Origin of the sequence: Pseudomonas sp. ADAK21, assembly GCF_012935735.1 — a bacterium.
Classification (GTDB): domain Bacteria; phylum Pseudomonadota; class Gammaproteobacteria; order Pseudomonadales; family Pseudomonadaceae; genus Aquipseudomonas; species Aquipseudomonas proteolytica.
In genome coordinates this window covers 2507967-2565637 of record NZ_CP052857.1, presented here as the reverse complement: position 1 = coordinate 2565637, position 57671 = coordinate 2507967, and the positions used below count along the sequence as shown (strand labels likewise).

Sequence of the window (57671 nt, the reverse complement as noted above, 5' to 3'; positions counted from 1 at the left end):
GGGCCTGACCGGCCATAGCGAAGTGGTGCTGGTGGTGTATGACCAGGCCAAACTCAAGTACGAAGACCTGTTGAAGATGTTCTGGGAGCTGCACAACCCGACCCAGGGCATGCGCCAGGGCAATGATATTGGCAGCCAGTATCGCTCGGTGATCTACGCCACCACCCCTGAGCAACTGGACGCGGCCAAGGCCAGTGCACAGGCTTATCAGGAAGAACTGACCAAGGCCGGCCTGGGGGAAATCACCACTGAAATCGACCAGGCGCCGACGGTGTACTTCGCCGAGGCCTATCACCAGCAGTACCTGGCGAAGAATCCGCAGGGTTACTGCGGGATCGGCGGGACTGGCGTGACCTGCCCGATCTAAAAATGTGGGAGCGGGCTTGCTCGCGAATGCGGTGTGTCAGTCAGAGAATATGGCGACTGATACACCGCTTTCGCGAGCAAGCCCGCTCCCACATTTGTTCTGTGACCGACTTGATGCCGTTATTCGGCAATCAGCCAATCCATCTGCCACCCACCCTGGGTCTGTCCCAGTTTCTTCGACAGCCACGGCAGCAGCTCACGCAACTCCTCCTCAAGGCCCCACGGCGGGTTGGCAATCGCCAGGCCCGAGCCGGTCAGGGTGTTGGGGGTGTCCAGCGGATGCACCAGCAATTCCACGCGCAGCAGCTTTGGCGCGCCGGTGCCGGCCAGGTCCTGATAGAAGCGGCGCAACATGCGCTGGTCCTTCACTGGGTACCAGATCGCGGCGACCGTCTGGCGCATGCGGCCCACGGCTTCCTTGAGGGAGGCGGCGCAGCGCTGCATCTCATCGAGTTTTTCGAAAGGCGGGTCGATCAACATCAAGGCACGCTTTTCCGGCACCGGCAGCAAGGCCCGTGGCACATGCCAACCTTCGCCCAGATGGACCTTCACGCGGCGGTCGCCCTTCATGTTGTCCTTGAGCAGCACGCCGTCTTCCGGGTGTTTTTCGTTGAGCAGCACGCGGTCTTGCGGCCGGGTCAGGCGCCGCGCCAGTTCTGGCGAACCTGGGTAATAGCGCAATTGGCCATCCGGGTTCATCTCGTGCAGCACCTGCATGTAGTCAGCGGTCAGCGCCGGCAGGTCCGCCTCGCCCCACAGGCGGGCGATGCCTTCCAGGTATTCACCGGTGCGGTTGGCCTGGTCGCCTTGCAGGTCGTACAGACCGATCCCGGCATGGGTGTCGAGATAGGCAAACGGCTGCTCCTTGCGCGACATCAGGGCGATGAGGCGGGTCAAGGTCAGGTGTTTGAAGACATCGGCGTGGTTGCCGGCGTGAAAGGCGTGACGATAATTCATGGTTGCTCCTGCGCAGGGGGCGAAGTTTACCTTTTACGCGGGCAAAGGTGCAGGGCTGCATGCCAGGCGGTGCTTATGCCGCAAACGCAGGGGCAACACCGAAAACGTTCTAGCCGGTTATGTTGGAGCGGGCTTGCCCGCGATGCAGGCTACGGGGTATTACCCATACGCTGCGGTGATGCTATCGCCGGCAAGCCAGCTCCCCCGTTATCCGGGCTGCCCATGCAATCCAAGGAGGTCAAACAGCACCATGAAAGACGCCACCCTCGCCCTGCACCACGGTTTCAAATCGGACCCGACCACCAAGGCCGTCGCCGTACCGATCTACCAGAACGTCGCTTTCGAGTTCGATAACGCCCAGCACGGCGCCGACCTGTTCAACCTCGACGTGCCGGGCAATATCTACACGCGGATCATGAACCCCACCAATGACGTGCTGGAACAGCGCATGGCGGCGCTGGAAGGCGGGATCGCGGCCCTGGCTGTGTCGGCAGGCAGCGCGGCAATCCACTATGCCATCCAGGCCCTGACCCGCGCCGGCGACAATATCGTCTCCACCCCCCAGTTGTACGGCGGCACTTACACCCTGTTCGCCCACCTGCTGCCCAGCTTTGGCGTCGACGTGCGCTTTGCCCGCGATGACTCGGCCCAAGCCATCGCCGAACTGATCGACGAAAACACCAAGCTGGTGTACTGCGAGAGTATCGGCAACCCGGCCGGCAATATCGTCGACCTGCAGGCCCTGGCCGACGCTGCCCACGCCCGCGGCGTACCGCTGATGGTGGATAACACCGTCGCCACGCCGATCCTGTGCAAGCCGATCCAGTTTGGCGCAGACATCGTCGTGCATTCCCTGACCAAATATGTCGGCGGTCATGGCAACTCCCTGGGCGGGGTGATTGTCGACAGCGGCACCTTCCCCTGGACCGACTACCCGCAGAAATTCCCCGGCCTCAACCAGCCGGAGCCGGCCTACCATGGCGTGGTCTACACCGAAAAGTTCGGCCCGGCGGCCTTTATTGCCCGGGCCCGCACCGTGCCGCTGCGCAACACCGGCGCCGCCCTGGCGCCGATGAACGCCTTCCTGCTGCTGCAGGGCCTGGAAACCCTGGCCCTGCGCATGGAGCGCCACACCGAGAACGCGCTGAAAGTCGCGCAGTTCCTGCAGGCCCACGAACAGGTGGAATGGGTCAGCTACGCCGGCCTGGCGGATCACCCGCACCATCATCTGGCGCAAAAGTACATGCAGGGCAAACCCTCGGCGATCCTGTCCTTTGGCCTCAAAGGCGGCTATGAAGCCGGGGTGCGCTTCTACGATGCGCTGCAAATCTTCAAGCGCCTGGTGAATATCGGCGATGCCAAATCCCTGGCCTGCCATCCGGCCTCCACCACTCACCGGCAGATGAATACACAAGAGCAAACCAAGGCCGGTGTGCGTCCGGAGATGATCCGCCTGTCGGTAGGCATCGAGGCGATTGAAGACCTGCTCGATGACTTGCAGCAATCCCTGAACGCCTGACTCACCCCCGCTCGCCGGCCAGGTAGGCAACCAATGCCTGGTCCCCGGCGTAGGGCTGGCGCACAAAGTACGCGACCTTGTGCTTCAAGGTCGCGGGTGCGAAGGCGTCGTGCAGGTCGGGGTGTTCTTGGGCCAGCCATTGCAGCAGGTTGTCCACCAGGGTCACGCTGGACTGCTCGCCAAGCTGCTTGAGTAGGGTGGCCGGCACATTCCACCAGGGACTTTTCTTCGCCGCCCCCACCACCATGCCCGGCACGTGCTGAAGCTGCCCATTGATCCAGTAGCGTCGAAATACGGGAATCACCTCCCCCGCCCCAGGCCCCAGCGCTTGCAGGATCGGCAGCAGATAGCCGCCATCCCAGAAACGAAAGAACACCTCCTGCCCCTCGGACAAACGCACCTTGGTCAGGCTGGCGAGATGGTCAACCACTGTGGGCAACGGGCTGGAGGAAACACCCAGCCAGCCCCAATCGCTAGCAGTACACCGCGCCACCCAATCGAGAAACCCACTGCTTTCACTGACCAACGCCACATAGGGCATCACCTCACCCCAGGCGCCGTACTCGCTGCCGGCCCACACCGGGCTCAGCGGCCCGCCATCCGCCTGGCGCCAGGCCGCCACCGGCTGGCACTCGCTGGTGCTGGCCAGGATGACAAACACCTGCTCGCCGTCCTGCAGCGGCTCCTGGGCCAGCCATTCACGCGGGGTCATCATCGCAAGCCTCCAACCCGATGCTGCGGGGTATCACAGACACCATTCTTGCAGCGCTCACATTCCTCGCAGAACGGCGCACTGCGCTTGAGGCTGAACACCTGCGCGGCACTCAACGCCGCCTGCAGGGTTTCCTGCACGCCCGGGCGCAACGCTGATGGCGCCACGGCCGCCGCCGGCGCACCACCCAGCTGGATCGGCGTGCTACTGAAAATCCCTGCCGCCGACAGGGTGATCCATTGCCCCCCGGCCTGCAGTGTCAGGCTGGCACCGCCATCGACCACCATTTGCTGGCCCGCGCCAAGGCTGATCTGCTCACCCGCCTGCAGCGCATAACGTGCGACGTGCACCTGCTGCTGCCCCGCGATCACCAGATGATCGTCCTGCTTCAATTCCGTCAGCCGGTTGCCGTGGGTAATCCGCTGCTCCTGGCCGTGCAATTCGTGGTGCGACTCGCCGCGCACCTGCACATGGCGCTGGTGATCCACCTGCACGCGCAAATCATGGAGCACGTGCTGGGTCCAGTCGCGCTGGGCACGCAGGTAGATCTGCTCGGCGCCCTTGCGGTCTTCGATGCGCAGCTCGTTATAGCCGCCACCTCCCGGGCTGCTCTGGCTGCGGAGGATGCTGCGGGTCTTGTCCGCGGGCAAGTCGAGGGGCACCGGCGTCGCGCCGTTGGCCAGGCAACCCACCACCAGCGGCATGTCGATATCACCGTTGACGAAGCCCACCAGCACTTCCATGCCCACCCGCGGGATCGTCACGCTGCCGTAATGCTCATGGGCCCAGGCGCTGGCGACCCGCAGCCAGCAACTGGAATGTTCGCCGGATTGGCCGTGGCGATCCCAGGCCAGTTGCACCTTGACCCGGCCGAACTCGTCGCAATGGATTTCGCTGTCCGCGGGCCCCGTGACCACGGCGTTCTGATATCCGGCAAGCGGGGCCCTGGCCTCAGGCAGCGGCGGGCGAAACGGCACGTCCCAGGGCGTGGCGAAAAACTCGTTGCGGTAACCCTGCTCGTCCACCACGCCCACGGATTCCTCCAGCACTTGCGGCTGCCTGCCCTGATGGATCACCCGCGTCACCAGCCACAGGCCATTCCATTGCTGGCGCGGATGATCGGCCAGCTTGAGGAACTGCCCGCTGACCAACGCCGCCTGGTCGCCCTCACCCCGGGCCTGGCGCTGATCGCTGCGGTAACGCTCCAACGCCCGCTGCGCCAGATGCTTGCCCTGCCCACGGTCGGTGAAATGCCCGGGATAGCCCTGGGCCTCCAGCGTTGGCAGTTGCTCGCCCAGGGCGGCGCTTTCCAGCACCAGGCGTGGCTTGCGAAAGTCATAGTCGCGCAGGTTGACCCCGGTGGTCCGCGCCTCCAGGCGCACGTTGAAACGTTTGATCACCGGCACCGCCGCAACCATCCCTGAGCCCGGTGCATAGCCTGTCGGCTGATCCGCCTGGGCAAACACCGTCTGGTCATCACCGAACACCAGCAGGTGGCCCTCCGGCGAATGCTGAAAGTGATAGTGAATCCCCAGTTCGGCACACAGGCGCTGGATAAACGCCAGATCGGTCTCATCGAACTGCACGCAGTATTCACGTTCGGGGTAATCCGTACCCAGGCGCCATTCAAAGGCATCGCGCTGGATGCCCTGCCCTTCAAGCACCAGGCTGACGATCTGCGGCACCGTCTTGTGCTGGAAAATACGTTGGTGGGCACTGTGTTGCAGGTACGCCAGTTGCGGCACCAGGCTCACTTGATAGCGGGTCAGGCGCTGCCCCGAGTCACCTTGCGCAACGCCCTGGATTTGCCCGTGAATGCCATGGCCCAGCGTATCGAAGGCGAGAAAGGCCTGGCGGTGCAGCAGGTCTTCCAGATCCAGGTCCGGCTGTTCGCTGACCAGTTCAATATCAAAACAATAGGGCTGGCTGATCGCCTCCTCGCCCTTGAATGCCAGGACCTTGAGATCACTGGACCGGCCGTCGACGGTCAGGCTAAACGCACTTTGATTGGCAGGAGCGAACATCCGGTGTTTCTCTGCAAGTGGAAGGCCTGGGATTCTGCACCAGCCATTTGCCGAGCGGCGTACGCTGCAAGCAATTCAGTTAATCCCTACAGCCTAAAGGACTGATTCTGCATATCTGAGGCATCCCCGGCTGAAACGGTCCCATCCGCCGTTTTTTGTAAGACACCGGAAGAGATTGAGTAGCCCATTTCCCAAAGCAGCAAAAGCCCCGCAAATTCAGGCGCTACACGCACGACAGGCGCACCGCCAATCCTTAAATTGCTGCGCCATCTGCCTTCAAAAAGGACTGCTTGCATGGCGCGCCATCACCCTGCTTTCAACCGCCCCGATACCAACAAAAATTGCTGAGACATTGCCCATGACTCAGCCCTATGGATTTATCAATGACCGACCACAAAGCACAGCGCAACTCAAGGCCAGTTTAGGCTTGAGCAAGCAAGCCGGCATCAAGTTCGATGCGCTCAACACCCACATTCGTAATGTCATGGTGCTACCGGGACAACTGGTGATTATCGGCAACGACACCAGCATGGCATGCACCCTGGAAGAAGCCCGGCTGGCGCAAGCGGCCTGGAACATTCGTCATAGCCTGATGACCGAAGGCGGCGATGCTTTTGCCTTGCACAACTATGACCTGCTGCAAAAACTGCTGGGCTACGCTTCGCTGGGGATAGGCACGACGGGGGATGCCTGGGGCCGCCATCTGCAAGGCATTGGCAAAACCCTTGAAGACATTGATGCCCTGCACAAACAGTCCCTGCGCCAGGGCGGGGGCACGGTACGCGATGATTTCCTGGCTCGACGCCAAGCCTTGTTCGCCAAACTGGAGTCGCAGATGCGCGGGCTCGCCCGATATGGCACGGGTTTACGTAATGAGGGCTCGATCAAGAAAATGCTGGGAATATCCACAAGGAGTTATTTGCACACCGGGGAAATCAGCCGGTATGCCGAGACCGTTGCTCGGATTTCAAAGACCGCGAAACTGCTGAAGAATGGCACGCCGCTGGGGATTGCGTTGAGTACGACTTCGACGGCGTTGGAAATTAAGGAGGCGTGTTCTACTGGTAGAGAAGAGCGGTGCAGGAAATCTAAATATGTGGAAGTTAGCAGACTAGCCCTGGGCGTTACCGGGGGAGTTCTTGGCGGTTTTGCCGGAACAACACTTTGCTTCGCCATACTAGGCCCCACGACCGGTCCGCTTTCACTAAGCTGTCTATTGGTCCTTGGTGGAGCAGCAGGTGCGGCTGGAGGGAGTGCAGGAGGATATTTCGGAGAGGCCGCTGGAGAGATTCTGTATGAGTATTGACTACTTTCTGAGCCTCCCATTGAGATCGATTGTTGTGGTGGGTTCGTCACTCTCACTACTTGCAGCCCTATGTGTCGGATTTTTCCTGGCCTACCGAAAACTGGAGATTATGGAAAGCCATCTAAGCAAGTGTCGATTTATTGCGTTCCACAGTAACTATTGGGGGACCTCTCCACGAGAACGAATGGCCAGGTTAGCTTCAGTTTATGTAGCTATCGCCCTACCCAAGCTAAACGCCAGGCGAGGCATTATCGATTTACCGCAGGTACAAGCATTTCCTCGCCGCTTCAAACTCGCACTTCACGGGATGAATTTGATCGGCGTAGCCGGAGCGATAGGTGTAATGACCGTTTACTTCAGTGATCAACTGAACATGTGAAACCCAGGTCAGAGCAAACACGCGAAACAAAAAAGGCCCGACATCCAGGGATGCGGGCCTTTTTCAGTTCAGCGGGCCATCAAGGCCTGGATGAACGCCTCATTTGTTGAGGTTGTAGTCTTTCTCGGCAGCGGTGAAGCGCTCGACCATACCGGCAGTCGGGGCACCCATCTTGCTCACGAAGTAGATCGCCAGGCTGGCGAAGATAAAGCCTGGGATGATTTCGTACAGACCCAGCAACTCAAAGTGTTTCCACACGATCACGGTGATCGCGCCGACCAGGATACCGGCCAGTGCGCCGTTACGGGTCATGCCTTTCCACAGTACCGAGATCAGGACCACAGGGCCGAACGCGGCGCCGAAGCCGGCCCAGGCGTAGCTCACCAGGCCCAGTACACGGTTTTCCGGGTTAGCGGCCATCGCGATAGCGATCAGCGCAACCACCAGCACCATGATGCGACCTACCCATACCAATTCAAGCTGGGAAGCGCCCTTGCGCAGGAAAGCCTTGTAGAAGTCTTCGGTCAGGGCACTGGAGCACACCAGCAACTGGCAGCTCAGGGTGCTCATCACGGCAGCCAGGATGGCCGACAGCAGCACGCCAGCGATCCATGGGTTGAAGAGCAGCTTGGCCAGTTCGATGAACACACGCTCAGGGTTTTCGGTCACAGGACCTGCAACTTCAGGGTGTGCCGAGAAGTAGGCAATACCGAAGAAGCCTACAGCCACGGTGCCGGCCAGGCACAGGATCATCCAGGTCATGGAGATACGACGCGCATTGGCAATCGACTTGACCGAATCCGCCGCCATGAAACGCGCGAGGATGTGCGGCTGGCCGAAGTAGCCCAGGCCCCAGCCCATCAGCGAGATGATGCCGATGAAGGTGGTGTTTTTCAGCATGTCGAAGTTGGTTGGATCGTTCGCTTCAATAGCCAGGAACGTGGTATCGACGCCGCCGGTGGCCAGCAGCACGATGATTGGCGTGAGGATCAAGGCGAAGATCATCAGCGTGGCTTGTACGGTATCTGTCCAGCTTACTGCCAGGAAACCACCGATGAAGGTGTAGGCAATCGTCGCCGCAGCACCGGCCCACAGCGCCGTCCCGTAGGACATGCCGAAGGTGCTTTCGAACAGACGGGCACCCGCAACAATGCCGGACGCACAGTAGATGGTGAAGAACACCAGGATCACTACTGCCGAGATAATCCGCAGCAGGCCGCTTTTGTCTTCAAAGCGGCTGGAGAAGTAATCCGGCAGGGTCAGGGCGTCGCCGTTGTGTTCGGTCTGCACGCGCAGGCGACCGGCCACAAACAACCAGTTCAGGTAAGCACCGACGATCAGGCCGATGGCGATCCAGCTTTCCGACAGGCCCGACATGTAGATGGCACCTGGCAGGCCCATCAACAACCAGCCGCTCATATCCGAGGCGCCAGCCGAGAGTGCGGTGACGACGCTGCCGAGGCTGCGACCACCGAGGATGTAATCGGAAAGGTTATTGGTGGAGCGATAGGCCATCAGACCAATCAACACCATTGCCGCGATGTAGATCACAAATGTGATCAGGGTTGGATTACTTACGCTCATTGAGTTACGCCCTGGCTTTGTTTTTATGTAGCGGCGGTCTGTCAGCCCACCTACAAGAGAGTAGCTTGTAGACGAAACTGCATGCCGCGCATTTATGACTGACGTTTCCCCAGGAAAGCCATCAGCCGATGAACCGAACCTTGCAGTTGGTTGCACCTTGGGCGCGAATGCTATTCAACAAAGCAAATAAGGTGCAACCAGTTTCGTGAGAATAAGTTGCACCCAGGGATGATTTTCGGCAAACGGCGGGTTTTTGCTCCTTTTCGGAGCAAGAACAGCCAAATCCAGAAGTAAATGCACCAATACCAAGCCGATTCCGTCGACTGAAAATGAATTCTGACGAGCAGCGCGGATTTCGTGAAGAAAATGGGTTGCACCCGGTTGCACCTCGTACTGCGCAAAGCTAATCTTGCCGCCAGCTGATGCCACGCAGTAGTGGCACCCATGAGGATAAAAATATGGCTACGACCACCCTTGGGGTCAAACTCGATGACCCGACCCGCGAACGCCTGAAGGCCGCCGCGACCTCCATTGATCGCACGCCGCACTGGCTGATCAAGCAGGCAATTTTCAATTACCTGGAGAAACTCGAGGGTGGTGCAACCCTGACCGAGCTCAACGGTTCGGGCATCAAGGACGCAGACGACGCCGGTGAGGTGCAGAACGACCACGCCCACCAGTGCTTCCTCGAATTTGCCGAGAGCATCCTGCCGCAATCGGTGCTGCGCGCCTCGATCACTGCTGCTTACCGTCGCCCCGAGCCGGAAGTGGTACCGATGCTGATCGAGCAGGCACGCCTGCCGGCCCAGATGGCCGAAGCCACCAACAAGCTGGCCGCCTCGATTGCCGAAAAACTGCGCAACCAGAAGAGCGCCGGCGGCCGTGCCGGTATCGTCCAGGGCCTGTTGCAGGAATTCTCCCTGTCGTCCCAGGAAGGCGTGGCACTGATGTGCCTGGCCGAAGCCCTCCTGCGTATCCCCGACAAGGGCACCCGTGACGCACTGATCCGCGACAAGATCAGCACCGGCAACTGGCATCCGCACCTGGGCAACAGCCCGTCGCTGTTCGTCAACGCGGCCACCTGGGGGCTGCTGCTGACCGGCAAACTGGTCGCCACCCATAACGAGGCCGGCCTGACCTCATCCCTGAGCCGCATCATCGGCAAGAGCGGCGAGCCGATGATCCGCAAGGGCGTCGACATGGCCATGCGCCTGATGGGCGAGCAGTTCGTCACCGGCGAAACCATCGCCGAAGCCCTGGCCAACGCCAGCAAGTTCGAAGCCAAGGGCTTCCGCTATTCCTACGACATGCTCGGTGAAGCCGCACTTACCGAACACGACGCCCAGAAATACCTGGCATCGTACGAACAAGCTATTCACTCCATCGGCAAAGCCTCCCATGGCCGTGGGATTTATGAAGGCCCGGGCATTTCCATCAAGCTGTCGGCCCTGCACCCTCGCTACAGCCGCGCCCAGTACGAGCGCGTGATGGAGGAGCTGTACCCGCGCCTGCTGTCTTTGACCCTGCTGGCCAAGCAATACGACATCGGCCTGAACATCGATGCCGAAGAAGCCGACCGCCTGGAACTGTCCCTGGACCTGCTCGAGCGCCTGTGCTTCGAGCCGCAACTGACCGGCTGGAACGGCATCGGTTTCGTGATCCAGGCGTACCAGAAGCGCTGCCCGTACGTGATCGACTACGTGATCGACCTGGCGCGCCGCAGCCGTCACCGCCTGATGATCCGCCTGGTAAAAGGCGCGTACTGGGACAGCGAAATCAAGCGCGCCCAGGTCGAAGGCCTGGAAGGCTACCCGGTCTACACCCGCAAGGTGTACACCGACGTTTCCTACATCGCCTGCGCACGCAAGCTGCTGTCGGTACCGGAAGTCATCTACCCGCAGTTCGCCACGCACAACGCCCATACCCTGTCGGCCATCTACCATATTGCCGGCCAGAACTATTACCCCGGCCAGTACGAGTTCCAGTGCCTGCACGGCATGGGTGAACCGCTGTACGAACAGGTTGTAGGCAAGGTCTCCGAAGGCAAGCTGAACCGTCCGTGCCGCGTGTACGCTCCGGTCGGTACCCACGAAACACTGCTGGCCTACCTGGTGCGTCGCCTGCTGGAAAACGGCGCCAACACTTCGTTCGTCAACCGTATCGCCGACCAATCCATCTCGATCCAGGAGCTGGTGGCCGATCCAGTGGCCAGCATCGAGCAGATGGCGACGCTGGAAGGCGGCTTCGGCCTGCCGCACCCGCGTATCCCGCTGCCGCGTGACCTGTATGGCAGCGAGCGTGCCAACTCGGCCGGTATCGACCTGGCCAACGAACACCGCCTGGCGTCGCTGTCCTGCGCCTTGCTGGCCACCGCGCACAACAACTGGAAAGCCGCGCCGATGCTCGGTTGCGCCTCCAGCAATGAACCCGCTGCGCCGGTGCTGAACCCCTCCGACCTGCGTGATGTGGTCGGCCATGTCCAGGAAGCCACCGTCGAAGACGTCGACAATGCGATCCAGTGCGCCCTCAATGCCGCTCCGATCTGGCAGGCCACCCCACCGGCCGAACGCGCCGCGATCCTGGAACGTGCCGCGGACTTGATGGAAGGTGAGATCCAGCCACTGATGGGCCTGCTGGCCCGTGAAGCCGGCAAGACCTTCGCCAACGCCATCGCCGAAGTGCGTGAAGCCGTGGACTTCCTGCGTTACTACGCGGTGCAGGCGCGTAACGATTTCACCAACGACGCCCACCGCCCACTGGGCCCAGTGGTGTGCATCAGCCCGTGGAACTTCCCGCTGGCAATCTTCAGCGGCCAAGTCGCCGCTGCACTGGCCGCCGGTAACCCGGTCCTGGCCAAGCCGGCCGAACAAACCCCGCTGGTCGCCGCGCAAGCCGTGCGCCTGCTACTGGAAGCCGGTATTCCGCAAGGCGTGCTGCAACTGCTGCCGGGCCAGGGCGAAAGCGTGGGTGCCCGCCTGGTGGGTGATGATCGCGTCAAAGGCGTGATGTTCACCGGCTCCACTGAAGTGGCGCGCCTGCTGCAGCGTAACGTCGCCGGTCGCCTGGATGCCCAGGGGCGCCCGATCCCGCTGATCGCCGAAACCGGTGGCCAGAACGCGATGATCGTCGACTCCTCGGCCCTGACCGAGCAAGTGGTGATCGACGTTGTCTCCTCGGCCTTCGACAGTGCCGGCCAGCGTTGCTCGGCCCTGCGTGTACTGTGCCTGCAGGAAGATTCGGCAGACCGCGTCATCGAAATGCTCAAGGGCGCCATGGCGGAATGCCGCCTGGGGAACCCGGAGCGCCTGTCCGTGGATATCGGCCCGGTGATCGACGCCGAAGCCAAGGCTGGTATCGAGAAACACATCCAGGCCATGCGTGACAAAGGTCGCACCGTGTACCAAGTGGCGATTGCCGACAGCGAAGAAATCAAGCGCGGCACCTTCGTGATGCCAACCCTGATCGAGCTGGAAAGCTTCGACGAGCTGCAACGGGAGATCTTCGGCCCGGTACTGCACGTGGTGCGCTACAAGCGCAAGGAAATCGACCAGTTGATCGGCCAGATCAATGCCTCGGGCTACGGCCTGACGCTGGGCGTGCACACCCGTATCGACGAGACCATCGCCAAGGTGATCGACAACGTCCACGCCGGTAACGTGTACGTCAACCGCAACATCGTCGGTGCCGTGGTCGGCGTGCAGCCATTCGGCGGCGAAGGCTTGTCGGGCACCGGTCCGAAGGCCGGTGGCCCGCTGTACCTGTACCGCCTGCTGTCGACCCGTCCTACCGATGCGATCGAGCAATCCTTCGTACGTGGTGATGCACTGGCTGCGCCGGATGTGCGCCTGCGTGACGCCATGAGCCAACCGTTGACCGCCCTGAAAACCTGGGCCGAAAGCAATAAGTTCAGCGACCTGGCCGTGCTGTGCAGCCAGTTTGCCGCGCAATCGCAAAGCGGTGTTACACGCCTGCTGGCCGGCCCGACTGGCGAACGCAACAGCTACGCCATCCTGCCCCGCGAGCACGTACTGTGCCTGGCAGACCTGGAAGGCGATCTGCTGGCGCAACTGGCAGCCGTACTGGCGGTGGGTAGCTCGGCGGTGTGGCCGGAATCTGACCTGACCAAAGCGCTGTTCCCACGGCTGCCGAAGGAAGTTCAGGCGAAGATCCAGCGCGTGGCCGACTGGACCAAGGACGAAGTGATCTTCGATGCGGTCCTGCACCATGGCGATTCCGACCAACTGCGCGGGGTGTGCCAGCAAGTGGCCCAGCGCAGCGGCGCGATTGTCGGGGTCAACGGCTTGTCTTCGGGCGAAACCAACATTGCGCTGGAGCGCCTGGTGATCGAGCGCGCGTTGAGCGTCAACACCGCTGCGGCTGGCGGTAATGCGAGCTTGATGACGATCGGCTGATCAATGCCAAAGTGGGGCACCCGCAATGGGTGCCCCGCTGCATCAAGGCTGCCTACACCGGATAACTGTTGGAGCTGGCTTGCCTGCGATGGCCATAGGTATCTACACAACTTTGCCGCAACGCCTAAATTCAGGCAGATAGTGCAGTTGTGGCGAGCGGGCTTGCCCCGCGCTGGGCTGCGAAGCAGCCCCAATAAGCCGAATGCGTTGTACCAGATACACCGCAGCGGCTGGTTTTGGGGCTGCTTCGCAGCCCAGCGCGGGGCAAGCCCGCTCGCCACGGGAGAGTTCGTCAGTTTCTGAAAGTTGTGTAGATACCTATGCTGCGATGGCGCAGTGTCAGCCAAGCAAATAATGCCTAGCCCACCGCCATCGCAGGCAAGCCAGCTCCCACATTGACCGCGGCATACCTTTACGCTGTGTTTTGCTGCTCCATCACCCAGATCAATCTTGCTATCGCGCCTCTATTCGCGCACTTAGACTGCGGCCTATTCCCACATAGGTAAGCCGCCATGTCCGAGACGCTCCTCAGTTCCCGCAATCTGGCTTTCGAGCTGTATGAAGTCCTCGATGCCGAGGGCCTGACCCAGCGCGAGCGGTTTGCCGAACACAATCGCGAAACCTTCGACGCTGCGATTGGCACTGCGCGCAGCATCGCCGAAAAGTACTTCGCACCGCACAACCGCAAGGGTGACGAGAACGAACCGCGCTACGAAGACGGTCAGGCGATCCTGATCCCGGAAGTGAAACCTGCCGTCGATGCCTTTCTCGAAGCGGGCTTTCTCAATGCAGCCCGCAGTTTCGAAGCCGGTGGCATGCAACTGCCGACCCTGCTGTCCCAAGCGTGTTTTGCGCACTTTCAGTCAGCCAATGCGGCCTCTACTTCCTACCCGTTCCTGACCATGGGCGCGGCCAATCTGATCGAGAGTTTTGGCACCGAGGAGCAGAAGCAACGCTTTCTGCAACCGATGATCGAAGGCCGGTTCTTTGGCACCATGGCCCTGACCGAACCCCATGCCGGTTCGTCGCTGTCGGATATCCGCACCCGCGCCGAGCCGGCGGCGGATGGCACGTACCGGCTCAAGGGCAACAAGATCTTTATCTCTGGCGGCGATCATCCGCTGTCGGAAAACATCGTACATATGGTCTTGGCCAAACTGCCGGACGCACCGGCCGGGGTGAAGGGCATTTCGCTGTTTATCGTGCCCAAGTTCCTGGTCAACGATGACGGCAGCCTGGGCCCGCGCAACGATGTGTTGCTGGCCGGGTTGTTCCACAAGATGGGCTGGCGCGGCACCACCTCCACGGCGTTGAACTTCGGCGATAACGGCGAGTGTGTCGGCTATCTGGTGGGCAAGCCACACCAGGGCCTGGCTTGCATGTTCCAGATGATGAACGAGGCGCGGATTGGCGTCGGCATGGGCGCGGTGATGCTGGGCTACGCCGGTTACCTGTATTCCCTGGAGTACGCCCGGGAACGCCCGCAAGGTCGTCTGCCCGACAGCAAGGACCCGAACACCGCACCGGTGTCGATCATCCAGCACGCCGATATCAAGCGCATGCTGCTCACGCAAAAAGCCTATGTGGAAGGTGCCTTCGACCTGGGCCTGTACGCGGCACGGTTGTTCGATGACACCACCACCCTGGACAGTGAGGCCGGACGCAAGCAGGCCCATGAGTTACTCGACCTGCTGACCCCGATCGTCAAGTCCTGGCCCTCGGAGTTCTGCCTGAAGGCCAATGAACTGGCGATCCAGATCCTCGGCGGCCACGGCTACACCCGTGAATACCCGGTAGAGCAGTACTACCGCGACAACCGCCTGAACCCGATCCACGAGGGCACCCACGGCATCCAGTCCCTGGACCTGCTGGGGCGCAAGCTCGCGCAAAACGGCGGCGCGGGTTTGAAGCAGTTGGTTCGCTTGATCGCCGAGACCGGCACACGGGCCCAGGAATACCCGTCACTCACGGCCATGCGCGAGCCACTGGAACAGTTGGTGGCGAGCCTGCAAAGCGTGACCCTGGGGCTGTTGACGGATCTCGCCCAGGGCAAGGTCAACAGCAGCCTGGCGAACTCGGCGCTGTACCTGAAAGTATTTGGTCATACGGTGATTGGCTGGCGCTGGCTGGAACAGGCGATCCGCGCCGAAGAAGGCTTGGCCAAAGGCAATGCAGCGGATGTGGCCTTCTATAAGGGCAAGCTGCAAGCGGCCCGGTACTTCCTGACCTGGGAGGTACCGGGCTGCCATCATGAACTGTCGATCCTGCAGGCACGGGACGATACGTGCCTGACCATGCAGGATGAATGGTTCTGATCAGGGCTGGCCGATGGCCTTGGAAATCACATCGACCGTGGCGCTGACTTGCTCTTGGTAACGGTCGAGTTCCTGCTGGTGACGCTGCTGCATGTCGATCTGTTCGGCACATAGATTCAGCGCCGCCAGCACCAGCAGTTTGTCGCCGATCAGGGTCGGGTACTTCTGCTTGGTGGTGGCCAATGACGCCTTGAGCATGGTCACGGCTTTGAGCAGGGTGTTGTCTTCCCCGTCCGGTGCCTTGATCGAGTAATCCTCACCGAGAATCGAAACGACCTTTATCCCTTCACTCATGCGCTCACAGGACCTGCGCTCACACGCTCAACCAACGCCTGGATACGGGCGGCGGTGGCGCCCTGTTTTTCTTCCTGTTCCATCAGGTTCAGTTGCAGGCTGTCGTTCTCATCCTTGGCGCGGGCCAGTTCCGCCTTAAGGGATTCGTTGGTGCCCAGCAATGCTTGATTCTGCTGCACCAGGTCACTGACCAGTTGTTCCAGTTGGCTGAGGGATGTTTCTAACATTTTGAATTCTCGGGCTTTTTCAAAGGGCGGTGACGATAAAGAAAATTCACCGTGGAAGCCAGGGTTATCCTGGCGCGCAGCCCTGATTTCACGGGTCAGGCCACGCTGTGGAGCCTTAGTGACTGCATTTACGCCATCTGGTTCCTGAATCCCTGCCAATCCGTGCCGGGTGCGACAAAAGCGCACAGCCCCTCAAGACTTTGGTCGCATGTCCGATAGGTCATGCTTACCCCGCCTCAAAGCCGCACGGATCGCGCCTCTCCCAGGACCACTCATGTCTCTTCGTAATATGAATATCGCGCCGCGCGCGTTTCTCGGCTTCGCGTGCATTGGTGCGCTGATGTTGTTTCTCGGTATTTTTGCGCTGAACCAGATGAGCAAGATCCGTGGGGCCGCCGAAGACATCACCCAGAGCAGCGTGCCGAGCATTCGCGCCCTCGAGGACTTTACCCAACTGACCCTGCGCCTGCGCGTGCTGTCTTATCGCCTGCTGACCAACCGCGAGCCAGACGTACAACAGAAGACCCTGGAAGCCTTTGAACTGCGCAACCAGCAGATTCGTACGGCCCAGGGCACTTATGAAAAGCTGATCGAAAGCCGTGAGGAACGCTCGGCCTACGAGGAGTACGTACGCCTGCTGGGCCAGTACCACCAGATTGAAGAGCGGATGAAGAGCCTGTCGCGCAGCAACCAGATAGAAGAACTGCGCACCCTGCTCAACACGCAATTGCTGAGCAACTCCGAGCAGATCAACGCGGCCCTCGCGCGCCTGCTGGACCTCAACAACAGCATGGCCAATGCCACCAACCAAAAGGCTGCCGATCAATATGACTCGGCCTTTGACCTGGTGGTGGCCCTGCTGGTGCTGGCCACCGCACTGACCGTGCTGTTTGCCTGGCTGCTGACCCGCAGCATCACCCTACCCATCGCCCAAGCCCTGGACGCCGCCGAGCACATTGCCGAGGGCAACCTGACCCAGTCGATCAAGGTCGATGGCGATGACGAAGCCGGCCGCCTGTTGCGCGCAATGAATAAAATGCAGGAGAAATTGCGCGACACCCTGCAGCGCATTTCTGGTTCGGCCACCCAACTGGCCTCCGCTGCCGAAGAGCTGAACGCCGTCACCGACGAAAGCGCCCGTGGCCTGACCCAGCAGAACAACGAGATCGAACAGGCGGCCACCGCCGTCAACGAGATGACCAGCGCCGTTGAAGAAGTCGCGCGCAATGCGGTCAGCACCTCCGAAGCCTCGAAAAACGCCACGGCCTCGGCGGGTGATGGTCGCGACCTGGTGCAGGAAACCGTCAGCGCCATCGAGCGCATGAGCGGCGATGTGCAGGGCACCGCCACGCTGATCGGCGCGCTGGCCGAAGAGTCGCGGGATATCGGCAAGGTGCTCGACGTGATTCGCGGCCTGGCCGACCAGACCAACCTGCTGGCCCTGAACGCCGCCATTGAGGCTGCGCGTGCCGGGGAAGCCGGGCGTGGTTTTGCGGTAGTGGCCGATGAAGTGCGGGCCCTGGCCCATCGCACCCAGCAATCGACCAGTGAGATCGAACGGATGATCGGCAGTATCCAGGCCGGTACCGAGCAGGCGGTGGACTCGATGCGCAACAGCACCGAGCGCGCCGAATCCACACTCAATATCGCCAAAGGCGCAGGGATGTCCCTGGATACCATCAATAGCGCGATCATCGAGATCAACGAGCGCAACCTGGTGATCGCCAGCGCCGCCGAAGAGCAGGCGCAAGTCGCGCGGGAAGTGGACCGCAACCTGGTGAACATCCGCGACTTGTCGGTGCAATCGGCCACGGGCGCCAGCCAGACCAGTGCGGCCAGCAGCGAGTTGTCGCGCCTGGCGGTGGATTTGAATGGGATGGTGGGGCGTTTCCGCCTCTGAAATACAGTCACCCCCTGTAGGAGCTGGCTTGCCTGCGATGGCAGCGCCGCGGTGAGCCTGATTCACCGAGGCGCTGCCATCGCAGGCAAGCCAGCTCCTACAAAAGCTTTTTGACAGCGCAGCAATTCAACAGGTTAGAATCGCTGGCACGCAGACTGCATGGTCAGACTGCGCCTCGCCTTATTTCCGGAGTACTGCCTTTGAATGCGACGACCATCAACAGCCTGTTCTTGATCGGCGCGTTGCTGGTAAGTGCGAGCATTCTGGTGAGTTCTCTTTCGTCCCGCCTGGGCATCCCGATCCTGGTGATCATCCTGGCCGTGGGCATGATCGCCGGCGTCGATGGCGGCGGGATCATTTTCGATAACTACCCGACCGCGTACCTGGTGGGCAACCTGGCATTGGCAGTGATCCTGCTCGATGGCGGCTTGCGCACACGGGTCGCGAGTTTTCGCGTGGCACTGTGGCCAGCCCTGTCGCTGGCGACCGTGGGGGTGTTGATAACCACCGGCCTCACCGGTATGGCGGCGGCCTGGCTGTTTGACCTCAATATCATCCAGGGCCTGCTGATCGGAGCCATCGTCGGCTCCACCGATGCCGCCGCCGTGTTCTCGCTGCTGGGCGGCAAGGGCCTGAACGAACGGGTCAGCGCCAGCCTGGAAATCGAATCCGGCAGCAACGACCCAATGGCGGTGTTCCTCACCGTAACCCTGATCGACATGCTCGCCAGCGGCCAGACCGGCCTGCACTGGAGCCTGTTGACCCACCTGATCCGCGAATTCGGCATCGGCGGCATTATCGGCCTGGGCGGCGGCTGGCTGATGCTGCAACTGGTCAACCGGATCAACCTGGCCAACGGCCTGTACCCGATCCTGGTGATCGCCGGCGGTCTGTTCGTGTTTGCCCTGACCAATGCCCTGCACGGCAGCGGCTTCCTCGCCGTGTACCTGTGCGGCCTGGTGATCGGCAACCGTCCGGTGCGCAGCCGCCACGGCATCCTGCATATGCTCGACGGCATGGCCTGGCTGGCGCAGATCGGCATGTTCCTGGTGCTGGGCCTGCTGGTCACGCCCCACGACCTGCTGCCCATCGCCCTGCCGGCCCTGGGCCTGGCGCTGTGGATGATCCTGTTTGCCCGGCCGCTGTCAGTGGCGGTTGGCCTGCTGCCGTTCAAGGCCTTCCACGGCCGCGAAAAAGTATTTATCGCCTGGGTCGGCCTGCGCGGCGCGGTACCGATCATTCTTGCGGTGTTCCCGCTGATGGCCGGCCTGCCCCACGCCCAGCTGTATTTCAACCTGGCGTTCTTTATCGTGCTGGTGTCGTTGCTGGTGCAGGGCACCAGCCTGCCGTGGGTGGCCAAGCTTTTGAAAGTGACGGTACCGCCCGAGCCCGCGCCGATCTCCCGGGCGGCCCTGGAAGTGCACGTCACCAGCGAGTGGGAGCTGTTCGTCTACCGCCTGGGCGCCGAAAAGTGGTGCATCGGCGCCGCCCTGCGCGAGCTGAAAATGCCCGAGGGCACGCGCATCGCCGCACTGTTTCGCGGCCAGCAACTGCTCCATCCGTCGGGTAGTACGGTGTTGGAGGCCGACGACCTGCTGTGCGTGATCGGCCATGAGCACAACCTCGCCGCCCTCGGCAAACTGTTCAGCCAGGCGCCGCAACGGGGCCTGGACCTGCGCTTCTTCGGCGACTTCGTGCTCGAAGGCGATGCGCAACTGGGCGCGGTGTCGGCGCTGTACGGGCTCAAGCTCGACGGTATCGATCCGGATATGCCCCTGGGCCAGTTCATCACGCAAAAGGTCGGTGGCGCCCCCATCGTCGGCGACCAGGTGGAGTGGAACAACACCATTTGGACAGTCGCCGTGATGGACGGGAACAAGATCGGCAAAGTCGGCGTCAGATTCCCCGAAGGAAGTCGCCCGGCCCCCGGACTCTTCCTCTAAACTGCGGGGCGACGGTGTGCCAATGGCCATCAGCACGCCCCCTATTCTTCATCTTGTTCGACCGGTCTCTATGACAATCCTGCGCACTTTTTTAGCCACTGCCTTGCTGGGCCTGAGTCTCTGCGTCAGCCCCGTGTTCGCCGCCGACCCGCCAAGCATCGAGAGTGTGCAACAGACCCTGGACAAGCTGCCGGACCGCAAACTGCCCGACGCCGACATGAAGGCGCTGCAGAACGTTTTGCAGCAGACCCTGACGTTGCTGGGCAACAAGCAGGACTACGAGCAACGCCTGAGCGATCTCAAGCGCCAATTGCAAGATGCACCCCGCCAGACCACGGAAAACGCCCGTGAACTGGCCCGGCTCAAGGGCACCAAGGTTGTCCCGGTGGCCCAACGCTACGCCAGCCTGCCGGTGCCGCAGCTCGAACAACTGCTGGTGCAGCGCAGCACCCAGCAAGGCGACCTGCAAAAGGAGTTGGCCGACGCCAACAGCCTGAGCATCGCCGCCCAGACCCGCCCCGAGCGCGCCCAGACCGAAATCAGCAACAGCCAGACGCGCATCCAGCAAATCAACAGCATCCTCAAGGCCGGCAAGGACAATGGCAAACCGCTTAATGGCGACCAGCGCAACCTGCTGAACGCCGAACTGGCGGCGCTCAACGCCTTGATCCCGCTGCGCCGCCAGGAACTGGCCGGCAACAGCCAACTGCAAGACCTGGGCAACAGCCAGCATGACCTGGCGGTGGAAAAAACCGCGCGCCTGGAGCAGGAAATCCAGGACCTGCAAACCCTGATCAACCAGAAACGCCTGGCCCAGTCCCAGGAAACTGTGACCCAGCAGTCCATCGAGGCACAGAAGGCCGGCGGCAGCAGCCTGCTGGCCACGGAAAGCGCAGCCAACCTGAAGCTGTCCGACTACCTGCTCAAAAGCACTGACCGGCTCAATGAGCTGACCCAGCAGAACCTGCAAACCAAACAGTTGCTGGACAATGTGACCCAGAGCGATTCGGCCCTGGACGAGCAGATCAACGTGCTCAAGGGCAGCCTGCTGCTATCGAAAATCCTCTATAAGCAGAAGCAGGCCTTGCCGCGCCTGAAAGTCGATCGCGACCTGGCCGACGATATCGCCAACATTCGCCTGTACCAATTCGAGGTCAACCAGCAGCGCGAGCTGATCAGTTCACCGAGCGCCTACGTCGACAACCTGCTGGCCGACCAGCCAGAGGACCAGGTCACGCCACAGCTGCGCCGCACCCTGCTGGAACTGGCCGTGACCCGCAGCGACTTGCTCGAACGCCTGAGCCGGGAACTGAGCTCGCTGCTCAACGAATCCATCACCCTGCAACTGAACCAGAAGCAACTGCTCAGCACCGCCGCCAGCCTGCGCGCGACCCTCGACGAACAGATGTTCTGGATCCCCAGCAACAAACCGCTGGACGTCGAATGGCTCGAAGGCGTGCCCAACCGCCTGAGCAAACAGGTCGACACCCTGCCCTGGGCCTCCAGCCTCAGCGAACTGTACGACGGCCTGGCCCAGCGCCCGTTGCTGTTTTTGCCCCTGCTGCTGCTGATCGGCGCACTGTTGTGGCGGCGCAGCAACCTGTATGACCGGCTGAAGAAAATCCACATGGATATCGGTCACTTCAAGCGTGACAGCCAGTGGCACACCCCGGTCGCGATCCTGGTGAATATCCTGCTGGCCTTGCCCGTGACCCTCGGCCTGGCGCTGTGCGGCTATGCCCTGCAAATCGATGCGCGTGGGCAGAACGCCAACCTGGGCATGGCCCTGGTGCAGATCGCCCAGGCGTGGCTGGTGTTCTACACCGCCTACCGGATCCTCGCGCCGGGTGGCGTGGCCGAATTGCATTTCCGCTGGGAAAAACCCCAGGTCGAATTCCTCCAGGGCTGGATCCGCAAACTGGGGCTGGTGGTGTTGGCGCTGGTGGCCGTGGTGTCCATCGCCGAGCATCAACCGGCGGCCCTGGCCGATGATGTGCTGGGCATCGCCGTGGTCCTCACCTGTTATGGGCTGATGGCCTGGCTGCTCAGCCGCCTGCTGCTCAACAGCCCGACCCATGAAAAAGCCTCACTGTTTCGCAAGGTCGTCGGCGTCGCGTTTACCGCGCTGCCCATCGCGCTGTTTATTGCCGTGTGCTTTGGCTACTACTACACCGCGCTCAAACTCAGCGACCGCCTGATCAACACCCTGTACCTGCTGATGTTCTGGCTGGTGATCGAAGCCACCTTCGTCCGTGGCCTGGGCGTTGCCGCACGGCGCCTGGCCTACTCCCGCGCACTGGCCAAGCGCCAGGCCGCCAAGGAAGCCGGCGACGGCGAAGTGGTGATCGAGGAACCGACCCTGGATATCGAGCAGGTCAACGAACAATCCATGCGCCTGATTCGCCTGGCCTTGCTCGGCGGTTTTATTGCGGCGCTGTACTGGGTCTGGTCCGACCTGATCTCGGTGTTCTCCTACCTGGACAACGTCACCCTCTACGAATACACCAGCGGTACCGGCGCCAATATCAGCATGGTGCCCATCAGCATCGGCGACATGCTCGGCGCGCTGATCATCATCGGTATCACCTTTGCCCTGGCGCGCAACCTGCCGGGCCTGCTGGAAGTGCTGGTGCTGTCGAAGCTTGACCTAGCCCAGGGCAGCGCCTATGCCACCACCACCTTGCTGTCGTATGTAATTGCCGGTGTGGGTTTTGTGTCGACCCTGTCGACCCTCGGGGTGAGCTGGGACAAGCTGCAATGGCTGGTGGCCGCACTGTCGGTGGGCCTGGGCTTCGGTATGCAGGAGATCTTTGCCAACTTTATCTCCGGCATCATGATCCTGTTCGAGCGCCCGGTACGCATCGGCGACACCATCACCATCGGCAACCTGTCGGGCACGGTGAGCAAGATCCGCATCCGCGCCACCACCATCACCGACTTTGACCGCAAGGACATCATTGTCCCGAACAAAACCTTTATCACCGGGCAACTGATCAACTGGTCGCTGACCGACACCATCACCCGGGTCACTCTCAAGCTCGGCGTGGACTACGGCTCCGATCTGGACCTGGTGAAGGAATTGTTGCTCAAGGCCGCCAGGGATAACCCGCGCGTCCTGAAAGACCCGGAACCCCACGTGTACTTCCTCAACTTCGGCGAAAGTACCCTGGACCACGAATTGCGCATGCATGTGCGCGACCTGGGCGACCGTAACCCGGTGATCGATGAGGTCAACCGCTTCATCAATCGTGAATTCAAGAAGCAGAGCATCAATATCTCGTTCCGGCAGATGGAGGTTTACCTGAAGAACCTGCACGGCCAGGAATACAAACTGGTGGAAATCGAACCCCTGAGCAAGCCGGCCAATGACGGCTCGCCACAACCCACTCCGCCGACCAAACTCGACTAACCGCTTTATCCCCAGCAGAATGCTCGGACATTCTGCTGGAGATGGCCGGTGAAAGCCCTCGACGACCTGACCTTCGACAACCGCTTCGCCCGCCTGGGCGATGGTTTCTCAACCCACGTACTGCCCGAGCCCATCGACGCGCCACGGCTGGTGGTGGCGAGCAGTGCCGCCATGGCCCTGCTTGATCTCGACCCAGCCGTCGCCCAGACACCGGTGTTCGCCGAACTGTTCGGTGGCCACAAGCTGTGGGCCGAGGCCGAACCACGGGCGATGGTCTATTCGGGGCATCAGTTTGGCTCCTACAACCCGCAACTGGGGGATGGTCGCGGCTTGCTGCTGGGCGAGGTATATAACGCGGCCGGCGAACACTGGGACTTGCACCTCAAGGGCGCGGGGCAAACACCTTACTCACGCATGGGTGATGGCCGCGCGGTACTGCGATCTTCGATCCGCGAGTTTCTCGCCTCCGAAGCCTTGCACGCCCTGGGTATCCCCAGCAGCCGCGCCCTGTGCGTGATCGGCTCCGACACCCCGGTATGGCGCGAAAAACAGGAACGTGCGGCCATGGTCCTGCGCCTGGCGCCGAGCCATATCCGCTTTGGGCACTTCGAATACTTCTATTACACCCAGAAAACCGAGTTGCACCAGCAACTGGCCGAACACGTGCTGAAGTTGTACTTCCCCGAATGCCAGGAGCAACCCGAGCCGTACCTGGCGATGTTCCGCGAGATTGTCGAGCGCAACGCCGAGCTGATCGCCAAGTGGCAGGCTTACGGCTTTTGCCATGGGGTGATGAACACCGACAACATGTCGATACTGGGTATTACCTTCGACTTCGGGCCGTTTGCCTTCCTCGATGACTTCGACGCCCATTTCATTTGCAACCACTCCGATCATGAAGGCCGCTATTCCTTCAGCAATCAGGTACCGATCGGCCAGTGGAACCTCAGTGCCCTGGCCCAGGCATTGACGCCGTATATCAGCGTTGAAGCCCTGCGCGAAACCCTGGGCCTGTACCTGCCGCTCTACCAGGCCCACTACCTGGACCTGATGCGCCGCCGCCTGGGCCTGACCACTGCCGAAGACGACGACCAGAAACTGGTAGAGCGCTTGCTGCAACTGATGCAAAACAGCAGCGTGGACTACACCTTGTTCTTCCGCCGCCTGGGGGATGAGCCCGCCGCACTGGCCGTGGCGCAGTTGCGTGATGACTTCGTCGACCGCGCGGGCTTTGATGCCTGGGCCGACGAGTACAAGGCGCGGGTTGAACGCGAAGGCAATGCCAGCGAGACACAACGCCGCGAGCGGATGCACGCCGTCAACCCGCTGTACATCCTGCGCAACTACCTAGCACAAAATGCCATCACCGCCGCCGAGTCCGGCGACTACAGCGAAGTGCACAGGCTGCATGAGGTGTTGAGCAAGCCATTTGAAGAACAGGCAGGGATGGAGCAGTACGCCCAGCGGCCGCCCGATTGGGGCAAGCATTTGGAGATCAGTTGTTCGTCATAGCTCTTTTCAGATGAACATATCCACAGGCACTTTAAAGTGCTCTGCCAGCCAACGAATCTGTCGCACGTTGAGCTGGCGCTTGCCACTGAGAATTTCAGAGACCACCGATTGAGGACCTACGCCCGGTAAATCACTCTGGGTCAAACCGTGCTCCTGCATCATTGACCGCAACACTTCGACACCACTCACCTCGGGTATCGGCCAATGCTCCAGATCGTAGGCCTCGACCCAGTCGCCGATAATATCCACCAACCCCATCAGGGGGTGGGTTTCGTCGTCCCCGACAATATCCAGCAATTCGTCGAGGGCCTCGACCAGCACATCGTAGTCAGCCTCGCTTTTGGGCTTGCGCAACAGCGGTGACACAAATTCCCAGTGCTCAACAGCCTGCTCAATCAATACGCTCATTTTCCTGTCACTCCTTCCACTTGCCCTTGGCATTTCGAATGGGTCTCACACTGATTACTCGCATGCAATATCCTTATCGCATCTTGCTATGGAGGTTAGTCTCGGCATCAAATTATCGCAATATGCGATAAGTGCTCAGCAGACCAGCGGCGCAATCTCAAACTTGCATACGTAGCCTAGGTAGGCGGCCAAACGTGCGCACAGGCAAAAATGTGAACACATGCGTCGCCACCGCCGAGCCTTGATAATTTCGGTCTTGGCTCCAAATAGAGTTCATTGGCAACTTCAACGGAATCCCACCATGTCCGATCCCCTGGTAATCCCCTGCCCTCATTGCAACGGCCTCAACCGCATCCCCCACGAACGCATGGGCGATGCCCCAAAGTGCGGGCGCTGCAAGCAGCCGGTGTTGCTGAGCAAACCGTTTGAACTGAAACAGGGCGACTATTCCAGCCAGATCAAGGGCGACTTGCCGCTGCTGGTGGATGTGTGGGCAGAGTGGTGCGGGCCGTGCAAGTCGTTTGCGCCGGTGTTTGAAAAGGCGGCCGGGCAGTTGGCGGGCAAGTGCCGCCTGGCCAAGCTCGATAGTGAGGCCAACCAGCAGCTTTCGGCACAATTGGGGATTCGCTCGATTCCCACCCTGATCCTGTTCAAGAATGGCCGGGAAGTGGCACGCCAGAGCGGCGCGTTTGCGCTACCGCAATTGATGAGCTGGTTGCGCAGCCAAGGGGTGTAACCCTGTAGGAGCGGGCTTGCCCGCGATGGCCATAGGTATCTACACAACTTTGCAGCAACGCCTAAATCCAGACAGATAGCGCAGTTGTGGCGAGCGGGCTTGCCCCGCGCTGGGCTGCGAAGCAGCCCCAATAAGACGAATGCGTTGTACCAGATACACCGCAGCGGCTGGTTTTGGGGCTGCTTCGCAGCCCAGCGCGGGGCAAGCCCGCTCGCCACAGGGGAGTTCGTCAGTTTCTGAAAGTTGTGTAGATACCTATGCCGCGATGGCGAGGGGCAGCTTGATGGATATGCAAGCTGGCACACCGTCATCGCAGGCAAGCCAGCTCCCACATAGACCGTGTTCACCCTTCAGATCAGGTGTTTTCCAGCAGGTTGTGCAGCTCCACGAACTGTCGGGTCAGTTTGTGGCGCGGGTCGAGGTGGATCAGCGGTTTGCTTTCCTGGTGGGACTCGCGCATGCGCACCGAGCTGGCCAGGTACACCGGCAACACCGGTAGGCCTTCGGCAATCAACTCGTCGAGCATCTGCTGCGGCAGGCTCGCCCGGGCCTGGAACTGGTTGACCACGATGCCTTCCACTTCCAGGCCTTCGTTGTGGTCGTCCTTGAGTTCTTCGATTTCCGCCAGCAGGCCGTACAGCGCCTGGCGCGAAAAACTATCGCAATCGAACGGGATCAACACGCGATCAGCTGCAATCAGCGCGGAAACCGCATAGAAGTTTAGGGCCGGCGGCGTATCCAGGTAAATCCGGTCGTAATCCTCGGCCAATTCATCAAGCAGTTTTCGCAGCTTGTTGATCTTGTGCTTGGCCTCAAGCTTGGGCTGCAGGTCCGCCAGTTCCGCGGTGGCGGTGATGACGTGCAGGTTGTCGAATGGGGTTTCGTAGATATCCACCTGGTTTTTCTTCGAAAACGGCCCGGATGACAGGGTCTGCTTGAAGAAATCGGCAATGCCCATGGGGATATCGTCACCCGTCAGCCCCGTCAGGTACTGGGTCGAGTTGGCCTGTGCATCGAGGTCCACCAACAGGGTTCGATAGCCTTCGCTGGCGCTGACCGCCGCCAGGTTGCAGGCGATGCTGGATTTGCCAACGCCGCCTTTTTGATTGAACACCACGCGCCGCATGGAAAAACCTCCGTGTATCAATGAATGCCCGAGTGTAGAGGGCAAAAGCGCCCGCTCGCTACCTTGATCAAGCATGTACTACAGCATCAGAGGATCGATCCCGCATAACTATCTCGTATTACGCCAACCAACAAAGACCTGCCTGACACCAAACACCTACAGCCATTGGCGGAGAATCGATGATTCATTTCGCTGACTTTGTAATATCTCGTGAACAATTCTTTACCAAAGTTTGCTAGAACCCCACCGCACCGGGATAATGCGCGCCACTCGGCCATCGCGCCATGTCCCGCCATTGCGGGGCAAACTGCAGCACAAGGAAGCCCGCAGGGGCGGGAAATCTTCTCAGTGATCAATTTCAACATCGCCCAATGGCGCGCCTGGGCCCCTGGGCTCGACAGCGTGGATGCCTGGCGCGACTGGTGCCAGGCCCCGACGTTGCTGGCCCAAAGCGATGCCGCGCCCGATGTGTCGTTCCTGCCAGCCATGCAGCGCCGGCGCCTGAGCCGCCTGGCCCGGATGGCCTTCAGCGTCGGCTGGCCCTTGGCAGAAGGCCTGCAGGACCTGCCGCTGGTGTTTGTTTCACGTCATGGCGAAACCCCGCGCACCCTGGATATCCTCAGCGACCTGGCCAATGACCAGCCCCTGTCGCCCACCCAGTTCAGCCTGTCGGTGCACAATGCGGTGATTGGCCTATGGTCGATCCTGCGCAATGAAACCAGCGAAATGACCGCCCTGGCAGCGGCAGGCGATGGCCTGGAGCACGGCATGCTCGAAGCGGCGGCCCTGCTCAACGAAGGCGCGCCGGCCGTGCTGCTGGTGATTACCGAAGAACAGCCACCCCTGGCCTACACGCGCTGGATCAATGATGTGCCGTTCCCCTATGCCCTGGGCCTGCTGCTGACCCCAGGCGACGAATGGCAACTGGCGCTGCACACCGCAACGGTCCAACCCACCGAGACCCAGTGGCCCCACGCCCTGAACCTGCTGCGCACCCTGCTCGACGAGCAAGGTGCCTGCCAACATGCCTGGAAGAACCGAGTATGGAACTGGCAACGCAAACCCTGACCGACAAGCCCCGGGACGCCTACTACTGGCGCCTGTTCGCCACGGCGGCCAGCTTCGTGCTGTTCGGCCTGGGCGGCTTGTGCCTGCGCCTGCTGGTGTTTCCGCTGCTCAGCTGCCTGCCGGGGGACGCCCGGCAACACCAGCGTCGGGCACGCCTGACCATAGGGCGGTTGTTCTGGTTCTTTATCAACATGATGTACCGCGCCGGCATTCTGACCTACAGCGTCGAAGGCGCTGAAAAACTCGGGCGCCCCGGGCAGATGATCATCGCCAATCACCCGTCGCTGATCGATGTGGTGGTGCTGATCGGCCTGGTGCGCCAGGCCAATTGCGTGGTCAAGCAAAGCCTGTGGCAAAACCCCTTCACCCGGGGCCCGGTGAGCGATGCCGGCTATATCAGCAACGACGGCAGCATCGACATGCTCGATGCCGCCGCAGGCGCCCTGCGTGACGGCCAGACCCTGATCATCTTCCCCGAAGGCACCCGCACCGTGCCAGGCGCGCCGCCGGCCTTTCATCGCGGGGCCGCCGCCATCGCCCTGCGCGGTGCGACAATCATCACCCCCGTGGTGCTCAAGGTCAGCCCGACCACGCTGACCAAGGCCGAGCCCTGGTATCGCATCCCCAACCGCCGCTTTCACTTCAGTTTGCAGGTGGGGGCCGATATAGACCCACAGGTGTTTGCCTCACAAGGGCCCGCACCCCAGGCCTCACGCAAGCTCAACGATTACCTGCATCACTATTTCATTAAGGAGCTCGCCGAAGATGAGCAACACCAACAGCCTTGAGCACGACATTAAAACCCTGATCATCGAGGCCCTGGGCCTGGAAGACATCGACGCCAGCGACATCGGCAGCGAGCAAACCCTGTTCGGCGAAGGCCTGGGCCTGGATTCGGTAGATGCCCTGGAATTGGGCCTGGCGATCCAGAAAAAGTACGGTATCAAGATCGATGCCGACGCCAAGGACACCCGCAATCACTTTATCAACGTGGCCAGCCTTGCGGCGTTCGTCACGGCCAGACAGGCAGCTTGAGACCCGACCATGCAAACTCGTGACGATATCTTCAACACCCTGCGCGACGCCCTGGTGGAACTGTTTGAACTGGAGCCGGAGCGGGTCACCCTCGACGCCAACCTGTACCAGGACCTGGAAATCGACAGCATCGATGCGGTGGACCTGATCGACCATATCAAGCGCCAGACCGGCAAGAAAATCGCCGCCGAAGAGTTCAAGGCCGTGCGTACGGTCAATGACGTGGTCGAGGCGGTCTACCGTCTGGTCCAACCGGCCGCATGAGCCGGCTGATCGGCCTTGGCCTGTTGCTGGTAGGGCTGCTGTATCCTTTTGCGGTGTATTACGGCACGGAGCATTTCGCGCCCTGGCAATTCGGTCTGCTGCTGGCCTGCCTGTGGCTGTTGCGCGCGCTGACCGGCGCACGGCGCCCCGGCAGTGGCTGGATGGCCTTTGTCGCGGTGGTGTTTTGCCTGCTGCTGGCCTGGTTCGACAACCCGCAACTGCTGCGCTGGTACCCGAGCCTGGTCAGCACCTTCATGCTCGCGCTGTTCGGCCTGAGCCTGAAATACGGCCCGCCGATGGTCGAGCGCCTGGCGCGCCTGAGCGACCCGCATCTGCCGCAAAAGGCTATTGCGTACACGCGCCAGGTCACCGTGGTATGGAGTGTGTTTTTCTTGTGTAACGGCCTGCTCGCCGCCGCGCTCACCCTGTGGGCACCGCTGAGCTGGTGGATGTTGTACAACGGCCTGATCGCCTATGGCTTGATGGGCCTGTTGTTTGCCGTGGAATGGCTGGTACGACAAAGGGTTCGAGGCCGCGTATGAATTGGGTCAATCTTGAGCATCTGTTGCTTGAGCCTGTGGAACTGCGTTCGGTCACCACCGAACCTGCGATGAACCACGCACAGCTGTGCGAACGGGCCCTGAGCCTGGCGGCCGGCCTGCAAGCCCGCGGCATCCAGCGCCTGGCGGTGCACTTGAACGACGCCGGCGAGCTGGCGATTGCCTTGCTGGGCGCCTGGCAGGCCGGGGTCAGCGTGTTGCTGCCAGCCGACCTGCAACCCCAGACACGCCAACGCTGGGCCGCTGATGTTGACGCCTGGCTGACCGAAGCGGGCGACCTGGATGCGCTCTACCAACCGCCGCTGGCCGCCGCCGCCCTGGACCTGGACGCCTGCCATTTGGGCCTGTGCACGTCCGGCTCCAGCGGCGAGCCCAAGCGCATCGACAAGACCCTGCGCCAACTGGCCAACGAGGTGCGGGCCCTGGAAGCCTTGTGGGGCGCCGACCTGGGCCAGGCGTGCATCATCGGCAGCGTCGCCACCCAACACATCTATGGCCTGCTGTTCCGCGTGCTGTGGCCGCTGTGCGCCGGTCGCAGCTTTGTGCGCCAGCAACTGCCGTTCCCCGAGGACGTGCAGCGCATCAGCCGCCAGCACCCGCATTTTGCCTGGGTGGCCAGCCCGGCCCTGCTCAAACGCATGGGCGATAACCTCGACTGGCCGGCCTTGAGCAGCGTCAAGCGCGTGTTCTCCTCCGGTGGTGCGCTGCCCATCGACGCGGCCAACAGCCTGCACCAACGCCTGCAGCAGTGGCCGACCGAGATCCTCGGCAGCTCGGAAACCGGCGGCATTGCCTGGCGCCAGGGCCAAACGCCCTGGCAGCCGTTTGCCGATGTGTGCCTGAGCCAAGATGCCGAGGGCGCCTTGCGCATTGCCTCGCCGTACCTGCCGGCCGGGCATGTCGAACAGACTGCCGACGCCGCCCAGATCTACGCCGACGGCCGCTTCGAATTGCTCGGGCGCCTGGATCGGATCGTCAAGCTGGAAGAAAAACGCATCTCCCTGCCCATGCTCGAACACGCCCTGGCCGAGCACGCGTGGGTTGCGGAAGCGCGCCTGGGGGTGGTCCAGGAAAACCGCGCCTCCCTCGGCGCCCTGGTGGTGCTCAGTGGCGACGGCCTGCACGCCTTGCGTAACCAAGGCCGGCGCAGCGTCACCCAGGCCCTGCGCCAACACCTGAGCCAACACTGCGAAGCCCTGGCCCTGCCCCGTCGCTGGCGCTTGTTGCGGCAGCTGCCGTTAAACCCCCAGGGCAAACTGCCCCAGGCGCAGATCGAAGCCCTGCTACTGGCGCCGCGCCCCAAGGTCCCGCAAGTGCTGGCGCAAGTCGAGACTGACGGCGAATGGACCCTGCAACTGAGCATCCCCCCGGACCTGGCCTACTTCAGCGGGCACTTCCCTCACACGCCGGTATTGCCGGGGGTGGTGCAGGTGGAATGGGCGTTCAACCTGGGCCAGCAACTGCTCGACCTGCCGCCGACGTTTGCCGGCATGGAAGTGCTCAAGTTCCAGCAACTGGTACGCCCTGGCGACGTGATCGAACTGCACCTGCGTTTTGATCGCGAGCGCGGCAAGTTGTACTTTGCCTATCGCAACGACAGTGCGGCGTGCTCCAGTGGGCGGGTTTTGCTGGAGCAACCCCATGAGTGAGCCCCTGTTCCCGCGGCTAATGGGCTTGTTGTGGCGAGCGGGCTTGCCCCGCGCTGGGCTGCGCAGCAGCCCCAAAACCGGCAACGGGATTCTGTCTGAAAAACCGCGTAGGCCTTTCTGGGGCTGCTGCGCAGCCCAGCGCGGGGCAAGCCCGCTCGCCACAACCACAACCACAGCCATAGCCCCATCCACCTCCCTACACCGCAAGCAGGCCTGTCATGCATAACCCCTGCGCCCTGATCCCGGTCTACAACCACGAAGCCGCCGTGCCCGCCGTGGTCCGTAGCCTGCTGGACCACGGCCTGCCCTGCCTGCTGGTGGACGATGGCAGCAGCCCGGCCTGCGCGGCGGTGCTGGCGCAACTGGCCAGCCTGGATAACGTGTCGCTGCTGACCCTGTCCGTCAATCAAGGCAAGGGCGCAGCCGTGATGGCCGGTTTTCGCGAAGCCGCACGCCTGGGCTTTACCCATGCCCTGCAAGTAGACGCCGACGGCCAGCACGACCTGCGCGAAGTCGCGCTGTTTCTCGACGCCTCACGCACCCACCCTGATGCGGTGATCTGCGGCTACCCCGAATACGACGACAGCGTGCCCAAGGGCCGTCTCTACGCCCGTTACCTGACCCACTTCTGGGTATGGATCAACAGCCTGTCCCTGCAAATCCGCGATTCAATGTGCGGCTTTCGCATCTACCCCCTGCCTCCGGTGCTGGCGCTGATGGACTCGGCGCGGATCGGCAAGCGCATGGATTTCGACTCCGACATCCTCGTGCGCCTGTCGTGGCGCAACCAGCCGATGCGCTGGCTGCCGACCAAGGTGCATTACCCGGCCGATGGCCTCTCGCACTTTCGGCTGTTCCACGACAACCTGCTGATTTCGTCGATGCACACCCGGCTGTTCTTCGGCATGTTGATGCGTGCGCCGTTGATTCTGTGGCGACGGTGGCAGGCATGAGCGACAGCCCCCGGCATTGGGCCGACCGCCAGGAGCGCGGCAGCTTCTGGCTGATGAAACTCACCGCGTTCGCCGCCAAAGTGCTCGGGCGCCGGCTGCTGAGCCCGCTGCTGTATGGCATCGTCCTGTACTTTTTCCTGCTTGGCCGCACCGCGCGCCGGAGCATCTGGCAATACCAGCAGCGCCTGGCCGACTGGAGCGGGCGCGACGACCTGCGCCCCAGCCACACCAAGGTCTTCGGCCAGTTCATGGCCTTCGCCGACGCCTTGCTGGACAAGCTCGATGTGTGGAACGGCAAGCTGCGCCTGGAACAGATCGAAATCATCGACCCCGCCCAACTGCGTGGGCAACTGCGCGGCGAGCGCGGGCAGATGCTGGTGGGCGCCCACCTGGGCAACCTGGAAGTGTGCCGCGCCCTGGCGGAACTGGGCGAGAAAATCACCATGAACGTGCTGGTGCATACCAAGCATGCCGAACAGTTCAACCGCCTGCTGGGCGAAGCCGGGGCGAGTAACCTGCGCCTGATCCAGGTCAGCGAACTGGACCCGGCGGTGATGCTGCTGCTCAGCCAGCGCCTGGACGACGGTGAATGGCTGGCGATTGCCGGCGACCGCATCCCGCTGCATGGCGGGCGCACGGTGCGCGTGGACTTTCTCGGCCATGACGCGGCATTCCCCCAGGGCCCATGGCTGCTGGCCGGTCTGCTCAAATGCCCGGTCAACCTGCTGATGTGCCTCAAGCACCAGGGGCGCTATCGATTGATCATCGAGCCCTTCGCCCAATTGATCGAATGGAAACGCAGCGACCGCCAGCACGTAATCGCCCACTGGACCGCCCGCTATGCCGAGCGCCTGGGCCAGTTCTGCCTGCAAGCGCCCCAACAATGGTTCAACTTTTACCCTTTCTGGAAGACCGATGACGACGCATCTGCTTGAGCCGGTAACCTTCGGCGAACTCCCTTTGCGCATCGAAGACGTGCTGGCCCTGGCCAACCGTCAGGCGCCTACCCGCCTGCAAGACGATGCCGGTTACCGCCAGCGCATCGCCAAGGGCGCGCAGTTCCTCGATTCGCTGCTGGACAAGGAAGGCGTGATCTACGGCGTGACCACCGGCTACGGCGACTCGTGTGTGGTGGCGGTACCGTTGCAGCATGTCGAGGCTTTGCCGCGTCACCTGTACACCTTCCACGGCTGCGGCCTGGGCAAGTTGCTCGACGCCCAGGCCACCCGTGCGGTGCTCGCGGCGCGCTTGCAGTCGCTGTGCCATGGCGTGTCCGGGGTACGGGTTGAACTGCTGGAGCGCCTGCAGGCGTTCCTTGAACACGACATCTTGCCGCTGATCCCCGAAGAGGGCTCGGTGGGCGCCAGCGGCGACCTGACGCCGCTGTCGTACGTGGCCGCAACCTTGTCCGGCGAGCGCGAAGTGTTGTTCCACGGCGAGCGCCGCCAGGCCGCCGACGTCCACCGCGAGCTGGGCTGGACACCGTTGGTGCTGCGGCCCAAGGAAGCTCTGGCACTGATGAACGGCACCGCAGTGATGACCGGCCTCGCCTGCCTGGCCTTTGCCCGCGCCGACTACCTGCTGCAACTGGCCACGCGCATCACCGCGTTGAACGTGGTGGCGCTGCAAGGCAACCCGGAGCACTTTGACGAGCGCCTGTTCGCCGCCAAGCCGCACCCCGGGCAGATGCAGGTTGCGGCCTGGCTGCGCAAGGACCTGGCCATCGACGCCCCGACCGCGCCGCTGCACCGTTTGCAGGACCGCTACTCGCTGCGCTGCGCGCCCCACGTCCTCGGCGTGCTGGCCGACAGCCTGAACTGGCTGCGTTCGTTTATCGAGATCGAACTCAACAGCGCCAACGACAACCCGATCATCGACGCCGAAGCCGAGCGCGTGCTGCACGGTGGGCATTTCTACGGTGGGCATATCGCCTTTGCCATGGACAGCCTGAAAAACCTGGTGGCCAACGTCGCCGACCTGCTCGACCGGCAACTGGCACTGCTGGTGGACGAGCGTTACAACCATGGTTTGCCGAGCAACCTGTCAGGCGCCCCGGCGGATCGCGCGATGATCAACCACGGTTTCAAGGCTGTGCAGATCGGCACCAGCGCCTGGACCGCCGAAGCGTTGAAAAACACCATGCCGGCCAGCGTGTTCTCGCGCTCCACCGAGTGCCACAACCAGGACAAGGTGAGCATGGGCACCATCGCCGCCCGCGATGCGATCCGCGTGCTGGAGCTGACCGAACAGGTGGCCGCCGCCACCTTGCTCGCCGCCAACCAGGGCGTGTGGCTGCGCGCCCAGGTTGAAGATGCACGGCCATTGCCGCCAGCCCTGGCGGCCATGCACATCGAGCTGGCCAAGGACTTCCCGCCGGTGATTGAAGACCGCGCCCTGGAAGGCGAACTGCGCCTGTGCCTGCAACGTATCGCTGCGCAACACTGGAGGCTGCATGCGTAGCCCCGGCGTATTGCACAGCGACACGCAGATCCTCGTGCCGTTCTTCGACATCGACACGATGAACGTGGTCTGGCACGGCCATTACGTGAAATACCTGGAAATCGCCCGTTGCGCGCTGCTGGACAAGCTCGGCCACAACTACACGGCGATGCTCGAATCCGGCTATGCGTGGCCGGTGATCGACATGCAACTGCGCTACGTGCGTGGCGCCACCTTTGGCCAGACCATCAACGTGCGCGCCAGCCTGGTGGAGTGGGAGAACCGCTTGAAGGTCAACTACCTGATCACCGACCTTGCCAGCGGCGAACGCCTGACCCGCGCCAGCACCGTGCAAGTGGCCGTCGAAATTGCCAACCGCGAAATGCAGTTGGCCTCGCCCAGCGTATTCACCACCGCCGTCGAAAGGGCCCTGAAATGCTGACCCCTGTGGGAGCGGGCTTGCCCGCGATGGTCGTCAACGATAACGCGGGGCGCCTGACACTGCGCGGCGTCCTCGGGTTTTTCGCGAGCAAGCTCGCTCCTACAGAGGGGCGTCGAAAGGACCTCCCTGTAGGAGCGGGCTTGCCCGCGATGGTCGTCAACGATAACGCGGGGTGCCTGACACTGCGCGGCGTCCTCGGGTTTTTCGCGAGCAAGCTCGCTCCTACAGGGGTTGGGTTGTTTTTGAGTTTTGGGGCTAATGCCTTCGACTTGCAACAACTGAGCGACCAGTTGGCCAAGCCCTCGGTGATCCACGGCAGTTTCATCCAGGAGAAACACCTGCGTGCCCTGCCCCAGCCGTTGACCAGCAAAGGCACCTTCGTATTGGCCCGGGACCACGGCCTGCTCTGGCTGCTCAAAACCCCGTTGCAACAGGACTATCGCATCAACGCCCAAGGCATAGCCCGCCGCGATGCCAACGGCTGGCAGCCCCTGCCGAACAAAAGCGCCGGCGCTGAGCAGAACCGTTTATTCCTTGCTGTGCTGCAAGGCGACAGCAGTGGCCTGCAGCGCGACTTCGAGTTGCAACTGCAAGGTGAGGCCAAGGCCTGGAAACTCACGCTGATCCCACGCTCGCTCCTGCTCAAGCAAGTGTTCACCCAGATCAATATCGATGGCGGCGAGTTGGTGCACACCATCGAACTGCTGGAAACCCAGGGCGACAGTACCCTGCTGCGCATGCAGGACAGCACCAGCACACAACCCTTGAGCGACGCGGAGCAACACGACTTTGCCCAGTGAGCGTTGGTTGCCGCGTCTGTTCCTGATCCTGCTGGTGGCCGTGCTGGCCCTGGCCGGCTGGCAATGGCGCCATGGCGCGCCGTTGTCGGCGAACCTGATGGAGCTGGTGCCGGGCAACACCCCGAACGCCCTGGAACTGGCGGCCGAGCAACGCATGCAAGAGCCGCTGAACCGCGAGATGCTGGTGCTAGTCGGGCATGCCGAGCGCCAGCAAGCGCTGGCCATGGCCCAACAACTGGGTGAGCGCTGGCAAGCCAGTGGCCTGTTTGAGAAGGTCACCTGGACCCTGCAGGCCGACCTGCCAGCCCTGCGCCAGCAACTGCTGCAAGGGCGCCTGGCGATGCTCTCGGCCAAGGACCGCGAACAGTTGATCGCCGAGCCCGAAGCCTTTATCCAGCAGCGGGTGCAGACACTGTTCGACCCCTTTACCGGCTTCAGCCTGGTGTCGAGCCAGGACGATTGGCTGGGCCTGACCGGGCGCATCCAGAACAGCCAGCCGCAACACGGCGCGGTGCAGCTGGATATCGGCAGCGGCGCGTTGATCGCCGATGCCGACGGGCAAAGCTGGGTGCTGCTGCGCGCGCGTACCCAGGGCAATGCCTTTGATATGAAACTGCCGCTGCAAGTCGCCGACCTCCTGCAAGCAAGCCGCGACCAGGCCAGCGAGCAAGGCGTGCAACTGCTTGCCGCCAGCGGCCTGCTGTACGCGGCCAACGGTCAACAGCAGGCCAGCCGCGAGATGACCTGGGTCGGCGGCGGCGCGACCGTGGGTATTCTGTTGCTGTTGCTGTTGGCGTTCCGCCGTTGGCGCGTGTTGCTGGCCTTTGTCCCGGTGCTGGTGGGCATGCTGTTTGGCGCAGTCGCCTGCGTGGCGCTGTTTGGCCATATGCATGTAATGACCCTGGTGCTGGGCGCAAGCCTGATCGGCGTGGCTGTCGACTACCCACTGCATTACCTGTCCAAGAGCTGGAGCCTGCAACCCTGGCGCAGTTGGCCGGCCTTGCGCCTGACCCTGCCGGGCCTGAGCCTGAGCCTGGCCACCAGTTGCATCGGCTACCTGGCCCTGGCCTGGACGCCATTCCCGGCGCTGACCCAGATCGCGGTGTTCTCCGCCGCCGGCCTGGTGGGCGCCTATCTGTCGGCAGTGTGCCTGTTGCCGGCGCTGCTCAACGGCATCGACCTGCGCCCGGCGCAATGGCCACTGCGGGTCGCCGAGTTCCTGCTGGGGGTGCGCGAGTCGCTGCTCAAGCGCCTGCCAAGCCAGGCGCTGCTGGTGCTGGCCCTGCTGTTCTGCGCCGGTGGCCTGTGGCAGCTGAACAGCAAGAACGATATTCGCCAGTGGATCGGCGCGCCGCCGCAGTTACTGCAAGAGGCCCAGGCCATTGCGCGGATTACCGGCTACCAGCCCACCAGCCAGTTCTTCCTGGTGCGGGCGGACAATCAACAGCAGTTGCTGGAACGCCAGGCTGCCCTGAGCCAACGCCTGGATCAACTGGTGCACATGGACAAGCTGCAGGGTTACCTGGCGCTCAATCAACTGGTCAGCACCCCCAGCCAACAGCAGCAAGTGCGCGAGGCCCTCTCGCAGTTGCCGGCGCTGTGGCAACCGCTGCTGGACCTCGGCATCCCCGCCAGCGCCCTGCAAGCCGAACTGGCGCAACTGCAGGCGCTGCCCACCGAAGATATCGACGCCGCCCTGAACGGACCATTGGCCGAGCCATGGCGCCTGTTGTGGCTGGGCAATGTCGATGGCGGCGTGGCAGCGATGGTCAGCCTGCAAGGCCTGAACAACCCGGCGCTGCTGCGGATCCAGGCCCAGGACTTAGCGGGGGTGGAGCTGGTAGACCGCCTCGGCGACTTGAACCAGGTATTTGCCGCGACCCAGGTCAGCGCCGCCGAATTGAAATTATTGTCCTGTGTACTGATCGTCTTGCTGCTGGTCCTGCCCTTTGGCCTGGGCGGCGCACTGCGGATTGTCGCCCTGCCGCTGCTGGCCGCCCTGTGCAGCCTGGCCAGCCTCGGTTGGCTGGGGCAACCGTTGACCCTGTTCAGCCTGTTTGGCCTGCTGCTGGTCACAGCGATCAGCGTCGATTATGCGATCCTCATGCGCGAACAGATCGGCGGTGCCGCGGTCAGTCTGCTGGGGACATTGCTGGCCGCCGTCACCACCTGGCTGTCCTTTGGTTTGCTGGCAGTCTCCAGCACCCCGGCGGTGAGTAACTTCGGCCTGTCGGTCAGCCTGGGCCTGGCCTTCAGCTTTATGCTGGCACCCTGGGCCGGCCGCCAGGAACATGCGCCATGATGCCCACTAATTTTTTTCAGTTGAATGTGTTGATCGCCAACCCGGCAAGGAGCCACAGTGCCCACAGTTGAAATGGAACGTCGCCAGGTCGTGGTGATCGGTGCCGGCCCGTCCGGTGCCATTGCGGCCGCGTTGCTCAAGCGTAACGGGCATGATGTGTTGATCATCGAGCGCGAGCACTTCCCGCGTTTTTCCATCGGCGAGAGCCTGCTGTCCCACTGCATCGACTTTATCGAAGAAGCCGGCATGCTCGAGGCGGTCAACGCCGCTGGTTTCCAGCTGAAAACCGGTGCCGCGTTTGCCTGGGGCGAGCGCTACAGTGCGTTTGATTTCGGTGACACGTTCAGTGAAGGCAAGCCCACTACCTTCCAGGTCCAGCGGGCCGATTTCGACAAGTTGCTGGCCGATCAGGCGGCGTTGCAGGGCGTAGAGATCCGTTACGGCCAGACCCTGGTCGGCGTGGACTTCGCCGCTGGCCACCGCTACCTGCATGTGCGCCGCGAGAATGGCCGCGAATACCACATCAAGGCCGGCTTCGTGCTCGACGCCAGCGGTTACGGCCGCGTGCTGCCCCGCCTGCTGAACCTGGAAGCACCCTCGAACTTTCCGTTGCGCCAGGCGGTGTTCACCCATGTCGAAGACCGTATCGAACACCCAGGCTTCGACCGCACCAAGATCCTCATCACCACCCACCCCACCCAGCGTGATATCTGGTTCTGGACCATCCCGTTCAGCAACGGGCGCTGCTCGGTGGGCGTGGTCGCGGCCAAGGAGCATTTCGACGGTTGTGATGGGGATCTCGATGCCTGCCTGCGCGGTTTTATCGAACAAACCCCGAGCCTGTCCAACGTTCTGGCGAACGCAGTGTGGGATACCCCGGCGCGGACCATCGGCGGCTACTCGGCCAACGTCACCACCTTGCACGGCCCCGGCTTTGCGCTGCTGGGCAACGCGGCGGAGTTCCTCGACCCGGTGTTCTCCTCGGGCGTGACCATCGCCATGCGCTCGGCCAGCATGGCCGCAGGCGTCCTGCATCGCCAGCTCAAAGGCGAGAGCGTGGACTGGCAGACCGAGTTTGCCGAACCGCTCAAGCGCGGGGTCGATACCTTCCGTTGCTACGTCGAAGGCTGGTACGCCGGCACGTTCCAGGATGTGATCTACCACCCTGGCAGCTCCCCGGAAATCCGCCGCATGATCAGCTCGATCCTCGCCGGTTATGCCTGGGACGAGCGCAACCCCTTTGTCAGCGAACCCAAGCGCCGTTTGCGGATGCTTTCGGAAATCTGTGCGGGGGAAAACCTATGAGCAGCCCATCTGTGTCAAAAGAGTACTTGAGCAAAAACTACGTCGAAGAGACCAAATTCGGCTTCTGGTTCCTGCGCAGCCATACCTGGCAGCATCACGTCTTGCGCGTGGCGATCAACGACCTGCGCAGCCTGTTCAGCGACCCGCTGCCAGAAGCGCCAGTGCTGCTGGATGCCGGTTGCGGCCAGGGCAAGTCGTTCCGTTACCTGCAGCAGGTGTTCGCCCCCGAGCGCCTGATCGGCCTTGACGCTGACCCGCACAGCCTCGACTTGAGCCGTGCCGAAGCCACGCGCCAGGGCATTGAGATCGAGCTGATCGGCAGCGATTGCGCCACCCTCAACGTGGCCGATGAAAGTGTCGACATCCTGTTCTGCCACCAGACCTTCCACCACCTGGTGGAGCAGCAGCGGGCGCTGACCGAGTTTTACCGGGTGCTCAAGCCCGGCGGCTACCTGCTGTTTGCCGAGTCCACCGAAGCCTATATCGATACCTGGGTGATTCGCTGGCTGTTCCGTCACCCGATGCATGTGCAGAAAAGCGCCGCCGAGTACCTGGAGATGATCCGCGACCAGGGTTTCGAGTTCGGCCCGCAGAATGTCTCGTACCCGTACCTGTGGTGGAGCCGCTCGGCAGACTTCGGCCTGCTGGAGCGCTGGGGCCTGCGCCAGCCCAAGCCGTTTGGCGAGCGTGAAGAAACCCTGGTGAATGTGGTCGCACGCAAGCCACTCACAGGCACGCCAGCATGATGCGTGCGTTGTTGATCGGCTGCCTGTTGCTGCTGGCCGCCTGTGCCAGCCAGCCGCCGCTGCCGGTGCATACGCCAAGCCTGGCCTTGCCCGTGCAATTGCATATCGAGCGCGAGCAGGACGGCCAGCGCCAGGACTGGCTGCTGGTGATCCAGCGCGAGGGCGAAGCGCTGCGCTGGTCGCTGATGGACCCCCTGGGCATCCCCCTCGCCCGGCAAAAACTAGTGGCCGGCAGTTGGCAAGCGGATGGTTTATTGCCGCCCAACCCCCAGGCCCGTGAATTGTTTGCCGCCTTGCTGTTTGCTTTGACGCCCGCCGCCGAGCTGCCAGGCAGCTATCCCCAAGCCCGTGAGGACGACGGTGTGCGGGCGCTCAAGCCGCATTGGCAAGTGATTTACCGCGCGCCCTTGACCTTCACCGTGAGCATGCCCGGCCAGCACCTGGATTATCGCGTCACCGCGCTTGAGAGCAGCCCATGACCGCCTACCTCAATGCCCTCGGGATCATCTGCGCTCTGGGCCGTGGCCAGCAGCAAGTGCGGCGCAACCTGTTTGCCGGGGATTGCTCGGGCATGCGCGCCGAGAGCGGCTGGGTGCCCGATCGGGTGCTGCCGGTGGGCAGCGTGCCCGGCGAACTGGCGGCGCTGCCGCCGCACCTGGCCCAGCAGAACAGCCGCAATAACCAGTTGCTGTTGGAAGCCGCCTTGCAGATCGAAGGCCCGATCCGGCAGGCGATCCAGACCTTTGGCGCCTCGCGCATCGGCATCGTACTGGGCACCAGCACCTCGGGCATCGATGAAGCCAGTCGTGGCATTGCCCATTACCTGCAGCAAGGGCAGTTCCCCGAAGATTACGACTACCGGCAACAAGAACTCGGCGCCCCGGCCAACTTCCTCGCCGACTGGCTGCAACTGAGCGGCCCGGCCTATGTGATTTCCACTGCCTGCACCTCCAGCGCTCGCGCGATGATGAGCGCGCGCCGCCTGCTGGACCTGGGCCTGTGCGATGCAGTGCTGTGTGGCGGGGTCGATAGCCTGTGCAAGCTGACCCTCAATGGCTTTACCTCCCTGGAGGCCGTGTCGTGCGAGCGTAGCAACCCGTTTTCGGTGAACCGCAATGGCATCAACATCGGCGAGGCGGCGGTGCTGTTCCTGATGAGCAAGACCCCGGCCCCCATTGCCCTGCTGGGCAGCGGCGCGAGCTGCGATGCACACCATATTTCCGCGCCGGAGCCCACGGGCAAGGGCGCTTTGCAGGCGATGAGCAAGGCCCTGGCCAGTGCGAAGTTGGCACCGGAGCAGATCGGCTACCTGAACCTGCACGGCACCGCGACCCAGCACAACGACGCCATGGAAAGCCTGGCCGTGGCGACACTGTTTCCCGCTGGCGTAGCCTGTTCCTCGACCAAGCCGATGACGGGCCATACCCTGGGCGCCGCCGGGGCGCTGGAAGCAGCGTTCTGCTGGCTGAGCCTGGTCGAGGGCGCGCTGGCGCCGCATATCTGGGACGGCCAGGCCGACCCGGCGCTGCCCGCCCTGCGCTGGGCCAAGGTCGGCGACACCCTGGAAAAACGCTGCCTGATGAGCAACTCGTTTGCCTTCGGCGGCAATAACGTCAGCCTGATTATCGGAGACGCCCCATGATCGATTGGCCGCTCGCCGAACTGCTGCCCCACGCCGGGGACATGATCCTGATCGACCAGGTGCTGGCGTTCGATGAAGAGCAGATCCGCACCCGCCTCACCGTAAAGCCTGGCGGCCTGTTCAACCGCCCCGACGGCAGCCTGCCGGCCTGGGTCGGCGTCGAGTTGATGGCGCAAAGCGTCGCCGCCTATGCCGGCTGCCGGGCGCGGCAGAACGGTGAAGCCGTCGAGCTGGGGTTCCTGTTGGGCACCCGTAAGTTTGAATGCAACGTCGAGCACTTTCCCGCCGGCACCGAGCTGACCATCCACGGCCTGCGCTCCCTGGAAGACGACAACGGCATGGGTGTGTTCGAATGCCACCTGACCGGCGACGGGATCCAGGCCAGCGCGCGCCTGAACGTATTTCGACCGCCCCAGGCGGCCAACTATTTAGCTGAATCGAAGGACACGCGTCATGACTGAATCCGTACTGGTCACCGGCTCCAGCCGGGGTATCGGCCGCGCTATCGCCCTGCGCCTGGCCCAGGCCGGCCATGACATCGTGCTGCATTGCCGCAGTGGTCGCGCCGAGGCGGATGCCGTACAGGTCGAAATCCAGGCCCTGGGCCGCAAGGCGCGGGTGCTGCAATTCGATGTGGCAGACCGTGCCACCTGCAAGCAGATCCTCGAAGCCGACGTTGAGGCCCACGGCGCCTATTACGGTGTGGTGCTCAACGCCGGGCTGACCCGCGATGGCGCGTTCCCGGCGCTGTCGGAAGACGACTGGGACGTGGTGATGCGCACCAATCTCGACGGGTTCTACAACGTGCTGCACCCGGTGATGATGCCGATGATCCGACGCCGCGCGGCCGGGCGCATTGTGTGCATCACTTCGGTCTCGGGGCTGATCGGCAATCGTGGCCAGGTCAACTACAGCGCGTCCAAGGCCGGCTTGATCGGCGCGGCCAAGGCCCTGGCAATCGAGTTGGGCAAGCGCAAGATCACCGTCAACTGCGTGGCTCCCGGCCTGATCGACACGGCAATGCTTGATGAGAACGTGCCGGTGGAAGAACTGATGAAGATGATCCCCGCGCAACGCATGGGTACGCCCGAAGAAGTCGCCAGTGCGGTGAATTTCCTGATGTCGGCCGAAGCCGCCTACATCACCCGCCAGGTCCTGGCCGTGAACGGGGGCCTGTGCTGATGAAACGTGTGGTAGTCACCGGCATGGCCGGCATGACCTCCCTGGGCTGCGACTGGGAAACCATCGTCGCCAACTTCCGTGCCCAGCGCAGCGGCATCCGCCGCATGGATGAGTGGGATCGCTTCAGCGAACTGAACACCCGTTTGGCCGGGCCGATTGATGATTTTGTGGTGCCGGCCCACTGGACCCGCAAGCAACTGCGCAGCATGGGCCGGGTCTCGCGCCTGGCCGTGTGGGCCGCGGAGCAGGCGTTGCAGGACGCCGGCCTGCTGGGCGATGCGTCGATCAAGGACGGGCGCATGGGCGTGGCCTGCGGCTCGTCCACCGGCAGCACCGATGAGATCAAGGCCTTTGGCAATATGCTGCTCAACTCGGTGGCCGAGGGCCTGAACGCCAACTCCTATGTGCGCATGATGCCGCACACCACGGCGGCCAATATCAGCATTTTCTTTGGCCTCACCGGGCGCCTGATCCCCACGTCCAGCGCCTGCACCAGCGGTAGCCAGGGCATCGGCTATGCCTATGAGGCGATCAAGTTCGGCCGCCTGCCACTGATGCTCGCCGGTGGCGCCGAAGAACTGTGCCCCACCGAAGCCATGGTGTTTGATGCGCTCTACGCCACCAGCCTGAAAAACGACGCCCCGCAAACCAGCCCACGCCCCTACGACAGCGGCCGCGATGGCCTGGTGATCGGCGAAGGCGGCGGCATGCTGGTGCTTGAGGAGCTGGAACATGCCTTGGCCCGTGGCGCGCATATCCATGCCGAGATCGTCGGCTTTGGCAGCAACGCTGACGGCCAGCACACCACCCGTCCCGAGCAGCTCACCATGCGTCGCGCCATGGAACTGGCCCTGGAAGATGCCGGCCTGACGCCGGATGCCATCGGCTACGTCAACGGCCACGGCACCGCCACCGAACAAGGCGACATTGCCGAAACCCTGGCCACCAGCAGCCTGTTCGGCAGCCGCATGCCCATCAGTTCGCAGAAGAGCTTCCTGGGCCATACCCTGGGCGCCTGCGGCGCGCTGGAGTCGTGGTTCAGCATCGAAATGATGAACCGTGACCAATACGTGCCGACCTTCAACCTCGATCAAGTCGACCCGCGCTGCGGCGAACTGGATTACCTGCGCGGCGAGTTCCGCCAGATGCACAACGACTACGTGATGAATAACAACTTTGCCTTTGGCGGCGTCAACACGTCGCTGATCTTTCGCCGCTGGCAGTAAGCCTTTTATTTGATTGGAGAGAACGGAATGTCTTCGTTGCTACGCGCCACCCTCATCGCCCTGACCCTGCTGACCGCCGCCGGCTGTACCAGCAAACCGGTGCTCAACACCCAGCACGCGCTCGCCGCCAACGAGCAGGTCAGCGAAGAGAAAATGAAACAGAGCATCCTCACCGCCCTGGACAAGCGCAACTGGACCGTCCAGCGCGCCGACCCACGCCTGATCCAGGCCCAGATCAACGTGCGCAACCGCTACTACGCCGAGATCGACATCCGCTATACCGGCACCAGCTACGCCATCACCTACCGTGACAGCCAGGAACTGGGCTACAAGGACGGCAAGATTCATCGCAACTACAACCGCTGGGTGAGCATGCTCGACCGCGACATCATGGCCGGGCTGCGCACAAACGGCGCGGCGCAAGCGGGTACGGCGGCGCAGTTGTTCAAGGAGACGGGGACGTCGAAGCAGAACTGAGTGGCGCCTGGCAAGCCAGCATCCACCTAACACCAGAAACGACAAAGGGCGCCTTTCGGCGCCCTCTTCACAAGCAGGCTGGCTTGTCATCGCCTTTGTCCTGCCCGGCTCTGCGATAGCTGGATTTCCAGGATCCTCAGAGTCTCACAAGCCCCTTTCGGGAACTGGGGCAGTATGCCTGAAAAGCCGGATAGGACAATCCGTGGCAAAACGCCTCCTGTCAGCTAACCGATTCGTCAAAGGCCAAGTGCGCCACGCACCGCCGCCTTTACAGCCAAAAACTGCTCGCTGGAAAGTTCGTCGATTTTGTAAGTTCGTTTGCCATGCCGATCCTTACTCTTGATTCGGTCAAGTCGTCCAAGGCTGACGGTGGCAACGATGTCGCATTTCGCCCAGCACACTGCCTTCTTTGGGTTGGTAGAGAAGTGTCATCCATGTCACTCAGTGAAAAAGAAACGATTTTGCGCAACGCCAAAGCAAATCACTAAACCGGTTCCGTTACCTGATATGTGACCGCCGCTACACCAACGCCTTGCGCGTCAGCAGCTCGACAAACGCCTTGGCCATGGGCGACTGCTGGTCCTTGCGCTGCACCAGCCACACCGCCGTCACTGCCTCCGGGTCGAGCAAGGTGCGGTAGACCACGCCGTCGATGCGGATGCGCTGGTACGAGGCCGGCAACACCGACACCCCCAACCCCGCCGCCACCAGGCCGATGATGGTCATGGCTTCGCCGGCCTCCTGTGCGAAGTACGGGCTGAAGCCGGCATCGCGGGCCAGGTTGATCAGTTGCGCATATAAACCACTGCCGTAGGCCCGTGGGAAAAACACAAAAGGTTCGTCAGCCAACTGCGTCAGGTGCAGGCCCCGCTCGCTGCCTTGGGCCAACGGATGGCCGGCACTCAGCACCGCCACCAGGGGCTCGCGCATCAACTCCACGACACTCAATGAGTCCGGCAAGGGCAGCGGGCGCATCAGGCCGACCTGGATCGACTCGTCCACCAGTGCCCCCGCCACCTCGGTGCTGCTCATTTCCTGCAGGTTCAGGTGCACCGCCGGGAAGGCCTGGCGAAAAGCAAAAATCGCCTGTGGGATGCTGGAGTTGAATGGCGCCGAAGAGGTGAAGCCGATCTTCAATTCGCCCAATTCCCCCAACTGCGCACGGCGCGCCACGTCTGCGGCCTTGTCGACCTGGGCCAGTACCAGGCGGGCTTCTGTGAGGAACAAGCGGCCAGCCTCACTCAGCTCGACCCGACGATTGGTACGTTCAAACAAGCGGGCGCCGACCTCCTGTTCCAGGGCCTGTATCTGCTGGCTCAACGGCGGCTGGGAGATGCCTAATACCTGGGCAGCCCGGCCGAAATGCAGCTCTTCAGCCACGGCGATGAAGTAGCGCAAGTGGCGCAATTCCATGAAAACCTCATTAGGTCGTAAAAGCTATCAAACAGGTCGAACAATATATTGGAAAGAATCATTAGCCAGCTATATTCTTTTTTCATTGCCAGCCCTGGCAGCCTTTGCCACCGAGGTCCCGCGTGAAATCTGCTGTTGCTCCACTCGTCCAGGAACTGCCACCCACCGCCCTCGACGAGGTGGTGGCGCAACTCAACGATGTGTACATCGAAAAAGACACGCCGATGTTCATGCGCACGGTGCTGGCCCTGTTTTCCGGCGGGTTTGCCACCTTTGCCCTGCTGTATTGCGTGCAGCCGATGATGCCGGCGTTGTCCCACGAGTTTTCCATCAATGCCGCGCAAAGCAGCCTGATCCTCTCCGTCTCCACGGCGATGCTCGCTTTTGGCCTGTTGATCACCGGACCGATTTCCGACCGCCTGGGGCGCAAGCCAGTGATGGTCACCTCGCTGTTCTGCGCGGCGGTATGCACCATCGCCAGCGGCCTGATGCCGACCTGGGAAGGCATCCTGTTACTGCGTGCGCTGCTGGGCCTGTCCCTTAGTGGCTTGGCGGCCGTGGCCATGACTTACCTCAGCGAAGAGATCCATCCGCAGCACATCGGCCTGGCCATGGGCCTGTATATCGGCGGCAATGCGATTGGGGGCATGAGCGGGCGCCTGATCACCGGCGTGCTGATCGATTTCGTCAGTTGGCACACCGCGATGTTGATCATCGGCGCACTGGCACTGATTGCGGCAACCGTGTTCTGGAAGATCCTCCCCGAGTCGCGCAACTTCCGCGCCAGCAGCCTCAAGCCGCGCAACCTGATCAACGGCTTTGTCATGCACTTCAAGGATGCGGGCCTGCCGTGGCTGTTTCTCGAAGCCTTCGTACTGATGGGCGCCTTCGTCACGCTGTTCAACTACATCGGCTACCGCTTGCTGGCCGCCCCTTATGACATGAGCCAGGCGGTGGTCGGCCTGTTGTCAGTGGTGTACTTGTCGGGCATCTACAGCTCGGCGAAGATCGGCTCGCTGGCCGACCGCCTGGGCCGGCGCCGCATGTTGTGGGCCACTATCGTGCTGATGCTCGCCGGCATCACCCTGACCCTGTTCAGCCCGCTGCCACTGATCATCATCGGCATGTTGGTCTTCACCTTCGGCTTCTTCGGCGCCCATTCGGTGGCCAGCAGCTGGATTGGCCGACGAGCGCTGAAAGCCAAGGGGCAGGCGTCGTCGCTGTACCTGTTCAGCTACTACGCGGGGTCGAGTATTGCCGGTACGGCGGGGGGTGTTTTCTGGCACTACGGGGGGTGGAACGGGATTGGCGGGTTTATCGTTGCACTGTTGATCGTTGCGCTGCTGGTGGCGTTGAAGCTGGCGAAGTTGCAGCCGCTGGCAAAAACGGCAACTTGATTCGCCACACAAAAAACCGCGTTACCGCGTTTTTTTCACCACAGGTTTTCGTTTCATACCGCCCACCAACGAGTCATGACACGCCATGGCACGCCCCGCATCCCATTCAGCCTGCATCGCCGAAAACATCTCAACGTCGATTCGGGCTTGATGGGTGACGAGCGCCTCGGACATGGCCTCTGCGATTCGCTCGATGATTATCCCTGGCTTTTCCACGGCACAGTGTTTACGACCGAACTCCATCAGTTGTTGGCGATCCGGGTAGGTCTTCACCTTGTTCATCTTGATTGCCAACGTGCGATCAACCAATGAGCGTCCGGACTTGGGGTTGTAGTGCTCATACACCGTGGTGGTAGTCACATCAAACACCGGCGCCAACCGCACCGTTTCACGCGCGCCAGGATGGGTATAGAGCACCCCGAAGTTCTTCAAGTGCGCATCGCCATTGCGCACCATCACTGACAGGCAGACGTAAGAGAAAAACCGCTCAAGCTCGCGCAGCGGCTCGCCATGCGCACAGACATGGTCAATGACCGTAGCCAGGGTTTCGTAGCTCTGGGAATACTTGTAATTGTCATGGGGGTCTTTGTTGAGGCCCAAAAGCACCGCCATGTCTTCAAAACCCAGCCGCCCAGACGGTGTCAGGTCAAAGCGTTCCATGACAAACAGATCGCCTCCTTCGGACAACCAGAATGGCGGTGTTTCCAGCCCCGCAATGCGCGCGGCTTCCATGCAGAGGAATTCATTCTGGGCCAGATGAGCATATTCATCGGCACCGGACTTTACGATCAGGTCGGAACTGAGCAGGGTTTTACGGCCACCGGCCAGCTTGTCCAGATCAGGCACCAACACTTTGGGCTGCACGCCGGAAATACCCGACTCGAAATAGGTCTGCACCAAAAACGCAAAGATGTCCTGGGTACTGTCAGCCGAAAGAATTTGGCCTAGCCCTACCTGTGCACGCACGGCAGCCGAAGCTTCGACGGGGTTCTGATAGGTCAGGCGCCCGATCTGGTTCCCGCCAATAACCGATAGCAGACGCATCTCGTCTACCTGAATGTGCCTGGCCATACGGCGCTTTATCTGATCGGCGAGAAAACCTTCCGGCACGTTCATATCAAAAATCGGATGCAACACGTTGCTGACCGCAGGCGTCGGGTCATAAGGCATGACCAGCGACACCTCGCGCTCGGTATCGGCAGATGCGTACGCAAACGAGAACTGGGAGCCCTTGGACAACTCGCCCGAACGCCCCTGCGGGGTAACGACATTGAGTAACTTGACTCTACTCATCGTGCTCTACCAGGTCCGCCAGGGATTTGAGATCTATGCGTTTGTCGACGACTTCCAATGCCATCCCAAGTGCCGAGATCACCCGGAATACCGTGTACATCGCAACGTTCTCACCCGCTTCAAGATCAATGATGGTCTTGCGATTGCACTTGGCCCGATCCGCCAGTTGCGCCTGGCTGTAACCTTTGGCGCGACGTAACTGGCGTATCCTTTCGCCAAGTTGAGGTGGATTCGCCAGCAGCATGATGTCACCCATATTGGACTTTTTTAAATAAAAATCAGAATAAGTCCTATATGAAGGACTTTACTAGCACCTTACGTCTGTTTCGGGCCCAAAAAAACGCCCAGCCTAAGCCGGGCGTTTTTTATGAGCTGAAATCACTCGTGATACTGCGCCGACAACTCATGCACCGCCCGCAGGAACGCGCCTGCATGCTCCGGGTTCACTTCCGGGGTGATGCCGTGGCCAAGGTTGAACACGTGGCCACTGCCTTTGCCGTAGCTGGCGAGGATGCGACCTACTTCGGTACGGATGGCTTCGGGCTTGGCGTAGAGCACGGTCGGGTCCATGTTGCCTTGCAGGGCCACTTGGTTGCCCACACGGCGACGGGCTTCGCCCAGGTCGCAGGTCCAGTCCAGGCCCAGCGCGTCGGCACCGGCGTCGGCAATGCTTTCCAGCCACAGGCCGCCGCCCTTGGTGAACATGATCACCGGCACTTTGCGGCCTTCGTGTTCGCGGATCAGGCCGCTGACGATTTTGCGCATGTAGGCCAAGGAGAACTCCTGGTACGCCGCCGCCGACAGGTTGCCACCCCAGGTGTCGAAGATCTGCACCGCTTGCGCACCGGCCATGATCTGGCCGTTGAGGTAGGAAATGACCGACTGCGCCAGCTTGTCCAGCAGCAGGTGCATGGCTTGTGGGTTGTCGTAGAGCATGGCCTTGGTCTTGCGGAAGTCTTTCGACGAACCGCCTTCGACCATATAGGTGGCCAGGGTCCACGGGCTGCCGGAGAAGCCGATCAACGGTACGCGGCCATTGAGCTCACGGCGGATGGTGCTGACGGCGTCCATCACATAACCGAGGTCTTTGTGGGGATCCGGGATCGGCAGGGCTTCGATATCGGCCAGGGTGCTGACCACTTTCTTGAAGCGCGGGCCTTCGCCGGTTTCAAAGTACAGGCCTTGGCCCATGGCGTCGGGGATGGTCAGGATATCGGAGAATAGGATGGCCGCATCCAGTTGTGGATAGCGGTCCAGCGGCTGCATCGTGACTTCGCAGGCGAACTCCGGATTCATGCACAGGCTCATGAAATCGCCCGCATTGGCGCGGCTGGCGCGGTATTCCGGCAGGTAGCGACCGGCTTGACGCATCATCCACACTGGGGTGACGTCTACAGGTTGCTTGAGCAGGGCACGAAGGAAACGGTCGTTCTTGAGGGCAGTCATGTCGGCATCCGCAAAAAAAGTGCGGGCATTTTCTCAGAGCCGGACGCAAAAGGCACGGTTGCAGGTCAGCCTTTTGTCTATCGGGTCAATTTGTCGCGGTGTCTTGCGGTATGACAGACCCCAGCAAACCCCATGTGGAATGGGATTTGTGTGGGAGCTGGCTTGCCTGCGATGGCGATGTTGAATTCACCACCGCTATCGCAGGCAAGCCAGCTCCCACATTTTGATCCCATTTCAAGTTGGGATCGGGGTCAGACCTGCAAGTAGTCCAGGATACCTTCGGCGGCGTTGCGGCCTTCGAAGATCGCCGTTACTACCAGGTCCGAACCGCGCACCATGTCGCCACCGGCAAAGATTTTCGGGTTGCTGGTCTGGTGCTTGTACTGGCCTTGTTCCGGGGCTACGACGCGGCCCTGGCTGTCGGTCTGGATCTGGAACTGCTCGAACCACGGCGCCGGGCTTGGACGGAAACCGAAAGCGATGACCACGGCGTCAGCCGGGATGATCTCTTCGGAACCCGGGATCGGCTCGGGGCTGCGGCGGCCACGGGCGTCCGGCTCGCCGAGACGGGTCTCGACCACCTTCACGCCTTCAACGCGATCTTCACCCACAATGGCGATCGGCTGGCGGTTGTAGAGGAATTTCACGCCTTCTTCCTTGGCGTTCTTCACCTCTTTGCGCGAGCCGGGCATGTTGGCTTCGTCACGGCGATAGGCACAGGTCACCGACTTGGCGCCCTGGCGGATCGACGTGCGGTTGCAGTCCATCGCGGTGTCGCCACCGCCCAGTACCACGACCTTCTTGCCTTTCATGTCGACGAAATCTTCCGGCGACTTTTCAAAGCCCAGGTTGCGGTTGACGTTGGCGATCAGGAAGTCGAGCGCGTCATACACACCCGGCAGGTCCTCACCGGCAAAGCCGCCCTTCATGTAGGTGTAGGTGCCCATGCCCATGAATACCGCATCGTATTCTTCGAGCAACTGCTCCATGGTCACGTCTTTGCCGATCTCGGTGTTCAGGCGGAACTCGATGCCCATGCCGGTGAAGACTTCGCGGCGATTGCTCAACACGGTCTTTTCCAGCTTGAACTCGGGGATGCCGAAGGTCAGCAGGCCACCGATTTCCGGGTTCTTGTCGAACACCACCGGGGTCACGCCGCCGCGTACCAGCACGTCGGCACAGCCCAGGCCCGCCGGGCCTGCGCCGATGATCGCGACACGCTTGCCGGTCGGCTTGACCTTGGACATGTCCGGGCGCCAGCCCATGGCGAACGCGGTGTCGGTGATGTACTTCTCCACCGAACCGATGGTCACCGCACCAAAACCGTCGTTGAGGGTGCAGGCACCCTCGCACAGACGATCCTGGGGGCACACCCGGCCGCAGACTTCCGGCAGGGTGTTGGTCTGGTGCGACAGCTCGGCGGCGGCGAGGATATTGCCCTCGGCTACCAGTTTGAGCCAGTTGGGAATGAAGTTGTGCACCGGGCACTTCCACTCGCAATACGGGTTACCGCACCCCAGACAGCGGTGGGCCTGGTCGGCCGAGTGCTGGGGTTTGAAGGGTTCGTAGATTTCCACGAACTCTTTCTTGCGTTGACGCAACAGTTTCTTCTTCGGATCTTTGCGCCCGACATCGATGAACTGGAAGTCGTTATTCAGACGTTCAGCCATGTTAAAACCTCATCAAACTCTTCAGGCGCATATCACTGCGGGTTGGCACGGATGCTGGAAAGCAACGATTTCAGGTTGGCAGCCTTGGGCTTGACCAGCCAGAAACGACGCAGGTAATCATCGAGGTTCTCGGCGAGGTTACGACCCCATTCGCTGCCGGTCTCCTCGACGTACTCGTCCAGCACGTGCTGCAAGTGGTTCCGGTAGGACTCCATGGCTTCGCCGCTGATCCGCTGGATCTCGACCAACTCGTGGTTGACCTTGTCGACGAAGGTGTTGTCCTGGTCCAGCACGTAGGCGAAACCGCCGGTCATGCCCGAACCGAAGTTGTAACCGGTCTTGCCCAGTACCGCGACAAAGCCCCCGGTCATGTACTCGCAGCAATGATCGCCAGTGCCTTCGACCACGGTGTGGGCACCGGAGTTACGCACGGCGAAACGCTCACCGGCAGTGCCGGCAGCGAACAGCTTGCCACCGGTGGCGCCGTACAAGCAGGTGTTGCCGATAATGGCACTGTCCTGGGTCTTGTAGACGCTACCCGCTGGCGGAACGATCACCAGCTTGCCGCCAGTCATGCCCTTGCCCACGTAGTCGTTGGCGTCGCCTTCGAGGTACATGTGCAGGCCACCGGCGTTCCACACGCCAAAGCTCTGGCCGGCCGTGCCCTTGAAGCGGAAAGTGATCGGCGCCTTGGCCATGCCCTGGTTGCCGTGCTTGCGCGCGATTTCGCCAGAGATCCGCGCACCGATGGAACGGTCGCAGTTGCAGATATCCAGGGCGAACTCGCCACCGCTGGCGTCATTGATCGAGGAGCCGGCCATATCGACCATCTTCTCGGCCAACAGGCCTTTGTCGAACGGCGGGTTGCGCTCTACCTGGCAGAACTGTGGCTTGTCTGCCGGGATGTGATCGCTGCCCAACAGCGGCGTCAGGTCCAGGTGGTGCTGCTTGGCGGTCTGGCCCTGGAGAATGTCCAGCAGATCGGTACGGCCGATCAGCTCTTCCAGGGAGCGCACGCCGAGCTTGGCCAGCCACTCACGGGTCTCTTCGGCGACGTAGGTGAAGAAATTCACCACCATGTCGACGGTGCCGATGTAGTGATCCTTGCGCAGCTTCTCGTTCTGCGTCGCCACGCCGGTGGCGCAGTTGTTCAGGTGGCAGATGCGCAGGTATTTGCAGCCCAGGGCGATCATTGGCGCGGTACCGAAGCCAAAGCTTTCGGCGCCGAGGATGGCGGCCTTGATTACGTCGAGGCCGGTTTTCAGGCCGCCGTCGGTTTGTACCCGGACTTTGCCGCGCAGGTCGTTGCCGCGCAGGGTCTGGTGAGTCTCGGCCAGGCCCAGCTCCCACGGTGCACCGGCGTACTTGATGGAGGTCAGCGGCGATGCGCCGGTGCCGCCGTCATAGCCGGAGATGGTGATCAGGTCGGCATAGGCCTTGGCCACGCCAGCGGCGATGGTGCCCACGCCGGCTTCCGCCACCAGTTTCACCGAGACCAGGGCCTGCGGGTTGACTTGCTTGAGGTCGAAAATCAGCTGCGACAAGTCTTCAATCGAATAGATGTCGTGGTGCGGCGGTGGCGAAATCAGGGTCACGCCTGGCACTGCGTAACGCAGCTTGGCGATCAGGCCGTTGACCTTGCCGCCCGGCAGTTGCCCGCCTTCACCGGGCTTGGCGCCCTGGGCCACCTTGATCTGCAGCACTTCGGCGTTGACCAGGTATTCCGGGGTCACCCCGAAACGGCCAGTGGCGACCTGCTTGATTTTCGAGCTCTTGATGGTGCCGTAGCGCGCAGGGTCTTCGCCGCCTTCGCCGGAGTTGGAACGCGCACCCAGGCGGTTCATGGCTTCGGCCAGGGCTTCGTGGGCCTCGGGCGACAAGGCACCCAGGGAAATACCGGCGGAGTCAAAGCGCTTGAGGATCGATTCCAGCGGCTCGACCTCGGCGATGTCCATCGGCGTGTCCAGGGTCTTCACCTGGAACAGGTCGCGGATCATCGACACCGGGCGGTTATCCACCAGCGCGGTGTATTCCTTGAACTTGGCGTAGTCGCCCTGCTGCACAGCGGCTTGCAGGGTGTTGACCACATCCGGGTTGTACGCGTGGTATTCGCCACCGTGCACGAACTTGAGCAGGCCACCTTGCTGGATCGGCTTGCGCGCGCTCCACGCTTCGGCCGCCAGGGCTTTCTGTTCGGCTTCGATATCGACGAAACGCGCACCCTTGATGCGGCTTGGCACGCCACGGAAGCTCAGCTCGCAGACTTCTTCGGACAAGCCGATAGCTTCGAACAGTTGCGCACCGCGATAGGACGTGACGGTGGAGATGCCCATCTTCGACAGGATCTTCAGCAGGCCCTTGGTGATGCCTTTGCGGTAGTTCTTGAATACTTCGTACAGATCGCCCAGCACTTCGCCGGTACGAATCAGGTCGCCCAGTACTTCGTACGCCAGGAACGGATACACCGCCGAGGCGCCAAAGCCGATCAGCACCGCAAAGTGATGCGGGTCGCGGGCGGTGGCGGTTTCGACGAGGATGTTGGAGTCGCAGCGCAGGCCTTTTTCGGTCAGGCGGTGGTGCACCGCGCCAGTGGCCAGGGATGCGTGGATCGGCAGCTTGCCCGGGGCGATATGGCGGTCGGTCAGCACGATCTGCGTGCGACCGGCGCGCACGGCTTCTTCAGCCTGATCGGCGACGTTGCGCACCGCGGCTTCCAGGCCGAGGCTCTCGTCGTAGTTCAGGTCGATGATCTGGCGGTCAAAGCCTGGCCGCTCCAGGGTCATCAGCGAGCGCCACTTGGCCGGGGAAATGACCGGCGAGCTGAGGATCACGCGTGAGGCGTGCTCTGGCGATTCCTGGAAGATATTGCGCTCGGCACCGAGGCACACTTCCAGGGACATCACGATGGCTTCACGCAGCGGGTCGATCGGCGGGTTGGTCACCTGGGCGAACTGCTGGCGGAAATAGTCGTATGGCGTGCGCACACGCTGGGACAGCACGGCCATTGGCGTGTCGTCGCCCATGGAGCCAACAGCCTCGTAGCCTTGCTCGCCGAGCGGACGCAGGACCTGGTCGCGCTCTTCGAACGTGACCTGGTACATCTTCATGTACTGCTTGAGCTGGTCGACGTCATAGAAAGCCGAACCGTGGTCGTTGTCTTCCATGGTCGCCTGGATGCGCAGGGCGTTCTTGCGCAGCCATTGCTTGTACGGGTGGCGCGACTTCAAGCGGTTGTCGATGGCGTCGGTGTCGAGGATCTGCCCGGTTTCGGTGTCCACGGCAAGGATCTGGCCAGGGCCGACACGACCTTTGGCGATCACGTCTTCAGGCTGGTAGTTCCACACGCCAACTTCCGAGGCCAGGGTGATGAAGCCGTTGGTGGTGGTCACCCAACGCGCCGGGCGCAGGCCGTTGCGGTCGAGCAGGCACACCGCGTAGCGACCATCGGTCATGACCACGCCGGCCGGGCCGTCCCACGGTTCCATGTGCATCGAGTTGTACTCATAGAACGCCCGCAGGTCCGGGTCCATGGTCTCGACGTTCTGCCACGCTGGCGGAATGATCATGCGCACGCCACGGAACAGGTCGATGCCGCCCGTGACCATCAGTTCCAGCATGTTGTCCATGCTCGAGGAGTCGGAACCCACACGGTTGACCAGCGGGCCGAGCTCTTCGAGGTCCATCAAGTCGTTGGCGAACTTGGTACGACGGGCCACGGCCCAGTTGCGGTTGCCGGTGATGGTGTTGATCTCGCCGTTGTGGGCGAGGAAGCGGAATGGCTGGGCCAGCGGCCATTTCGGCAGGGTATTGGTGGAGAAGCGCTGGTGGAACACGCAGATCGCGGTTTGCAGGCGCTCATCGCTCAGGTCTGGATAGAAGGCGGTCAAGTCCGCCGGCATCATCAGGCCTTTGTAAATGATGGTCTTGTGGGAAAAGCTGCAGATGTAGTGGTCAGTGTCCAGGGCGTTGGCCACGGACGAGCGACGACGGGAAGTGAACAGCTTGATCGCCATGTCCTGGTCGCTCAGGCCGTCGCCTGCGATGAACACTTGTTCGATCTGCGGCAGGCGCTCGTGGGCCAGGCGGCCGAGCACACTGGTATCGATTGGCACTTTGCGCCAGCCAACCAGTTGCAGGCCAGCGGCGAGGATCTCGCGGTTCATGTTCTCGCGAGCGGCCTCGGCTTTGACCGGGTCCTGATTGAAGAACACCATGCCCACGGCGTATTGCTTGGGCAGATCGGCGCCGAAGGTTTCCTTGGCGACAGCGCGCAGGAACTGGTCGGGCTTTTGAATCAGCAAGCCGCAACCGTCACCGGTCTTGCCGTCAGCGTTGATCCCACCGCGGTGGGTCATGCAGGTCAGGGCCTCGATGGCCGTTTGCAGAAGGGTATGACTGGGTTCGCCCTGCATATGGGCTATCAGGCCGAAACCACAGTTATCCTTGAATTCATCGGGTTGGTACAGACCTGCTTTCATAGACACTTTCTCACCAGGCTGCCTCTTATTTCGAGGCAAATTTCTTTTCAATTCAACCGGTTACCTTCCACGCCGAACGTACGCCGGCTTAGCGGGGGCAAAAGGGAGGTCATTGTACACACCGACACAGACGCCCACAAATTTGGCGACGAACTGTCGCAAATCTATGTCGCATTTATGAAAGGTTTAAAGCGATATGCTGTGCTAGTCAAAACTTTTTTAATTTCGACCGCCGCTACTCAAAAGCTACTGTGACGCAGACACCACAAAGCGCGCGGCCTTCAGGGCTGCACGCTGTTGTCGTTTTTTTTGAGGTGCTGGGAGGGCGACCTGGGTAAGGTCGCCGGATCTTCAGCGAGTTGTTGCGAGTTCTTGTTGAACGCTGGCAACAGTGCGAGGCCAAGGTTTACCAGCCTGAACCTTCGCTGGCAAGGCCTTGATCGCGGAATCGGCTGCCGCGCGGCTCGAGAAACTACCGTAGGTGATCACGTAGAGAGGCTTGCCGTTGAGCACTTTCTTGAAATAACGGTACTCGCCGCCCTGCTCTTTCACGAACGCCTGGGCGTTGGCTTCGGAGCTGGTGCCGAGGATCTGCACCACGTAGTTCTTGGCCGGCTGGCTACCGTACCAGCCACTGCCGGCAGCGGCCTTGGCCACGGTCACCGGTTTTTCAGCAGGCTTGGCGACAGGCGCTGGCTTGGCCGCAGGAGCTGGCGTCGGCTTGACCACTGGCGCCGGGGCTGGCTTGGCGGTGG

The 57671-nt window shown here is 61.9% G+C and carries 48 protein-coding genes and 1 pseudogene (2 of these 49 cut by a window edge); 33 read left to right on the top strand and 16 right to left on the bottom strand.

Annotated elements, in window-relative coordinates:
• Window positions 1-367, top strand: partial view of a peptide-methionine (S)-S-oxide reductase MsrA gene (gene msrA / locus HKK57_RS11595; RefSeq protein ID WP_029299207.1) — the 3' portion only. It extends 281 nt beyond the left edge of the window; the window shows 367 of its 648 coding nt (coding positions 282-648); its start codon lies beyond the left edge, outside the window; its stop codon occupies window positions 365-367.
• A 119-nt stretch (window positions 368-486) separates the two neighbouring features.
• Here msrA and HKK57_RS11590 read toward each other — a convergent pair whose 3' ends face one another.
• Window positions 487-1323, bottom strand: coding sequence for a 23S rRNA (adenine(2030)-N(6))-methyltransferase RlmJ (locus HKK57_RS11590; RefSeq protein WP_070996495.1), 837 nt, complete (start codon window positions 1321-1323; stop codon window positions 487-489).
• 250 nt (window positions 1324-1573) lie between these two features.
• Between HKK57_RS11590 and HKK57_RS11585 the strand changes: the two genes are divergently transcribed.
• Window positions 1574-2842 carry an O-acetylhomoserine aminocarboxypropyltransferase/cysteine synthase family protein gene (locus tag HKK57_RS11585; RefSeq protein ID WP_169390194.1) on the top strand — a complete coding sequence of 423 codons (1269 nt, stop codon included), beginning with the start codon at window positions 1574-1576 and terminating at the stop codon, window positions 2840-2842.
• 1 nt (window position 2843) lies between these two features.
• On the opposite strand, the gene HKK57_RS11580 is transcribed toward HKK57_RS11585, so the two are convergent.
• A complete protein-coding gene (locus tag HKK57_RS11580) occupies window positions 2844-3557 on the bottom strand; it encodes a DUF4123 domain-containing protein (protein ID WP_169390193.1) in 714 nt (237 codons plus the stop codon).
• Window positions 3554-5578 carry a type VI secretion system tip protein TssI/VgrG gene (gene tssI / locus HKK57_RS11575; RefSeq protein ID WP_169390192.1) on the bottom strand — a complete coding sequence of 675 codons (2025 nt, stop codon included), beginning with the start codon at window positions 5576-5578 and terminating at the stop codon, window positions 3554-3556. The genes HKK57_RS11580 and tssI overlap by 4 nt, the downstream gene beginning before the upstream one ends.
• 358 nt (window positions 5579-5936) lie before the next feature.
• Here tssI and HKK57_RS11570 point away from each other — a divergent pair, with 358 nt between their 5' ends.
• Window positions 5937-6884, top strand: a complete 948-nt coding sequence (locus HKK57_RS11570; protein WP_070996500.1) for a hypothetical protein — start codon at window positions 5937-5939, stop codon at window positions 6882-6884.
• Window positions 6874-7263 carry a hypothetical protein gene (locus HKK57_RS11565; protein WP_169390191.1) on the top strand — a complete coding sequence of 130 codons (390 nt, stop codon included), beginning with the start codon at window positions 6874-6876 and terminating at the stop codon, window positions 7261-7263. The genes HKK57_RS11570 and HKK57_RS11565 overlap by 11 nt, the downstream gene beginning before the upstream one ends.
• 99 nt (window positions 7264-7362) lie before the next feature.
• Here the strand turns inward: HKK57_RS11565 and putP are convergent, their stop codons facing one another.
• Both putP and HKK57_RS11555 read right to left on the bottom strand, forming a co-directional pair.
• Window positions 7363-8847 (bottom strand): sodium/proline symporter PutP, encoded by a 1485-nt coding sequence (gene putP / locus HKK57_RS11560; RefSeq protein WP_029299217.1) that lies wholly within the window; start codon window positions 8845-8847, stop codon window positions 7363-7365.
• Window positions 8848-9021: 174 nt separating this feature from the next.
• Complete coding sequence (locus HKK57_RS11555) at window positions 9022-9276, bottom strand: hypothetical protein (RefSeq protein WP_081041809.1); 255 nt, start codon at window positions 9274-9276, stop codon at window positions 9022-9024.
• A 29-nt stretch (window positions 9277-9305) separates the two neighbouring features.
• Between HKK57_RS11555 and putA the strand changes: the two genes are divergently transcribed.
• Window positions 9306-13259, top strand: coding sequence for a trifunctional transcriptional regulator/proline dehydrogenase/L-glutamate gamma-semialdehyde dehydrogenase (gene putA, locus HKK57_RS11550; RefSeq protein WP_029299219.1), 3954 nt, complete (start codon window positions 9306-9308; stop codon window positions 13257-13259).
• 512 nt (window positions 13260-13771) lie between these two features.
• On the top strand, window positions 13772-15574 hold the full coding sequence (locus HKK57_RS11545; RefSeq protein ID WP_169390190.1) for an acyl-CoA dehydrogenase: 1803 nt from the start codon (window positions 13772-13774) through the stop codon (window positions 15572-15574).
• On the opposite strand, the gene HKK57_RS11540 is transcribed toward HKK57_RS11545, so the two are convergent.
• On the bottom strand, window positions 15575-15868 hold the full coding sequence (locus HKK57_RS11540) for a cell division protein ZapA (protein WP_029299223.1): 294 nt from the start codon (window positions 15866-15868) through the stop codon (window positions 15575-15577).
• A complete protein-coding gene (locus HKK57_RS11535; RefSeq protein ID WP_029299225.1) occupies window positions 15865-16095 on the bottom strand; it encodes a hypothetical protein in 231 nt (76 codons plus the stop codon). The genes HKK57_RS11540 and HKK57_RS11535 overlap by 4 nt, the downstream gene beginning before the upstream one ends.
• Before the next feature lie 208 nt (window positions 16096-16303).
• On the opposite strand from HKK57_RS11535, the pseudogene HKK57_RS27305 reads away from it, so the two are divergent.
• The 5 genes and pseudogenes from HKK57_RS27305 to selO form a co-directional block, all read left to right on the top strand.
• Window positions 16304-17140: pseudogene (locus HKK57_RS27305) on the top strand (MCP four helix bundle domain-containing protein); the annotation flags it as partial.
• Window positions 17123-17995 (top strand): methyl-accepting chemotaxis protein, encoded by an 873-nt coding sequence (locus HKK57_RS27300; protein WP_408980322.1) that lies wholly within the window; start codon window positions 17123-17125, stop codon window positions 17993-17995. The pseudogene HKK57_RS27305 and the gene HKK57_RS27300, both read left to right, overlap by 18 nt.
• A 200-nt stretch (window positions 17996-18195) precedes the next feature.
• Window positions 18196-19938, top strand: coding sequence for a potassium/proton antiporter (locus tag HKK57_RS11525; protein ID WP_029299228.1), 1743 nt, complete (start codon window positions 18196-18198; stop codon window positions 19936-19938).
• Between the two features lie 70 nt (window positions 19939-20008).
• Entirely contained in the window at window positions 20009-23347 is a 3339-nt protein-coding gene (mscK, locus tag HKK57_RS11520; protein WP_029299229.1) for a mechanosensitive channel MscK, read from the top strand.
• A gap of 48 nt (window positions 23348-23395) precedes the next feature.
• A complete protein-coding gene (gene selO, locus HKK57_RS11515; protein WP_169390188.1) occupies window positions 23396-24859 on the top strand; it encodes a protein adenylyltransferase SelO in 1464 nt (487 codons plus the stop codon).
• 6 nt (window positions 24860-24865) lie between these two features.
• Here the strand turns inward: selO and HKK57_RS11510 are convergent, their stop codons facing one another.
• Window positions 24866-25267 (bottom strand): helix-turn-helix domain-containing protein, encoded by a 402-nt coding sequence (locus tag HKK57_RS11510; protein ID WP_029299232.1) that lies wholly within the window; start codon window positions 25265-25267, stop codon window positions 24866-24868.
• A 301-nt stretch (window positions 25268-25568) separates the two neighbouring features.
• On the opposite strand from HKK57_RS11510, the gene trxC reads away from it, so the two are divergent.
• Window positions 25569-26003: a thioredoxin TrxC gene (trxC, locus tag HKK57_RS11505; protein ID WP_169390187.1), complete on the top strand. Its 435-nt coding sequence runs from the start codon at window positions 25569-25571 to the stop codon at window positions 26001-26003.
• A 355-nt stretch (window positions 26004-26358) separates the two neighbouring features.
• Here trxC and HKK57_RS11500 read toward each other — a convergent pair whose 3' ends face one another.
• Window positions 26359-27129, bottom strand: coding sequence for a ParA family protein (locus HKK57_RS11500; protein WP_029296134.1), 771 nt, complete (start codon window positions 27127-27129; stop codon window positions 26359-26361).
• Window positions 27130-27477: 348 nt separating this feature from the next.
• Here HKK57_RS11500 and HKK57_RS11495 point away from each other — a divergent pair, with 348 nt between their 5' ends.
• From HKK57_RS11495 to HKK57_RS11400, 20 genes are all read left to right on the top strand, one after another.
• Entirely contained in the window at window positions 27478-28197 is a 720-nt protein-coding gene (locus HKK57_RS11495) for a beta-ketoacyl synthase chain length factor (protein WP_169390186.1), read from the top strand.
• Complete coding sequence (locus tag HKK57_RS11490) at window positions 28173-28985, top strand: lysophospholipid acyltransferase family protein (protein ID WP_169390185.1); 813 nt, start codon at window positions 28173-28175, stop codon at window positions 28983-28985. Before HKK57_RS11495 ends, HKK57_RS11490 begins: the two co-directional genes overlap by 25 nt.
• Complete coding sequence (locus HKK57_RS11485; protein WP_169390184.1) at window positions 28963-29232, top strand: phosphopantetheine-binding protein; 270 nt, start codon at window positions 28963-28965, stop codon at window positions 29230-29232. Before HKK57_RS11490 ends, HKK57_RS11485 begins: the two co-directional genes overlap by 23 nt.
• Window positions 29233-29241: 9 nt before the next feature.
• Complete coding sequence (locus tag HKK57_RS11480; protein WP_003209389.1) at window positions 29242-29496, top strand: acyl carrier protein; 255 nt, start codon at window positions 29242-29244, stop codon at window positions 29494-29496.
• Window positions 29493-30038 (top strand): membrane protein, encoded by a 546-nt coding sequence (locus HKK57_RS11475; protein ID WP_029296124.1) that lies wholly within the window; start codon window positions 29493-29495, stop codon window positions 30036-30038. The genes HKK57_RS11480 and HKK57_RS11475 overlap by 4 nt, the downstream gene beginning before the upstream one ends.
• Window positions 30035-31705, top strand: a complete 1671-nt coding sequence (locus tag HKK57_RS11470; protein ID WP_169390183.1) for an acyl-CoA synthetase family protein — start codon at window positions 30035-30037, stop codon at window positions 31703-31705. The genes HKK57_RS11475 and HKK57_RS11470 overlap by 4 nt, the downstream gene beginning before the upstream one ends.
• A 218-nt stretch (window positions 31706-31923) precedes the next feature.
• A complete protein-coding gene (locus HKK57_RS11465; RefSeq protein WP_169390182.1) occupies window positions 31924-32658 on the top strand; it encodes a glycosyltransferase family 2 protein in 735 nt (244 codons plus the stop codon).
• Window positions 32655-33593 carry an LpxL/LpxP family acyltransferase gene (locus HKK57_RS11460; RefSeq protein WP_169390181.1) on the top strand — a complete coding sequence of 313 codons (939 nt, stop codon included), beginning with the start codon at window positions 32655-32657 and terminating at the stop codon, window positions 33591-33593. The genes HKK57_RS11465 and HKK57_RS11460 overlap by 4 nt, the downstream gene beginning before the upstream one ends.
• Window positions 33574-35118 (top strand): HAL/PAL/TAL family ammonia-lyase, encoded by a 1545-nt coding sequence (locus tag HKK57_RS11455; RefSeq protein ID WP_104911427.1) that lies wholly within the window; start codon window positions 33574-33576, stop codon window positions 35116-35118. Before HKK57_RS11460 ends, HKK57_RS11455 begins: the two co-directional genes overlap by 20 nt.
• Window positions 35111-35539, top strand: a complete 429-nt coding sequence (locus HKK57_RS11450; RefSeq protein ID WP_169390180.1) for an acyl-CoA thioesterase — start codon at window positions 35111-35113, stop codon at window positions 35537-35539. The genes HKK57_RS11455 and HKK57_RS11450 overlap by 8 nt, the downstream gene beginning before the upstream one ends.
• Window positions 35540-35688: 149 nt before the next feature.
• Window positions 35689-36339, top strand: a complete 651-nt coding sequence (locus HKK57_RS11445) for an outer membrane lipoprotein carrier protein LolA (RefSeq protein WP_169391191.1) — start codon at window positions 35689-35691, stop codon at window positions 36337-36339.
• Window positions 36329-38641, top strand: coding sequence for an MMPL family transporter (locus HKK57_RS11440; protein ID WP_133713955.1), 2313 nt, complete (start codon window positions 36329-36331; stop codon window positions 38639-38641). Before HKK57_RS11445 ends, HKK57_RS11440 begins: the two co-directional genes overlap by 11 nt.
• Before the next feature lie 57 nt (window positions 38642-38698).
• On the top strand, window positions 38699-39946 hold the full coding sequence (locus HKK57_RS11435) for an NAD(P)/FAD-dependent oxidoreductase (RefSeq protein ID WP_224791170.1): 1248 nt from the start codon (window positions 38699-38701) through the stop codon (window positions 39944-39946).
• Window positions 39947-39957: 11 nt separating this feature from the next.
• Window positions 39958-40692, top strand: coding sequence for a class I SAM-dependent methyltransferase (locus tag HKK57_RS11430; RefSeq protein ID WP_169908800.1), 735 nt, complete (start codon window positions 39958-39960; stop codon window positions 40690-40692).
• Window positions 40689-41171 carry a DUF3261 domain-containing protein gene (locus tag HKK57_RS11425; protein ID WP_154907224.1) on the top strand — a complete coding sequence of 161 codons (483 nt, stop codon included), beginning with the start codon at window positions 40689-40691 and terminating at the stop codon, window positions 41169-41171. Before HKK57_RS11430 ends, HKK57_RS11425 begins: the two co-directional genes overlap by 4 nt.
• Window positions 41168-42334, top strand: a complete 1167-nt coding sequence (locus HKK57_RS11420) for a beta-ketoacyl-[acyl-carrier-protein] synthase family protein (protein ID WP_169390178.1) — start codon at window positions 41168-41170, stop codon at window positions 42332-42334. The genes HKK57_RS11425 and HKK57_RS11420 overlap by 4 nt, the downstream gene beginning before the upstream one ends.
• Entirely contained in the window at window positions 42331-42795 is a 465-nt protein-coding gene (locus HKK57_RS11415) for an ApeP family dehydratase (RefSeq protein WP_104911422.1), read from the top strand. Before HKK57_RS11420 ends, HKK57_RS11415 begins: the two co-directional genes overlap by 4 nt.
• A complete protein-coding gene (gene fabG / locus HKK57_RS11410; RefSeq protein ID WP_169390177.1) occupies window positions 42788-43516 on the top strand; it encodes a 3-oxoacyl-ACP reductase FabG in 729 nt (242 codons plus the stop codon). The genes HKK57_RS11415 and fabG overlap by 8 nt, the downstream gene beginning before the upstream one ends.
• On the top strand, window positions 43516-44742 hold the full coding sequence (locus HKK57_RS11405) for a beta-ketoacyl-ACP synthase (RefSeq protein ID WP_154907223.1): 1227 nt from the start codon (window positions 43516-43518) through the stop codon (window positions 44740-44742). The genes fabG and HKK57_RS11405 overlap by 1 nt, the downstream gene beginning before the upstream one ends.
• A 27-nt stretch (window positions 44743-44769) precedes the next feature.
• Window positions 44770-45219, top strand: coding sequence for a hypothetical protein (locus HKK57_RS11400; protein WP_029296094.1), 450 nt, complete (start codon window positions 44770-44772; stop codon window positions 45217-45219).
• A gap of 519 nt (window positions 45220-45738) precedes the next feature.
• On the opposite strand, the gene HKK57_RS11395 is transcribed toward HKK57_RS11400, so the two are convergent.
• On the bottom strand, window positions 45739-46632 hold the full coding sequence (locus HKK57_RS11395) for a LysR family transcriptional regulator (protein ID WP_029296092.1): 894 nt from the start codon (window positions 46630-46632) through the stop codon (window positions 45739-45741).
• Between the two features lie 155 nt (window positions 46633-46787).
• On the opposite strand from HKK57_RS11395, the gene HKK57_RS11390 reads away from it, so the two are divergent.
• Window positions 46788-48029: an MFS transporter gene (locus HKK57_RS11390; protein ID WP_238353704.1), complete on the top strand. Its 1242-nt coding sequence runs from the start codon at window positions 46788-46790 to the stop codon at window positions 48027-48029.
• Between the two features lie 21 nt (window positions 48030-48050).
• On the opposite strand, the gene HKK57_RS11385 is transcribed toward HKK57_RS11390, so the two are convergent.
• The 6 genes from HKK57_RS11385 to HKK57_RS11360 form a co-directional block, all read right to left on the bottom strand.
• Complete coding sequence (locus HKK57_RS11385; RefSeq protein ID WP_169390175.1) at window positions 48051-49322, bottom strand: type II toxin-antitoxin system HipA family toxin; 1272 nt, start codon at window positions 49320-49322, stop codon at window positions 48051-48053.
• On the bottom strand, window positions 49315-49578 hold the full coding sequence (locus HKK57_RS11380; RefSeq protein ID WP_224791169.1) for a helix-turn-helix transcriptional regulator: 264 nt from the start codon (window positions 49576-49578) through the stop codon (window positions 49315-49317). The genes HKK57_RS11385 and HKK57_RS11380 overlap by 8 nt, the downstream gene beginning before the upstream one ends.
• A gap of 122 nt (window positions 49579-49700) precedes the next feature.
• Window positions 49701-50768 carry a uroporphyrinogen decarboxylase gene (gene hemE / locus HKK57_RS11375; protein WP_029296084.1) on the bottom strand — a complete coding sequence of 356 codons (1068 nt, stop codon included), beginning with the start codon at window positions 50766-50768 and terminating at the stop codon, window positions 49701-49703.
• A gap of 251 nt (window positions 50769-51019) precedes the next feature.
• Window positions 51020-52438, bottom strand: a complete 1419-nt coding sequence (locus HKK57_RS11370) for an FAD-dependent oxidoreductase (protein ID WP_010213750.1) — start codon at window positions 52436-52438, stop codon at window positions 51020-51022.
• A 32-nt stretch (window positions 52439-52470) separates the two neighbouring features.
• Complete coding sequence (gene gltB, locus HKK57_RS11365; protein ID WP_029296080.1) at window positions 52471-56916, bottom strand: glutamate synthase large subunit; 4446 nt, start codon at window positions 56914-56916, stop codon at window positions 52471-52473.
• Between the two features lie 351 nt (window positions 56917-57267).
• Window positions 57268-57671 carry the end of an SPOR domain-containing protein gene (locus HKK57_RS11360; RefSeq protein ID WP_092232914.1) on the bottom strand. 1171 nt of this gene lie beyond the right edge of the window, so the window shows 404 of its 1575 coding nt (coding positions 1172-1575); its start codon lies off the right edge, out of view; its stop codon occupies window positions 57268-57270.

Bases quoted from the DNA above. Each gene is read 5' to 3' on its own strand.
- HKK57_RS11590 (WP_070996495.1), bottom strand. From the start codon at position 1,323: ATGAATTATCGTCACGCCTTTCACGCCGGCAACCACGCCGATGTCTTC.
- HKK57_RS11585 (WP_169390194.1), top strand. From the start codon at position 1,574: ATGAAAGACGCCACCCTCGCCCTGCACCACGGTTTCAAATCGGACCCG.
- HKK57_RS11580 (WP_169390193.1), bottom strand. From the start codon at position 3,557: ATGATGACCCCGCGTGAATGGCTGGCCCAGGAGCCGCTGCAGGACGGC.
- tssI (WP_169390192.1), bottom strand. From the start codon at position 5,578: ATGTTCGCTCCTGCCAATCAAAGTGCGTTTAGCCTGACCGTCGACGGC.
- HKK57_RS11570 (WP_070996500.1), top strand. From the start codon at position 5,937: ATGACTCAGCCCTATGGATTTATCAATGACCGACCACAAAGCACAGCG.
- HKK57_RS11565 (WP_169390191.1), top strand. From the start codon at position 6,874: ATGAGTATTGACTACTTTCTGAGCCTCCCATTGAGATCGATTGTTGTG.
- putP (WP_029299217.1), bottom strand. From the start codon at position 8,847: ATGAGCGTAAGTAATCCAACCCTGATCACATTTGTGATCTACATCGCG.
- putA (WP_029299219.1), top strand. From the start codon at position 9,306: ATGGCTACGACCACCCTTGGGGTCAAACTCGATGACCCGACCCGCGAA.
- HKK57_RS11545 (WP_169390190.1), top strand. From the start codon at position 13,772: ATGTCCGAGACGCTCCTCAGTTCCCGCAATCTGGCTTTCGAGCTGTAT.
- HKK57_RS11540 (WP_029299223.1), bottom strand. From the start codon at position 15,868: ATGAGTGAAGGGATAAAGGTCGTTTCGATTCTCGGTGAGGATTACTCG.
- HKK57_RS11535 (WP_029299225.1), bottom strand. From the start codon at position 16,095: ATGTTAGAAACATCCCTCAGCCAACTGGAACAACTGGTCAGTGACCTG.
- HKK57_RS27300 (WP_408980322.1), top strand. From the start codon at position 17,123: ATGAATAAAATGCAGGAGAAATTGCGCGACACCCTGCAGCGCATTTCT.
- mscK (WP_029299229.1), top strand. From the start codon at position 20,009: ATGACAATCCTGCGCACTTTTTTAGCCACTGCCTTGCTGGGCCTGAGT.
- HKK57_RS11510 (WP_029299232.1), bottom strand. From the start codon at position 25,267: ATGAGCGTATTGATTGAGCAGGCTGTTGAGCACTGGGAATTTGTGTCA.
- trxC (WP_169390187.1), top strand. From the start codon at position 25,569: ATGTCCGATCCCCTGGTAATCCCCTGCCCTCATTGCAACGGCCTCAAC.
- HKK57_RS11500 (WP_029296134.1), bottom strand. From the start codon at position 27,129: ATGCGGCGCGTGGTGTTCAATCAAAAAGGCGGCGTTGGCAAATCCAGC.
- HKK57_RS11490 (WP_169390185.1), top strand. From the start codon at position 28,173: ATGGAACTGGCAACGCAAACCCTGACCGACAAGCCCCGGGACGCCTAC.
- HKK57_RS11485 (WP_169390184.1), top strand. From the start codon at position 28,963: ATGAGCAACACCAACAGCCTTGAGCACGACATTAAAACCCTGATCATC.
- HKK57_RS11480 (WP_003209389.1), top strand. From the start codon at position 29,242: ATGCAAACTCGTGACGATATCTTCAACACCCTGCGCGACGCCCTGGTG.
- HKK57_RS11475 (WP_029296124.1), top strand. From the start codon at position 29,493: ATGAGCCGGCTGATCGGCCTTGGCCTGTTGCTGGTAGGGCTGCTGTAT.
- HKK57_RS11470 (WP_169390183.1), top strand. From the start codon at position 30,035: ATGAATTGGGTCAATCTTGAGCATCTGTTGCTTGAGCCTGTGGAACTG.
- HKK57_RS11465 (WP_169390182.1), top strand. From the start codon at position 31,924: ATGCATAACCCCTGCGCCCTGATCCCGGTCTACAACCACGAAGCCGCC.
- HKK57_RS11460 (WP_169390181.1), top strand. From the start codon at position 32,655: ATGAGCGACAGCCCCCGGCATTGGGCCGACCGCCAGGAGCGCGGCAGC.
- HKK57_RS11455 (WP_104911427.1), top strand. From the start codon at position 33,574: ATGACGACGCATCTGCTTGAGCCGGTAACCTTCGGCGAACTCCCTTTG.
- HKK57_RS11450 (WP_169390180.1), top strand. From the start codon at position 35,111: ATGCGTAGCCCCGGCGTATTGCACAGCGACACGCAGATCCTCGTGCCG.
- HKK57_RS11445 (WP_169391191.1), top strand. From the start codon at position 35,689: ATGGTCGTCAACGATAACGCGGGGTGCCTGACACTGCGCGGCGTCCTC.
- HKK57_RS11425 (WP_154907224.1), top strand. From the start codon at position 40,689: ATGATGCGTGCGTTGTTGATCGGCTGCCTGTTGCTGCTGGCCGCCTGT.
- HKK57_RS11420 (WP_169390178.1), top strand. From the start codon at position 41,168: ATGACCGCCTACCTCAATGCCCTCGGGATCATCTGCGCTCTGGGCCGT.
- HKK57_RS11415 (WP_104911422.1), top strand. From the start codon at position 42,331: ATGATCGATTGGCCGCTCGCCGAACTGCTGCCCCACGCCGGGGACATG.
- fabG (WP_169390177.1), top strand. From the start codon at position 42,788: ATGACTGAATCCGTACTGGTCACCGGCTCCAGCCGGGGTATCGGCCGC.
- HKK57_RS11405 (WP_154907223.1), top strand. From the start codon at position 43,516: ATGAAACGTGTGGTAGTCACCGGCATGGCCGGCATGACCTCCCTGGGC.
- HKK57_RS11400 (WP_029296094.1), top strand. From the start codon at position 44,770: ATGTCTTCGTTGCTACGCGCCACCCTCATCGCCCTGACCCTGCTGACC.
- HKK57_RS11395 (WP_029296092.1), bottom strand. From the start codon at position 46,632: ATGGAATTGCGCCACTTGCGCTACTTCATCGCCGTGGCTGAAGAGCTG.
- HKK57_RS11385 (WP_169390175.1), bottom strand. From the start codon at position 49,322: ATGAGTAGAGTCAAGTTACTCAATGTCGTTACCCCGCAGGGGCGTTCG.
- HKK57_RS11380 (WP_224791169.1), bottom strand. From the start codon at position 49,578: ATGGGTGACATCATGCTGCTGGCGAATCCACCTCAACTTGGCGAAAGG.
- hemE (WP_029296084.1), bottom strand. From the start codon at position 50,768: ATGACTGCCCTCAAGAACGACCGTTTCCTTCGTGCCCTGCTCAAGCAA.
- HKK57_RS11370 (WP_010213750.1), bottom strand. From the start codon at position 52,438: ATGGCTGAACGTCTGAATAACGACTTCCAGTTCATCGATGTCGGGCGC.
- gltB (WP_029296080.1), bottom strand. From the start codon at position 56,916: ATGAAAGCAGGTCTGTACCAACCCGATGAATTCAAGGATAACTGTGGT.